Below are 56,885 nucleotides of genomic sequence, written 5' to 3'. Positions count from 1 at the left end.
GCAGATCGTAACATCCAACGCCGATCTGCACATCCGTCATAGATTCATCGGTCAATATATGTACAAATCCTGTACACTTCGTATCCTTACGATAGCATAGACAGGGTGAATTAGGAAGCCCCCGCCCGGTTTTATTATCGAATTCTCATGCGCTTTGCTGCACATGGGAATGCCGGGCGTCCTGCTGTATGATCGAAACTACTGAGCGGAGGAGAAACGGCATGAAAGACCTCATCCACATCCAGAACCTGCGCCTGCGCTGCTACATCGGCTTTGCCGAGCACGAGCTGCGCGAGATGCAGGATGTCGTGATCAGCATGTGGCTGTCCACCGATCTGCGCCCGGCGGGGGCCAGCGACAATCCCGCCGACCTGCTCAACTACCGCACGGTCAACAAGGCCGTGATCCGGGCGGTGGATGGCGCACGCTTCAACACCGTCGAGGCGTTGGCGACGGCCATCGCGCGCGTTGCCATTACAGAGTGCGGTGTTGAGAAGATCAGGGTGGCCGTGTACAAGCCGGGCGCGCTGCGCTTCACTGATAGCGTGGGGGTGATCATCACCCGGCGGCGCCGCGACTTCCTGCCGAAAAAAGCCCACCGGAAGGCCGCCAAACCCGCGCCGGAAGCACCACCGGAGCGTGTGGATGAAGGCTGAGCTGCCCCGGATGCACCGCGTCTACCTGTCGCTTGGCTCTAACATCAACCCGGCGGCCAACCTGCGGGCGTGCCTGGATCTGCTACGGGCCAGGACGCGGCTGATCGCTGTCTCACCTGTCTATGAGACGGCCCCGGTCGGCTTCACCGAGCAGGCGAACTTCCTCAACACGGCGGTGCTGGTGGAAACCGACCTGACGCCGGAGGCCTTCCGCGCGGCGGTGATCGTGCCGATTGAGCAGGCGCTGGGGCGCGTGCGCGATCCGGCCAACAAGAACGCCCCGCGCACAATCGATCTGGACATCAGCCTGTGGGATGACGCCGTCTTTGACTTCGGAGAGAAACCCTGGCACGTGCCGGATCGGGATATCGTCCGCTTCAGCCATGTAGCCCGTCCGCTGGCCGACCTCGCCCCAGATTATGTGCATCCCGAAGATGGGCGCACGCTGGCCCAGATCGCAGCCAGCCTGCCCGCAGAGGGACTGATCTTGAAGTGGAGACCGGGGAACGACGGGTGGGGAATTCCGGGTGAGGCCTCCGGAAGGTGAGGGAAAAAGGCGGGCAACCTCCGCGCCAAGCGGCGAGCGCGGCAGGACTGCGCCGATCATGCCGGTGATTCTCCTCCTGACCCGGCAGGATGCTCCAGCACGCCGACGACCTGGAACCAGGGCGGCTCCGGGCCGGGGTTGTGGTGGAGCGTCATACCCAGGCGGCGCATCACCGCCTGGGAAGCGCTGTTGTCATATTCGGTGGTGGCGACCAGCCGCCGGACGTTCAGCCCGGCGAAGGCAAACTCGACCAGAGCGCGGGCTGCTTCGGTGGCGTAACCCCGCCGTTGATGCGCCGTCCGGATCGCCCAGAACAACCCGAACTCCGGCGTGATCAGGTGCGGCCCCGCTTCGCCGCGCAGCGCTCCCCACGGCACGCAGGCAGGGACCAGCCCGACTGAGCCGATCGCGACATCATCCCCGCGCAGGGCGACGGCATAATCGCCATAAGGCGGCTGGTACAGACGGGCCAGTTCGCGGTAGCCAGCGAGTGTCCAGTCCAGCCAGCGGCGGGTGTCTTCCAGCGTGTCATCGCTGCCGAAGGCTTCCGCCATCAGGGCATGGCGGGCTTCCAGATCTGCAGGCCGGTACTGGCGGATGACCAGCCGGGCAGTGTACAGAGGGGGGATGCTCACGTGACCTCCGGCGCTCTGAGGGTATCGTCCGGATCGTTGACCCTGCGCCCGGCCAGGGCGGATGAGGCGGCGCTATTCCCCGCCGATCAGCGTCCCGACCGGTTCGCCGCGCACCGCCGCTTCCAGCGCCCCCGGCGCCCAGAAGTTCAGGACGATGATCGGCATCCGGTTTTCCATGCATAGTGTGAAGGCGGTCAGATCCATGATCGATAGCTTGCGGGCCAGCGCTTCCTCGTAAGTCAGGCGCTCGAAGCGCGTGGCGGTCGGGTCCTTCTTGGGATCGGCGGTGTAGACGCCATCCACTTTGGTGGCCTTGATCACCAGATCGGCCTTGATCTCTGCCGCCCGCAGGGCCGCCGCTGTGTCGGTAGTGAAATAGGGGCTGCCCGTACCGCCAGTCAGGATGACCACGCGTCCTTTTTCCAGGTGGCGGATGGCCCGCAAGCGGATGTACGGCTCGGCCACGCGGTGCATCTCGATGGCGGTCTGCACGCGGGTGACCACGCCCAGCCGTTCCAGCGCGTCCTGAAGGGCCAGGCCGTTCATCACGGTAGCGATCATGCCCATGTGGTCGGCGGTGGATTGATCCATGCCGCGAGCCACGCCCGCCGCGCCGCGCCACAGGTTGCCCGCGCCAATGACGACGGCCACCTGTGCCCCGAGGTCGTACACCGCCTTGATCCGCTCGGCGATGAAAGCCGCCTGATCCGGATCGATGCCCAGTTCGCCATTGCGCGGGGCGAGCGCTTCGCCGCTCAGCTTGATCAGGACACGGTGGTACTTAGATGTCTTGTTCTCAGCCGACATACCTTTCCTCGCTTCCGGTTATTGTGGTTGATGCGGTACTCAAGTGCGGCGTAATGGTGCGGCGCAAAAAACGGGGGATCAGGTTAGCCCCAATCCCCCGTTCGGTCCTCATCGTAGCAGCCTCTAGGCCTCTTCGCCTTCCGCCTGATCTTCGCCCAGGGCGAAGCGGGCAAAGCGGGTGACCTGGATGTTCTCGCCCAGGTCGGCGATGGCTTCCTGAATCAGGTCGGCAACCGTCTTGCTATCGTCCAGGAGGAATTCCTGTTCCAGCAGGACGAGGTCCTGGTAGAACTTGGTCATGCGGCCCTCGATGATCTTGTCAACCACATTGGCCGGCTTGCCTTCCTCCAGGGCGCGCGCCCGCTGGCCGGCTTTTTCCTCTTCGATCAGGGCGGCGGGCACGTCCTCGCGCCGGATGTACCGGGGTGCCAGGTTAGCGATGTGCAGGGCCAGGTTGTGAGCCAGTTCCTGGAACCGCGGCGTCTTGGCCACGAAGTCCGTTTCGCAGTTCAGTTGCACCATCACGCCAACGCGACGGTTGTGGTGCAGGTAGGTTTCGATCAGGCCCTCATTAGTGGCACGGCCAGCCTTCTTGGCGGCCTTGGCCAGACCCTTTTCCCGCAGGAACTGGGCAGCACGCTCCATATCGCCGCCAAATTCCGTCAGGGCTTTCTTGCAATCCAGCGGTCCCGCGCCAGTCAGTTCGCGTAGTTCCTTGACCATGCTGGCAGTGATTTCCATAGGGTATGATCCTCTGCTTCCCCGCTGCAGCGCCATTCAGGCCACCGCAGGTGATTGAACACAATGCATAGCGCCTGGAAGCCATCCGTAACAGTGGTGGCGTTCAGGGCCGGGAAGTTGCCCCCTGTTGGCCCCCGCCGACTTACGGACAGCTGATCCTAGCGTTCATCCTCGTCTTCGAAAAGGTTCTCAATGCCGCGGAGATTAGCCAGGGTAGAAGCACCCAGGTAATCTTCCTCATCTTCATAATCTTCGTCACGCACCCGGTAATCCTGGGTTGGCACGGCGGCTTCGTCTTCCTCGTACACCTTGCGCATATCCAGGCCTTCCAGGACAGCGTCGGCGATTGTCTTGGTGATCAGGCGGATGGCGCGGATGGCATCATCGTTACCGGCGATGATGTAGTCCACCACATCTGGATCGCAGTTGGTATCGACCACAGCGATGACCGGGATGTTGAGCGTGTTGGCTTCTTTGATTGCGGTCGCTTCCCGGTTGACATCGATCACGAAGAGCAGGTCGGGCAGGGTCTTCATCTCGCGGATACCGCCCAGGCGTTCCTGCAGGTTGGCCACCTCGCGGCTGAGCAGGAGCGCTTCCTTCTTGGTCAGGCGGTCCCACGCGCCGGAGTCACGCTCGGCTTCCAGGCGCTTGAGGGCGTCGATGCGCTCATGGATGGTACGCCAGTTGGTGAGCGTGCCACCCAGCCAGCGCTGGTTGACATAGGGCATCTGGCAGCGGGTCGCTTCCTGGGCAATTGTTTCCTGCGCCTGGCGCTTGGTCCCGACGAAAAGGACGGTGCCGCCACGGGCGACGGTATCGCGCACCACCTCGTAGGCTTTGTCAATCTGCGGGACGGTCTGCTGCAGGTCGATGATGTGGATGCCGTTACGCTCGGTGAAGATGTACGGCTTCATCTTGGGGTTCCAGCGCCGGGCGCGATGCCCGAAGTGGACGCCCGTTTCCAGCAGGTTTCTCATCGAAACAACAGGCATGGGTGAGTCCTCCAGCTACACTTGTGTTTAGGCGTTCACGCCCGTCACCCCGCGCGGAAAACCCGCGTCTTACGCGGGCAACACAGACGCAGTCGGGGCGTGTGAGATTAGGGCTGCATCAGCGCAGCCCGGAGGGGTATTCTAGCCGATCGCTGGGGTGGATTCAAGGGCAAATCCAGCCTTGCCGGGAGGCCGGCGACCCGGCATAGCGGCGCCGGGGTGACGTTTTTCGCTGGCTGCAGAGCAGTGGTTTTACTCTTCCGCCGCGTCGGGCGGTTTGCTGGCAATGAAATCCTCCAGCTTGAGCGTCTTGTACAGCCGCAGGCGGACATCCTGTGGCAAGTCGGGCGCAGGCGCGGTGTGGTACAGCTCAACTGTCCTGGTCAGTGTATTGACCACGATCCGGCAATCCTCGCATTCGGCCATGTGCGCCTCAATCGCCTGGCACAGGGCGTCGTCCAGCTCGCCGTCCACGTAGTCCGACAGGCTGGAAAGCAGGCGGCGGCACTCGCTCCGGTCGTGGTCATGATGGGCACGCTCGGTCATTCCCTGATTTCTGCTTTCTCTCACGCCGCAGCAGTGCGGCGCTGATTTACTCTGTTAGGTGCAACAGGGCGCATTTGGTTGCAGACTGCTCATTGTTCACTTTCGCGCCGATAGATCACCCCTGTGAAGTCAACCGCTGCTGGCTGGAGCGCCGCCGCGGCGTCCGGATCATCGTTCAGGTGCGCCAGCAGGAAGGCAGTAGTCAGGTGGTTGATCAGGTCATGGGCGCGGGTCATGTCCCACACGGCATCGGAGCAGCGGCTGTACTGCCCCAGCCGGATGGCAGCCTCGCTGCAGGCATCCACGAACAGGTAGTGGGAGGCGTTCTCAAATACGGCCAGGGTCCGCTCGCCGCTGGCAATGTCGTGGTAGATGGCGTAAGCATCCCGCTGCGGGTAGGTTGTGGTATCCGCTGAGCCAACCAGCACGAACGCCGGGACCTCCAGCGCGGCCAGACCTGCCGGGCCGAAGATCGGCGCATTATAGGGTGCCATCAGCACCACCGCGTCGATGCGCGGGTCGGTAGTGGACGGCCACAGGCCGTCAGGCGGCGCATCGAAACCGCGCAGCGCGGCGATCTGTGCTTCTGCTTCCTGGACGAAGCAGACTTCCCGCCGCAACTGGAGACGGTCGCGCTCCGGCGCGGGAAGATCGGCGGCCAGCGGCGTGATTTGTGGATCGCGGCACCAGGCATCCAGGGCGGCGAAGTCCAGCCGTGCACCCCCGGCGGCCAGGGCCGTATAGCCGCCGAAAGAGTGCCCGGCGACGGCAATGCGCTCCATATCCACCAGCCCGGCCAGTGGCCCATCGGCGGCGCTGACCTCGTCCAGGTAGGCGATCTGGCGCAGGATGTCCAGGGGGCGGGTGGCAAAGTTGCGGATCATCCCGGTGAGGGTATCCGCCGGGGTGCGCAGAGCATCCAGCAGGGTGTTGCCGGGGTGATCGGCGGCCAGCACGACGAAGCCGTATGAGGCCAGGTGCTCGGTCAGGTACAGGCTCTGGTAGCGCAGCCCACCACTGCCGTGGGAGAAGATCACCAGCGGGTAGGGGCCATGTTCGGTATCCGGCGGGGCATCCCGCAGGGCGCGGCCTGGCAGAAAGAACAGCCCAACCTGATAGCGGGTTGCTTCCTCCGCTTCCTCCGGGTTGAGGGCAGGATACCAGATCGTCGCCTCCAGCGGCCCGATTTCCACACCCGCTGTCTCACCTGCCGGGATCGTGATCTCCTGCGTGCCGACCGGATATGGCCCGCGCCGGGCATAGGGCGGGGCGTCCGGTCGCTGGGCCTGAACAGCCAGTGGCGCAAGGAAGATCGCCAGGATCGCCAGGGATAACCACCGTGTACGCATGGAAGTGCATCCTTTCCGCACCAGACAGGAGACTTGCCAGCCGGCGTCAGGTGGTGGGGGTGATGGGTTCGCCGGTTTCATTGGAGATCGCGCTGCGGGCAAAGTAGGTGGCGAGCCGCTCGCGCAGGGCCAGCCTGGCCCGCATCAGCCGTGTCTTGACCGCCGGGACGCTCAGGCCAAGCGTATCGGCGGTCTCGCGGGTGCTCAGACCCTCGATGTCGCGCAGCACAAATACGACGCGCAGGCTTTCCGGCAGGGCGTCGATGGCGGCGCGCATCTCCGCGCGGGCCTCATCGCTGAGCAGATCGCGTTCCGGCAGGCAGCAGAAGTCAAAGAACTGGCGCGGAATCTGATCGCCTTCGTCGGTCTCCAGGGGAGAATCCAGGGAGAAGGTAGCCGGTTCCTTTTTGCGCAGCTGCATCAGGGCGGTGTTGTTGGCGATACGGTACAGCCATGTGCCCAGCTGGGAGCGGCCCTCAAAGCGGTCGATGGCGCGGAAGGCGCTGAGGAAAGTTTCCTGCAGCACGTCTTCCGCAGCGGCTTCGTCGCCCATCAAGCGCAGGGCCAGGTTATAGATCCGCCCGGCGTAACGCTCGACCATCTCCGCGTAAGCCGCCTGCTCGCCTGCCTGCAGCCGCCGGATCAGGTCCTGCTCGTCATTGGTGATCGCGGTCGCACTCATACTTTAGACCATACCACGTTCAGGCCGGGCGGGAAAGGTTACGGCAAGGATTCTAGGCAGTTTCTTATGCAACGCTGCGCCGGGCGGAGCATCTAAACCAATCAGATTGGGTCATCACGCGGGGCAACGGCGGCCCCGGCCCGCCCGCCGCAACGCCTCAAGTGCGCAACTGGATTCCTGCCGGGGGGACGCTCAACCATGACCACACGATCCGCACGCCGCCATCCCAGACGTACGCTGCTGACCACCCTGGCTTCCCCGCCTGCCCTGCTGGCGATCGGCCTGCTGCTCATTGTAGTCGGGGTGATCGCTGCCGCCAGCCCATCGACGGGAAGCGCGACGGAACCGGTTACGCGGGACGGCTTGCAGGCGGCAGCGCCCGATTTCGCCCTGCCAGCACCGGACGGCAGCGCCACGCTGCGGCTGAGCGATTACCGCGGTCGCTACGTGCTGGTCAACTTCTGGGCGACCTGGTGCCCGCCCTGCCGGGCGGAACTGCCCGATCTGGCGGCCTATTATGCCGACCATGCCGGGGAGGGATTCGTGCTGATCGGCGTCAACGAACAGGAGTCACCGGCGACAGTCAGCCAGTATTTGGCGGCGCAGCGGCTGAACTTCCCGGTGGCGCTGGACACAGAAGGCGCCGTCATGGCAGACTATGGCGTAACCGGCCTGCCTTCCTCCTTTCTGATCAATCCAGCCGGGCAGATCGTTCAGATGTGGACGGGCATGATCTCCCGCGCTACGCTGGAGCGCGCCGTCACGCCGCACCTGGGCGGGCAGAGCTGAACGCACTCCGAGGCGGTATGATGGCAGGCGCACAGGCGCCATTATGATCTGCATTTTGCGGGTAAGAGCTATTCCGGAGGGCTGGCCGCGCGGCGCCCTCCGGCAAGGAGATGGAGAGAATCATGGCGAACAAAGTGGCGAAGGTCGTCTGGAAAGGCGATATGACATTTGAGGGCCTGGGCAGTACCTGGCCCGGTGGGATCATCCCCCTCGACGCTGAAGAGGCAGTCGGCGGGCATGACCGCGGTTTCCGCCCGCTGGAGCTGTTGCTGGTCGCCCTGGCCGGTTGCACGGCGATGGACGTGATCAGCATCCTGCGTAAGAAACAGCAGGCCGTTACCGCTTTTGAGGTAGAGGTGGAAGGTATTCAGGTGGAAGAACACCCGCGCTACTTCGGCACGATCAATGTGGTCTACCGCGTGACCGGCTACAATGTAGATGAAAAGGCGGTTGCCCGCGCTATTGAGCTTTCTGAGACGAAATACTGCGGCGCTTCGGCTATGCTGCGGGAGAAAGCGCGGATCACCAGCCGCTATGAAATCCTGGAGGCTGAGCAAGTCTAGAAGGTGGTTGTTCTTGTAGCGCCCACGCTCTGGCGGATCGCCCCGCCGGAGCGTGTTTCTTTCGCCCACGTGGGGGCCTGGGGCAAAGACAATCGGGCTGATTCAGAAGCCCCTGACATGGTACAATACTCCTTCAGCCCGGCACGGGAGGAGTCATTGCCGCCATGTCACCCAAGCGCCACTACCGCCCCGACCTCGATCTGGACGCTTACCGCGAGCCGCTGCTTGCCATCCTGCGCGAGTTAATCGCCGCTCCGCAGATCACGCCGCAGACGATCAGCCGCGTCCTGCACCGCTATCCCCGCGATGGCCGCGACCTGTTCCGCCGGGAAGACATCGTCCGCGCCTATCGCGCCTTCGCCGGGACAGATGGCCTGCCGCCCTTCGATCCCGCCGTGCTGGAGCGCATCCGGCTCAAGCCGGTGCGCACCCATTCCGGCGTGACGCCGGTGACCGTCCTGACCAAGCCGTTCCCCTGCCCCGGAGAGTGCATCTTCTGCCCGAACGACGTGCGGATGCCCAAGAGCTACGTCACCGGGGAACCGGGTGCGCTGCGGGCTGCGCAGAACAGCTTTGACCCCTACCTGCAGACGATCAGCCGTCTGCGGGCCTATACCAGCATCGGCCATCCCACCGCCAAGATCGAGCTGATCATCCTGGGCGGGACGTGGTCGTTCTACCCGGAGAACTACCAGATCTGGTTCGTCAAGCGTATTTTCGACGCGCTCAACGACTTCAGCCGCGGCCCGGAATACGCTGATCGCGAGTTTGACGCGGTGGAAGCCGCCCTGCGTGCCGCGTCGCAGCTTCACCCGGCCAACCAGGCCGTCGGCGTTAGCGTGGACGGGCGGGAACTCTCCCGCACCTACAACCAGATCGTGCAGGATATTTACCGCGCGGAACTGGCCCGTTCCCGTTCGGCGGCAGCGGCCATCGTCAGCGGCGCAAGGGAGCGCACGGTCCTGGATGAATACGCTACCTGGGATGAGTTGGCCGCTGTCCAGCGCCGTAATGAGACCGCCGCCTGCCGCTGTGTGGGGCTGGTGGTGGAAACGCGGCCCGATTACCTCACCGTCGAGGAAGCCCTGCGCATTCGGCGACTGGGCGGCACCAAGGTACAGATCGGCATCCAGAGCCTGAATGACGAGGTGTTGCGCCTCAACCGGCGCGGGCACGATGTAGCGGCTACCCGGCGAGCGATCACACTGCTGCGCCAGGCCGGGTTCAAGATTCACGGTCACTGGATGCCTAACCTCTATGGCTCCGATCCGGAGGCGGACAAAGCCGATTACACCCGCCTGTTTGACGACCCGGCCATCCGCCCGGACGAACTGAAGATCTACCCGTGTTCGCTGCTGGAGAGCGCGGAATTGATGCGCTATTACGAGGCGGGGGAATGGCAGCCTTACACCCACGAGGAACTGCTGGATGTGCTGACGGCCTGCTTCCGCCGCACGCCGGAGTACTGCCGCCTGACCCGTGTCGTCCGCGATATCCCCTCGACCGAGATCGTTGTCGGCAACCGGCTGACCAACTTCCGCCAGCTGGTGGAACAGGCGCTGGCCGCCAGCGGCGAACGCAGCCCGGACATTCGCGGGCGGGAGATCCGGGGGCGGCAGGTTGCGCCGGAGGAATTGCATCTGGATGAGCTGTGGTATGCCGCCGGGGGCAGCCAGGAGGTCTTCCTGCAGTACATCACCGCCGGGCGGGACATCGCCGCCTTTCTACGCCTGAGCCTGCCGGAGCAGCCGCCGCTCACCGCCGAATTGCGCGACGCGGCCATGATCCGCGAGGTGCACGTTTACGGCCAGTCAGTGGCAATCGGGCAGAATGCGCCGGGCAAAGCTCAGCACATTGGCCTGGGCACGGCGCTGATCGAGCGAGCTGCGGCGATCGCGCGGGCGCGGGGCTACCGCCGCCTGGCCGTGATCTCGGCAGTGGGCACGCGGGAATACTACCGCGCGCGCGGCTTTGTGGATGGCGATCTCTATCAGGTGCGGGCGCTAGTGGAGCCGGGCGAATTCGTGCCGTGATCGGGCGGCGCAGCCTCTACTTCAGCTGCCACACCTGCGCGCCGTCGAAATCTGCTGCCAGCGTCAGGTAAGGCGCCTCCGCAACCGTCGAACGCGTCTGTAGTTCCCAGGCGAACGGCTGCCGCCAGCGCCACATCCGCTCAAACGCTGCCGGGTTCCCCACCACCTGCGGCACCAGCACATAGGTCACGCCGGCCTCGCGCAGCTGCGCCGCCCAGGCCGGATCCGCCGGGTCTTGCCAGAAACCGTATAGCGCCGCCTGCTCGGCCTCCGCCTGCTCGCTCTGGCGGAAGAACGGCTGCATCCGGAAGTAGATTGTGTCCCGCTCGCTGATGATCGGCGCCCAGTCGCCTTCCTGCGGGCCGGGGAAGTTCAGGATGCGTGTCTCCGGCGGGGTGTTCTCCCGTAGCCAGGTCATTGCCTGCACATCGGCGTGGGAGGCGAACGCGCCAAAGAAGCCGATCCTGCCCTTGCTGAAGTCGCGCAGCGGCTCGGCAAAGGCGATCCCCAGCGCGATGCCCGCCGCTGTCAGGGCCAGCGCCGGCCAGGCCAGCCGGCCCAGGGCGCGCCGCACACGCCCCCAGCCGATCCGCCGCAGCAGCCACAGGACAGCCGACGCGCTCAGGTAAGCATAGGGGATGATCGGCCCGTGCCAGGCGATGCTGAACGGGTAATCGTACCTGAGCAGCGGGTCCAGCAGGCCAAATGTAACGCGCTCCAGCAGCCCGACCGTGCTGAAGTCGATGACTAACAGCAGCCAGCCGAGCATCAACAGGTCCAGCGGGGCACGCCGCCGGGCCGCGATGACCGCCCCGCCCAGCGCCAGCGGGAGGATCAGCCCGCCGTGCATGAAGACCAGCACGCGCCAGTGGCCGGGGTCGATTTCAAACGGGGAGGCGATGCCGCTGCCCAGCAACGGCGCGATCCGTGCCAGCCAGGGCAGAATACCGATCAGGGCCAGCAGAGGGATTCCCGCCGCCATGACCAGCCAGCGGTGTAACGCTGGTCGGGGCCGGGCCAGCCAGATCGTGCCCAGCCAGGGGACATAACCCAGCATCAGGATGATCGTCGTGTCGGGGTGGGTCAGCGGCACGGCGGCCAGTGTCGCCGCCGCCGCCAGCGCGTCCGCCCACCGCCCGCCGCGTAAATAGCGTGTTACGAATAGCAGAAAGGCCAGGGCGAAGACCAGGGCCATGATCGTGGTGTAGTGCGAATCCATGTAGGCGGTCAGCAGACCTGTCCCCAGCAGGCCCATCAGCGCCATCATCCCGCCTGTGTGCCGTGCCGGGCGCTCCTGCGCGGCAGCGTCCGGGTCCAGCACATCCTCGATCTCGTTGCCAAAGTCCCACAGCAGCCAGATCAGTAGCAGGGCCAGCACCGCCGCCGCCGCGAACTGGATCGTGTGCAGGCCGATGCCCAGCCGCTGGCTGAGGTATGCCGCTAACGCTGGGAAGCCGGGCGAGTACAGGTATTCGATCTCCGGGTGGAAGGGGGCCAGCGTGGTCAGCGAACCGCTTTCGCGCAGCATCAGCGCCAGGTAGCCAAACCCCTGCGCATCGGTATCCAGTGGGACGGGCAACACCAGCAGCGGCGCGGCGAAGAGCGCCAGCGCCAGGGCGAAGAAAGCCAGTTCCCGCGCGCCCGGCCAGCCCAGATCAGCATCCCGCAGCCCGGCGGCCTCCCCGCGGGAAGTCCCCCGCGCCAGCGTACCGGCCAGAAAAATCCCGATCAGCAGGGCGAACCACAGGTAGTCGATCGTCAGGGTATCCCAGCCAAAGAGTGCTGCCAGGAACAGTGCCCCCGCGATCACCACAGCCAGGGCCAGCGCCGCCGCCAGGCCGACGCGGGGAGCCGTTCGCTGGCGGATCGGCGCGGCGGATGGCGGGAGCGCCGGGGCCAGCATCGCCCCCGCGCCCAGCGCCACCGCCCCGAAGATGAAGATGGTGATCAATCCGTGGAATGCCATGGGCGGGGATTGTAGCCGCGGCTCCGGCTGGCGGCAAGTTGGGCTGGGATCAAGACGGACGAGTCCTGGCGACAGCGAGCAGAGGGATTGGCAGCCGCGCCGCCAGCGACAGCAGGAGACAGCCAGGAGGGATGGGCCGGGTGCGATCCGCTTCGTTGCCAGGGTTGACCTGACCAGCTAACCGCTGAAAGCTGCCGGCTGTGCTATACTGGCCGGGATAGTGTCGGTTTTCCGATGTGCCCTGCCGCACATCCAAGCAGGAGCGTGGTATGTCCCTGATGTCGCTTTTCCGCCCCCTCACCCCACGGGAGATGATCCGCTGGACGGTACGCCTGTACTTCCAGTATTTCCCGCAGTGGCTGGTGCTGGGTCTGCTGGCGGTAGCGCCGCTGGTGCTGATCAATCTGGCGCTGGCAGCCATCCTGCCCCAGCCGTCATTTGATCCGGCGGCGCTGGAACAGATCATGGGATCGCTGGAAAGCGGGCAGATGCCCGGCAATCCGGCGCTGCTGCAATCGGCCATGGACAACCTGCTGCAGAACAGCTTGCTGATGTTGCAGCAGGTGGTGGTGCAGCTGTTCATCCAGATCGTGGTGCTGGGGGTGATCGGCGGCGGCATCGGCGCGTTGATGGCTTCGGCGGCCTACCAGGGCGGGGCAGTATCACTGGCCGCTGCGCTGGGGAGGATTGGCCCACGGTTGCGCGCTCTGGGCGCGGGCCATCTGCTGGCCGGGCTGGTGCTGATCGCGCTGCTGGTGGGCAGTATCCTGGGCGCGATGTTCTGTGTAGGCGTGCTGGGGCTGGGATTGACCATCTACACGTATCTGGCCTGGGTGCCGCTGCTGGCGCCAGCCCTGGCGCTGGAGGAGGGGTCACTGAGCAGGCGGCTGCGCCGCGCCTGGAGCTTTGGCAAACAGCGCATCTGGCTGATCTTCGCCATGACTCTGGCCCTGTACGCCCTGCGCTTCCTGTTGAGCGTGCCGCTGGACTTCCTGGCGATCCTGCTGGCCCCGGAGTCGCTGGTTCTGGCCCAGATCATGACGATGGTTGTTGAGATGCTGGTGTTGCCGCTGGGGGTGATCTATTTCACCATCCTGTACCACGACCTGCGCGGGCGGCAGGAGCAGATCGCACTGGAACTGGCCGGGGAGGAGCGCCCCGGCGCAGAGCCGATCCTCTCCGCCGCCGACCTGCCCGGCGTCTTTGGCGTGTCGATGACGGCGCTGGCGCTGCTGTTCGCCCTGTACATGTTCCTGATGCTGCGTGCCGTGCCGATGGTTGCCCCGTGAGGATGCGATGGGCCAGCAGAGGAACATAGGGCGGCATTGGGCTTCATGGTGATTCTGCTGCTGTTCGCGGCAGGGTTGCGTTTTGCCGGGTTAAGCTGTATAAGCTAAGCTTTAGCCAGCCGGAACCTACCTACTTCGTATGCCCCCCACGGCAGATGGTTCACCCACAGATTCACATCCACCTGGATGAATACTTGGGTCTATGTACGTCTTTGACCTGACAAAACTTGTGTTTTTGTGTCCAACTTTGTAGGGGCAGTGCGCAACCCGTTGTGTGAGGTAAGGGATATTCATGTTGGGTGAATATCGGGACGCTATTCTCACCAGACTATCCCCCGGCAGATATTTGATTATAGGTCTGGCCTTACAAGCGCTGGTGCTCCCATTGCTGTGGGAACAGCAGAGCGACAGCCCTGCAGTTCTAGGGCGTTATAGTGTACGTTACGGACTTGTTCTACTAGCCAGTTTGATAATTACATTGGGCTGGATAGCACTGGTAATCGCACAGAAGCGTGTGATTACCTTTTTGAACGGGTTGTCTCTTGGTGTTGTAGTCACGAGCATTGCTATTAGTGGAATCGTATTATTCATCTTGTGGCATACGTCAATTGCGGAACAATTTCTGGTGTATCTTTCGTACAATTGGTGGGCATTCACGGCAGTTTTAACTTTCACCCGGCCTGATCGGGTGATCCGTTTTGACCGCTGGATGTGGCTACTTTTGATAGTTGGATTGCTGTTATTATTACCGTTGGCGATCACTGGTGCAACAAAACTCAAGTTTTCACCGGATGAAGGTCATTGGGCTGATATGGCAACCACATATTGGCTTCAGGGAGGGGTCTATGCTCGTACCTGGTATATGACACCATACAAGATTGCGCCCGGTCTAGGATGGAGCGTTCCAGCCTACGGCTGGCTCCTCGAGCGCTTAGGCTACAGGCTGTATATTGGGCGGCTATGGAATTTCAGTATGTACGTGATTGCCTTCGCTGGCGTATGGCTTGTCAGCAATCACCTTTACGGACGTCATGCAGCCGCAATCAGTACGACAGTCGCGATTCTTGGACGGATTATTCCTGCTTATGACTACAGACCTGATCATCAACTGACCGCAGCCGGAATCATCCTTGTTTTCATCGCGCTCAAAGCGCGAGATACAGAAAAACGGCATGTTGGGCTGGTCTTGCATCTATTATGCGGATTACTGGCGACACTCTCCATGCAGTTGCATGCAGCGGGCATTGTCTTTGCAGTAGGGCTGAGTCTGTTCTACCTGCTGGAAGTCATCGCAATCTGGCGTCGCGCACGCCAGACTCATACCTGGACTCGGGAATCGCCGTTGCCTATCTTTGTTTTTGCCGCTGGTGCGCTAGGGGGCACGACCATCTATCTTGTTTTTAACATCTGGTCGATTGGCGGACTAGAGGTGTACCTAAGCAATCTGGTCAGTAGTCGCTGGAACTGGGACAGGCCAATCATCAGGCAGTTTCTGGAATGGCCCTTTCTGGAGCGTCCGATGGTGTGGGGGGGATTACTCTACCTGTTGTGGCGCAGGCGAGCCTCTGATTGCCGTTACCTGACTATACTGGCATGTATTTTTGCTGGGGCATTTCTGCTAGATACCCAAGGTTATCCGAGTATCTACGCTGTATTGCTCATGGTTCCGGCAGGCACATTGATCCTCGATGGGTTTAGCAGCCCAGGTATCTCGCGTGGCAAAAATCTGCGTGCTGCACTGGCTGGTACAGTGTTGGTAGTGGCACTGCTCGCGCAGAGTTCCGGGACGTTTATCGAATGGGATAATGTTATCCGCTGGATAGCTAGCGGTGAACGAGAACCATACTTCTATGAAGAACTTGCCGAACCGCTCGAACCTTATCTCGGCCAAGACGATATCATTCTTGGGCCGGTGAGTATGGTATGGGCATTTCCACATCATCAGTTGGTAACCTCTGGAGCGGAGCATGCTGCACAACAGCGTTTTCAGGTCAGTACTCCTGAAGCAGTCTGGGAAGTCATTCAGCCCAGTGTGGTCGTTTATGTGCTAAACGAGATGGAGATAACCCCTGCTATCCAACAGTACATGGACTCCCATGCATTTGAGCTTTGCCACATACTGAATGTAATGGGGCGAACTATTGAGATTTACCGTCAGGACTGCCAGGATGTTGCCAACAACTAGGCTGTATTCTAAACTTTCTCTCCGAACAGGGAGTATAGATCAGTAGAAGGAGAGGAGAGACCATGAACGCAGAAGACAAACTGGCACGTCACCGGTTGAGTGTGCTGGAGCTGGCCGAGCAGTTGGGCAACGTACGTGAAGCCTGTCGCCAGCGTGGCATGTCCCATCCAGACGGTCGAACGTTTCAGTCAAGCTGTCCGCCTAGAAGGTTAACTGTACACCTTACAACTCAGATTCCATCAGTTGTTTTCTGATTTGAGAGGCTTGTGCCAATCGGTTGTTCATAAAAGTCTTGTCTGTTTTTTCATCCATCCACGGTATATCAATAATGGTAGTGAGTCTGGTTTGGTTCTCATTAATCGCTTCAAATGTTGTCCTACCATACATGATAGCAGGACCATCATGGATTTCCATTGCGAGCATGCGGTTGGGTTCGAATTCAACGACCTTCATAGTTCCTTCAACAGGAGTTCCACTGCGTTTGTTACGCCTGTGGATGATCGTTCCAATGCCAATGGGAATGTCAGAATCCAGCCAGAGTTCGATATCTGAATCCCAGCGGGGGTGATTTCGAACATGCTCTACAGCGTAAAAGCGAAATACTTTGTCGATTGGTCGGTCAATTACTTCTGAAGATTCAAATTGTAGAGCCATCACTATCTCCTTTTTAGTCTATCGAATAAAGCCGCCCGAATGATTTGGGCTGATGCTCACAGTAATCCCTGATCCCGCTATCTTCTTTATCTGTGGCGAGATTGGGCATTCCGAAAATCTCAATCGCAGTTGGCTCGATATATTCATACGCTTTCTTTGACCGTTCATCTGCGCCCTGGATTTGTTGGTCTAGCGCATCTGCATTGGAAAAAAGACTCGAATGACGGTAAACTTTGTACCTTTTTCGTTTTCGCAACCAAGTTGAGCCAGCGTGCCGGGTTTGCCATCAAATATCGGTTGGATACTGTCTTGGATAGTGTTTCCTGAATACATCGGCTTTGCCTTCTTTGATCTTGTTACGGCTGATGAAAACAATCGGCGCAGACATAGGCATAGGCCTTCCTTTTTGGTAATAAAACTAGAAATAAAACTAGATATGACAATACTAGTCCAAATTATTGAGAAAGTCAAGAACGACGTGATGTGAATATTATGTGTACAGTAAATCTTCTTCGCGGACAAAGTGAGATATCAAAGGCGAAGGAGAGTATACCATGGCCGCCACCAGTGAGCGTAAGCTGGCCGAGAACCGGCTGAAGATGTTGACCTTTGCTGAGGCCCTGGGCAATGTGACTGGCGCCCGCCGCCCAATGCCCGCTGGGCCTGCAGCTGCGGGCATCAGTGGCATACCTTCACCACGCACGGTGTTTGCCCTGCCTGTGGCAAAGTCTGGAAGGTCACGCAATGCCATGCCTGTCAGGTCTGGTCCGACCACGAAGCGTGGTACCACGATGACGATGGCCTGACTGTTGAGGAGTATCTCCGCCATTTTGCCCCGGTTGAGGAGCCGCAACCGTCCTGAACCTGCCGGTGAGCGTGGCACGGCTGGCGGCCAGGGATCAGGGTCGGCCTTCCTGGAGCCGGATTTGCATCAGCGGGCGTTGTTCGGCATGACCGCGCCGGTCATCAACCATCACATAGCCCTGCTCGCGTTCGGTGAATGTGTAAAACTGTTGCAGACCGGCGGGTAGCTCCGCCTGGATGGCGGCGCTGATCACGGCGCAATGGGCGCGCGGAGCCAGCAACACGTAGGTCGCTTCGCTGGCATAGCCGACAAAGGCTTCATCCCCGGCGAAGCGTGCCGCAATGGCGTTGAGCGTGGCCGCCGTATAGCGCAGCACCTCGTTGCCAGCGATGAAGTCGTAGCGATCGCGGAAGGCGTCAAAGTGGAGCAGGCGCACGGTCAGCACGCACCAGTCTGGCCGGTCATCCAGTTCCTTGAGCTTTTCCGCCAGCAACAAGCCAGTGGGTAACTCGGTGACCGTGTCGGTCACATCCTCGCGGCGGGCGCGCTGGATGGCGTTGCGCACCCGCAGACCGACCAGTTCGACATCGAAGGGCCGGGCGATCACATCATCGGCGCCCTCCGCCAGGAGCTGGTTGCGGCGCAGGGTGTCGCGGTAGTCGGCGATGAACATGATCGGCAGGTGTGCCAGGCGCGGGTTCTGGCGCAGACGGCGGAAGATCTCCAGGCCGTCAGTATCGCCCAGGGTGGCCGCCAGTAACAGGATATCAGGGTGGCGGGCGGCTTCCTGCAGGGCGCTTTCCGCGTCATGGGCGACGATCACCTCCGCCCCGCGTTCCCGGAAGTATGCCGTCAGCGGCTGGATCACGTCGGCGGCGGTATCCACGATCAGGATGCGAGCCTGTTCAGACATCGTCTTCTTCTCCCCCCACACGACTTCTCCCGGCAAGCCGGGAAGCCGCCGGCGCGATCTGGCGGCGGGTCTATACCCTGGCTAGGGGCTTTCGTCCAGCACCGCCGCTACGCGGAATTGCCCGTCGGCGGCATCGGGCGCGTTGGCCAGCGCTTCAGCGGTGGGCAGTGATGGCGCGATCTCATCCGGGCGCAGGACATTGCTGAGAGGCAACACAGACGCCGTCGGCGGGATGGCCGCCGTATCCAGCTCCCGCAACTGTTCCACATAGGCCAGGATGCTGGAAAGCTGTTCGGCGTAAAGCGTGATCTCCTCCTCGGTCAGGGCCAGCCGGGCCAGTTCGGCGATGTGTTCCACCTGCTCGCGGCTGATTGTCATGCGCGCAGATCCTTTCGCTGGGTCAGTTGTACTGTCGATAGTATAGCCGGAATCCCCCCTGGGAGGCCAGACCGGCAGTGCGTGGCAGCAGCCCGGAAGCCGTCAGGAGCGCCGCAGTGAGGAAAACACCGCGGACGGTTGTATAGTGAACGGCAGTCAGAGGCCGGGCAGGACACGCGGAACCGGGCAGCATAAGCGCGGTTGACAAGGCAAACTGGATCGGTGACAATCGGTTTGCCTGAGGAACATGTGCCTGTTAATTGCCGGCGGCTGCCCGCCATCCGCCGGTAATGCGTCATGCCGGTTGAAGGAGAGAGTACCATGATCAAGGAAGTGCAACATGATGCCGAGCAACGCATGAAATCGGCGCTTGCCGTCCTGGAAGAGGACCTGGCCGGGCTGCGGACCGGGCGCGCCAGCGCCGCCCTGGTCGAGAAGATCATGGTCAACTACTACGATATTCCCACACCCCTCTACCAACTGGCCGGTATCTCCATCCCCGAACCTCAGCAGATCGCCATCCGGCCTTATGACCCCAAGACGCTCAAGCTGATCGAAAAGGCGATCCTGGCCTCTGACCTGGGCCTGACCCCCAATAACGATGGCACCAACATCCGCCTCAACCTCCCGCCCCTGACGGAGGAGCGCCGTAAGGAACTGGTCCGCCTGGTCGGCAAGCGCATGGAGGAAGCCAAAGTCGCCATCCGCAACGTCCGGCGTTCCGCCATTGACGACCTGCGCGAGATGGAACGGGAGAAGATGATCTCGGAAAACGATCGCGACCTGGCCATCGATAAGATTCAGGAACTCACCGATAAGTACATTGCCGAGGTCGAAGAGATCGGCAAGCGCAAGCAGCACGAAGTGATGGAGGTCTAGACCTGCGTGGTTACTGAGGTCAGTACCACCCCGGAGCAGCCATTGCCCCACAATATTCCCCGCCACGTGGCCATCATCATGGATGGCAACGGGCGCTGGGCGGCGGCGCGCGGCCTGCCGCGCCGGGCCGGTCATGAGGCTGGCACTGAGAACCTGCGGCGGGTGATCCGCGCCTCGGTTGAGTTTGGCGTCAAGATCCTGACGATCTACGCCTTTTCCACCGAAAACTGGAACCGGCCCCGCTGGGAAGTGCGCGCCCTGCTGCACATCCTGGAGAGCGTGATCGACCGGGAGCTTGACGAACTCAACGCGGAAGGCGTGCAGTTGCGCCATCTGGGCGAGCCTGATCGGCTGCCGGTTAAGCTGCAGCAGAAAGTCCGGCATGCCATCGAACTGACCCGCAACAATGACCGCCTGATCCTCAACATCGCTTTCAACTACGGCGGGCGCGACGAGATTGTGCGGGCGGTACGGCGCATCATCGCCGACGGCCTCCCCCCTGAGGCGATCACAGAGGACGTGATCTCCCGTTACCTGTATACCGCAGGCCTGCCCGACCCTGACCTGATCATCCGTACCAGCGGCGAACTGCGCATCAGCAACTTCCTGCTGTGGCAGGGAGCTTACGCAGAGTACTATGCCACGCCCACGCTATGGCCGGACTTTGACCGGGAGGAATTCCGCAAGGCGCTGATCGACTACTGTCAGCGCGAGCGTCGTTTTGGCGCGTTGGCCCCGCCAGAGTCGGCCCCCTGATGACCGGATAGAACCTGACCTATGCTTCTGACCCGTACCCTTGTGGCGGTGGTGGCCCTGCCCGTCCTGGTGTTGGTTGTGCTGGCGGGCGGGGCCGTCTACCAGATCGCGGCGGTGCTGCTCCTGGCGCGGGGAGTCTGGGAATTGATCCATCTGGCCCGGCTTGAGGGTTACGCGCCCTCGTTTGCGCTGGCAGCGGCGGCGCTGCTGGTGATCCTGGGCGCGGTGCGCTGGCCGGACCTGCTGGGGCCTGGACTGGCGCTGGTGATCCTGCTGGCGCTGGCGCTGATGCTGCTCCGCTTCCAGCGGGGAGATGCCACGCCGCTGAACAGCTTTTCGATCACGCTGGCTGCTGGCCTGTTACTGGGCTGGCCGGGGGCGCGGCTGCTGCTCCTGCGGCTGCTGCCGGATGGGCAGTGGTGGACGCTACTGGTGCTTTTCTGCACGTTTGTCGCCGATACCGGCGCGTATTTTGTGGGCACAGCCTTCGGGAAGCACAAGATGGCCCCCCGGATTAGCCCCAAGAAAAGCTGGGAAGGGTATGCTGGCGGCGTGGCGGCGGCGGCCATCTTCGGCCTGGCCGTCGGCGCGCTGGCGGGGCCGTCGCTGCCCGGCCTGACAGCGGGACACGGCCTGGCACTGGGATTGCTGATCGCCCTTGTCACGCCGCTGGGGGATTTTGGCATGTCCGCCTTCAAGCGCCAGGCGCATGTCAAAGATTCCAGCCACCTCATCCCCGGCCATGGCGGGATGCTTGACCGGCTGGATACCGTGCTGGTCGCGGCGGTGCTCGGCTACTATTACCTCGTCTGGTTCGTATTCCAGACGGGTGCTCTTTAGCAACCGCCAGCCTCACCCCGCCAGGGCAGGGCTATGGCAGGGCGAGACTGGCAGCAGTCGTAGTGGGGTTGCCTCCGGCGCGGCGCTTTAATGCGCTCGCTAACGCCCCCGCACGGTGACCATCTCCGGCGTCAGGACAACGGCGTCATTGCGGATGGTGACTGCGCGCGTTTCGCCGGGGAACAGGTCGAAGTAGTTGTCGCTGTAACGGGTGGCCTCGTGTGGCACGGTCAGGTGCACGAAGCTGGCGTAGGTCGAGGCGCTGACGCTGACCACCAGTTCATGATCGCTGACCGGGTCGAACTCCACCATCAACTCCGCCGTAGCGCGCTGCAGGTCCTTGACCGGCGTGAAGAAATGACGGTTGGGCGGGAAGAGCACATCCTTGCGGACGGAGACATAGCGATCCGGGCCGCCGGGCAGCTGCTCCGTGCGCCAGCAGGCTACACAGGCGCTGCTGTTGGCCGCCACGCTGAAGCCCACCGTCTCCTCGTACAGGGTCTCCCCGCTGAATGTCGCCAGCCGGACAATGGCCGTCTCTTGAACATCCGCCAGCGTATCGTTGGTGATCCACAGCTCCAGCCCATCAGCGCTTTCCCGGAAGGAGGCCAGCACCGGCGCATAAGCCCGCCGAACGGCATAGTAGCCCGCCTTGCCGAAGCCATAGTAGTCCAGCACTGACCAGCTCAGCACCGGCCAGCAGTCGTTGAGCTGCCAGACCAGCGTCCCGGCGCAGTGCGGCTTGCGACGGCGGAAGTGCTCAATAGCGAACTTAAGGCCCTCCGCCTGAGCGATCATGCTGAAGTCGATGTACTCCTCCAGCGTCGCTGGCAGGCTGGTTACAGAGACCATCAGGTTATCGCCCTTATTCTTGGGGTTATCCTTGTTGTGATGATCCATGGACGGGCTGTGGTGGTAAAGCTGATCTTCGGGGATGACGCGGCGCAGCGTCTCCAGGACGGGCGCGGCGTGTAACCCGAACTCGCTGATGAAACGGCCCCGGTCTTCAGCGTAGCGGCGGTAGGAGACGCTCTCCGGGGAAGTGTCCTGGCGGGGCAATTCCCCAAAGCGGCGGTCATAGTTGCCATGCCAGGCATTCCAGTTGTGGCGGTCGCCATCTTCCTGGCTGTTGAAGTCATTGCCGCCGTAGGGGCTGCCCGGCCAGTAGGGGGTGACGCCATCCAGCGCGGCCACGATACGCGGCAGCAGATCGTGGTAGAACAGTGCACCGGGCACGGGGACGCCGGGGGTGGCGAAGTTGCGCATATCGTGCAACCACTGGTTCTCATTGTTGCCACACCACAGCGCCAGGCAGGGATGGCTGCGCAGCCGCCGCACCTGGTATTCGGCCTCGGCCTCCACCTCGGCGGTGAAGTCTGGCAGGTCTTCCGGGTACGGGGCGCAGGAGAACATGAAGTCCTGCCAGATCAGGATGCCCAGCGCATCGCACAGGTCGTAGAAAACGTCGTGCTCGTAGATGCCTCCCCCCCACACACGCAGCATGTTCATATGCGCCTCGCGGGCGGCGGTCAGCAGCATCTCGTACCGTTCGGCGGGGATCGCCCCGACAAACGAATCGGCGGGGATCCAGTTGGCGCCCTTGGCGAAGATCGGCACACCGTTGAGCACAAAGCGGAAGAAGCGCGTGCCCGGCTCCGCCGTATCGACGGATTGATCAAGGGCCACGGTACGGACGCCAACGCGGCCCCGCCACGTGTCCACAACAGCGTCCCCGGCCAGCAGATCGACTTCCAGCGTGTAGAGCGCCGGATCGCCCAGGTCGTGCGTCCACCACAGGGTGGGGGCCTTGATGGTCAGGTGGGCGGTGGCTTCATCAGCGGCGATATTCAGCGGGTAGCGGGCCGTTGCGCCGCCGTCAGGTGTGGTCAGGCGGATGGCGGCTCCCAGCGACCCCTCCGCAGCGAAGCGGTCAACTTCCACCCGCACGGCGACGATGGCTTTGTCCCGCGCCGGAGTCAGGTGCAGGGTGTGGAAGTGCACGCCGCGCAGCGTCGCCGCCCGTTCCCGGCGCAGTTCGACCGGGCGCCACAGGCCGATGGTCGGCAGGCGCGGCCCCCAGTCCCAACCAAAGCCGAACTGGGCCTTGCGCATGAAAATGCGCTCCTGGTTGGGTCCCCACGGCTCCACGCTGGAAACGTCCGGTACACAGGCCAGGGGCGGGTCAAAGCGCACGGCCAGCGTGTTCGGCGCGCCGTAGCGCAGCACCCCGCTGACGTCAAAGGCGGCGGGGCGGAACATGTTGCGGTGGCTGCCCAGCGGTTCGCCGTTGAGGTAGACGGTGGCAAAGGTGTCCATCCCGTGAAAGATCAGGCGGTCGCGCTCACCGGGGGCGGGCGGGGCCTCCGGGCCGTTGAAGCGGAGGCGATACCACCATTCCTTCTCCTCCATCCAGCGGACGGAATCCTCGTTGCGGTCGTAGAAGGGGTCCTGAATCCAGCCAGCGGCGAGAAGAGCGCGGTGCACGTCACCGGGGACGGGCACGTCCACCCAGCCGGTTTCGTCGAAATCAATTCTATGAACGCCAGCGGCCAACCCCACGCCGGGATCAAAATCATGCAGCTTCCAGAGGTCGAACATCGGATTTGCTCTCTCCAGATGAAGAAGTACTTTACTGGTTTATTGTAGATGGTTCGGAGGATTCGGGCGACCGGCGTCTGCCCCGGCGCAGCCGTGCTGTCCACTCCCTGTCCCCGATCTGTTCCCTGCCTCCCCGCTATCTTCGCTGGCCCCGCACGGCAAAAATCCGATACAATACCTGTAAATTACTGCAGCCCGGCTCTGGCGGGCGCAGTGAGTGATTGCCAGCCTGCGATCGTGAGTTGATGGGTTGTCCCGGAAAGGGCTGTGCTATGCCGCAAATTCCCCCGCTGGCCGGGCTGTGCACCTATGAGGAAGCGGCCCGGATCGGCCTGGATGTCGATAGCACTGTGGCGCGTCTGGTGCGTTATGCCTGGATCGCCAAACGCCTGATGGAAGCAGCGCTCTACTGGCTGAACCCCACGCCGGAGTGGGAAGTCAAGGAGGCGCTCAGCCTGCACGCCTACCTGGACGCTGAGCACGCCGCCCTGATCCGGGCGCGGGTCAGCGAGATGCGTAACCCACCGCCGCGCCTGGATGTTCCCCCGGATACCGCGCTGGACGCCTGCCTGGATGAAGTCCTGGCGGCGGAGGACACGCTGGAGAAGATCGCCGGTGTCTATGGCGCATTGCGTCCGGCCTTGCTGGCCGCCCTGCGCCAGCACTATGCCGCCGCTAACCCCCTGGTTGATCATCCGACGCGGCGGGTGTTGCGCCTGTTGATCCTGGAGCAGGAAGACATCGTCGCCTGGGGGGGAGCGGCGCTGGCTGCGCTGACCGATACGCCGGAGGCGCAGGCCCGCGCCGCGGCCTGGATCGCCCATGTCCAGGCGTACCTGGCCGCGGCCGGGGGCGTCTCCGGCGCGGAACCACTGCCGGAGGTCACCCTCCCGCCTTCCCGCGCCAGGCGACCCTTCCAGCCGGACTTTTTCCCGCGCCGCGATGAGCGTTTCACCGGGCAGTGGAATTTCGTCTTTCCGCCGCATGAGGTGGCTCGCACGGAAGGCATCCCCGCCGATGAGAAAACGCTGGCCCTGATGTGCAAGCGTACGCTGGAAATGGACGTGCCGGAGGCAATGGCCCGGATCATCGCCGAAGCAGAACGGCAGCCCTGGCAATATTACGTCGATATGTGCCGCCAGCTCTGGGACGAAGCCCGCCACGCCATGATGGGTGAGGTCTACTTCGAGCGGCTGGGCATCGACTGGCGGCGGGAGATTCCGCTGCACCCCGGCTTTGCCATCCGCCTCAACACAGCCCTTTCCCCGCTGGAGGCGCACGCCGTGCTCTACACGATCGAGCAGAGCTTGATGCGGGCCACCGATGGCAAGAAGTACGAATGGCAAATCACCGGGGAAGCCGCCGATCCGCTGGCCCGGCTTTTTCAGGATTACGACTGGGCTGATGAAGTCCTGCACGTCCACACCGGGCGCAAGTGGGGCGTAGCCGCTGCCGGCATGAGCCGAGAGCAGTTCATCGCTCTGGGGCAGAAATGTGCCATCGAATCGGAACAGGTGCTGGCGCAGTACGCTGACCGGGGGGAACAGGTCAACTGGTGGCCGGCCTTTGTGCGCCGGGTGCTGGGCAAGGATAGCGCCATGCCCGCCGATACGGCCAGCACAACCGACCCGGTCTACCGTAAGGGCTACTGAGACGCCCGGACGTTAGTACAACAGGCCCGCTGGCTCATCCGGCCAGCGGATTCCCGGCGGGCGACAGGCGCGTTGTGTTGTTGCCGCTTCACGCCGGCCAGCGTACGCGGACGCGCCGGCCAGGCAGGATGGTCAGCAGCCCATCGGTGTCACCCAGCAGGTCCCAGTCCTCAGCCAGGATCAGGTTCAGCCAGAAGTCGCCCCGCCGCCGCAGCCCACCCCAGCCATGTTTGTCCGCCAGGCGGTACAGCCGCTCCTGCCGGATCTGCGCCACGCGCCGGATCAGCTCCGGCTCGGCCACGCCATTGTCCGGCATCCGTGATTTGGGCGGGACTCCCAGCGCCGCTTCCGCCAGCCCGATCATGTCGTGGCGCGGGCCGTGATTGATCGCCATGTCAAAGAGCATGGCCTGCCCCAGCGCCGTCTGGATGTTGCGCGGCAGGATGCTCAGGCGCTGCACAACATCCCAGTAACGTTCAGCGGCGACAGCGTCCTGGGCGGCCTGCATGGCCGGTTCCTCTGCTGCGCCGGTCAGCAGGGCACGCAGGGACTCGTCGCCGCGCAGGGTTTCATCCCGCGCCTGAACACGGCTCAGGTAGCCTTCGCGCAGGGCGGCGGCAGCAGGGCTACTGGCAGCTGCCAGGTAACGCTCCAGCACGGCGGCCAGGCTGCCAGAGGCCAGGGTGAACTGGAAGCGCCCGTAACTGACAATCCCGGCATCAATGTTCTGGTAGCTGGCGTAGCCGCTGCCCTCAAATGCTGCCGTGATCTCGTAGGCGGCGCGGCGGATGTCTTCGGCGGTGCGTGCCATGGTGCATCCCTTCTACCCGGTTGACTATCTCAGTGTACAGGGGGTGATGGGTTAGAAGCAAGATGCAATGCAGTTAAGATTAGCACAAGGAGACCGGGTTACTCCGGATCGTAGGCGTCGATCTGATCGATCTGGTTGATCACGCGGGCGGGGTTGCCCACAACCACCGCGCCGGGCGGCACATCGCGCGTGACCACCGCCCCCGCGCCGACCAGCGCCTGCGCCCCGATGCGCACGCCGGGCAGCAGTGTGGCATTGGCCCCAATGATCGCCCCGGCTTCTATATGAGCACCCTGCAGACGCTCCTTGACGCCCCGGCTGAGCGGATAGCGGGCATTGGTGATCACGACGCCCGGCCCCAGCCAGCAGCCTTCCTCCAGCACAGTATATTCCGGCACGAACACGCGTGTGTGAATCCGCACTCCGGCGCCGATGGTCACATGGTGCTCGATCACGCTGTGCGTGCCGATGCTAACCCGGTCGCCGATCGTGTTTTCCTCCCGGATCATGACATGATGGCCGGTCTGAAAACCCGCGCCGATGGTGCAACCGGCGTAGATCACGGTGTGCGAGCGGATCACGCAACCGGGGCCGATGACCAGCGGCAACTCGCCGGGTTGGCGACCGCGCGGCGCGCGCCCCAGGATCACAAAGTCATCGATCTGTGCATCCTCTGGCAGGGTCACATTGGGGTAAATGCGGACAAAATCAGCCATCAGGCAGCCCTCAACTGGCAGCGAGCAGCGGCGCTACCTTCAGTGTAACCGCCCTGCCGCTCCCGGTCGAGCAGCCGGCAGGCGGCAGCGCCAGATCACAGCCCGTGCAGACGCCGGACGCGGGCGATCACCCCGTCCGGCGGCGGCAAACGTGCCGCCCGCCGGCGCAGATCTTCCGGCAGGGGCAATGGATCGTTCCCGGCGGGATCGCCCAGCAGGGCTAGGGCCAGATCAAGCACACCCTGTGCCAGCGCCGGCAGGTGATAGCCGCCTTCCAGCACGAAAACGATCCGCCCGCTGCAAAAAGCGTCAGCCATGCGGATCAATTCGCGGGCCAGGTGGTCGTAGCCGCTGAGGGTGAGCAGTTGCCCGCCCAGCGGATCGGCCCAGTGGGCATCGAAGCCGACAGAAACCAGGATCAATTCCGGCGCGAAGCGGCGGGCCAGCGGCCACACCACCTGTTCGAAGATCGCGGCGTAGGCGGCGTCTCCCTGGCCGGGCGGCAACGGCACATTGACCGTCGCCCCGGCCCCGGCGGCGAACCCGATCTCATCCAGGCTGCCAGTGCCGGGGTAAAACGGCCAGCGATGCAGGGACACAAACAACACTTCCGGCTCGCTATAGAAGATGTCCTGGGTGCCGTTGCCGTGATGAACATCATAATCAACGATCAGAACACGCTGCAGACCCCACGTCTGGCGGGCGTGACGGGCTGCCAGCGCCACATTCGCCAGCAGGCAAAAGCCCATGGGCTGGCCGGGTAGAGCGTGGTGACCGGGCGGGCGCATGGCCACCAACGCGTTATCCGCCCTGCCACCGAGCACAGCATCTACCGCCTGGATCGCCGCCCCGGCGGAAAGCCGCGCCGCCAGGTTGGTCCCCGGGACGATATAGGTGTCCGCGTCGTAGAACAGTGGCCGTCGTTCCCGCTCAACCTGCGCCAGCAGGTCCAGCACCTCCGGTGTATGGACGGTCAGGAGTTGCTCATCAGTGGCGGGGAGGGGCTGGCGGATGTCCAGACGGGCCAGTGCGCCGGATTCTTCCAGCAGGCGGGCGATGGCCTGGCGGCGGCCGGCATATTCAACATGGTCGGGCCAGGTGTGGGTGTCGGTGCGCGGGTCGATGAAGCATGCGGTAGTCATGGCCGGGCCTCATGGTCGCAGATGGTGGTTGATGATTGCTGATCATTGTGGCAGAAGCGCCAGCGCCCTGCAAACGCCACCCGCGACCGCCCTGAGGATGGCAGCGGGAAGATCAGCTGCGGCTTACCCGCCAGACCACCAGGCGGAACAGCCCGATCAGCAGGACGACCTGCGCGGCCAGCGCCAGCCCGGTGAGCAGCGCCACCGGCGCCAGCGCGGTAGCCGGGGTGATCAGAATCAGCCACAGGGCCGGTTGCGCGGCGGCGCTGAGCGCTAGCAGACCAGACGCCGGGACTTCCGGCGACGCGATCAGCCCCAGCCCCAGCGCGCCCAGAACGATCCACCCCAGCGACAATACGACGCGCAGGCCGATGGCCCCGGCGTAGGCCGTCCCGCGGCTCGCTGTCAGGCTGGAGGCCAGCACGCCGATCACGATGTTGGTCACAAAGTCCAGCACCGTGGTCAGCAGCAGCATGGCAAAGGCCAGGCCGTAAGCCAGCGGCAGCGCCTCACTCCCGCCTGCCAGAACCGGCATCGCTGGCCAGACCGGCACGCCGTTGACGCTCACCGTTGTGGAGAGGAAGACCGTAGCGGCGAACAGGCCCGTCATCAGGAAGGAGGCCGCCTGACCGCTCAACAACAGGGCCAGCAGCGGGGACAGGCGGTACAGCACCGCGCTGATCTTGGCCAGCACGATCTCGGTGTCACTGTAGGGGGTTGTGCGCAGCAATTCCCAGGTGCCCGCCACCCGTTCACGGTTGATCAGCAATGCGCCCCATAGCAACGGGATCAGGCTCAGGGCGACCTGTAGCAGCGACCACGGCCACCCGCCACACGAACAGGAGCATGGCATCAATCCCAGCCCCAGTGCGGCCAGCAGCGCCATCTTGACATTCAGGTTGCCATCCTGGCCCAGGAACAAAGGCAACGCCTGTAATTCCCGGCGGACGAGCGGGTTTTCCAACCGCGCCCAGGCGGGCAGCGCAAGGCGATCTAGCAGGGAGCGGATCATGGGCGGCATCCGACAGCAAGCAGCAAACAGGGCCGTGCAGCCCCGTTGTACCACAGATCGGCTTTTTCAGGCGCGGCCTGCCTGCCGGATGACTGCGCCAGCCATCAGCAGGACGAGCAGCGCCTGCAGGCCGAGCATGACCAGCGCCGCCAGCGCCGCCGCCCCTTGCCAGTCCAGCAGACCGGCAAGCGGCCAGCCGAATACCCCGCCGACCATCCCCGCGCCGAGCAGAGAGAGCGGATCGATGGGCACGCCGGCCCAGGCACTGAACATCCCTATCCCGGCCAGCAGGATCAGCCCGGCGACCAGGGCACGCAGCGCCAACCCGACGGCCAGGGCCTTCTCCTGACGTGCCGTCAGCAACGAGGCCAGCAACCCCGCCAGGATGCTGAGCGCGTAATCCAGGGGAACGGCGACCAGGGCGACAACGACCACGATCACCCCGGCGGCAAGCGTAGCGGGCAGACCCTCCGGCGTGATGGCGGCCATGCGCGTATATGTCCCGGCCAGCGTGCGATGCCCGCCAGCCCCCAGAAAGCTGCACAGGAACAGCCCGGCGGTCAGAAAGGAGGCGACCTGCCCGGCCAGCAGGAGCATAAGCAGCGGGCGCAGGTGGCGGGCCACCGCGCATGCCTTGGCCAGGGCCAGCTCACCCGGCGAAAAAGGCGTCAGGCGCAGGGTATCCCAGGTCCCGGCGGCTCGCTCCCGGCTGATCGCCGGCGCGGCGAAGAGTAGCGGCAGCCAGCTCAACGGCAGCAGCACCAGATGCAACGGCAGGCTGCCGGTCAGCAGGGCGCAGGGGAACAGCAGCATCAGCAGCAGGGTCAGTACACTGCGCAGATCGCGCCCTGGCCACCGCATCAGGCGGGGCAGGCGATCCAGTTCGCGCTCGACGATCGGGTGATCGGGCGCGGTCCAGCCCGGCAGGCGTAGGCGCGTCTGCCGCTGATCAGGCTGCGATCGGCCCGGCGGAAAACGTTCAACCGGAGAAGTGCCGGAAAAATCAGTCATGGCGCGGCGTTCAGGTGATCAGCGCCGGGCAGTCGAGGGACGGGCGGGCTTGCGGGCGCTCCGGCGCTGGCTGGTTGTGCGGCCATTGCTGCGAGCGCTGTTGCCCCGCCCGGAGGCGGTTTTGCGCCGGGCGCTACTCCTGGCGGAGGTGGCTTTGCTCCCGCCGGTAGAGGTTTTGCGCCGGGAACGACGGCGGCGACTTTCCGCCTCGGCGCGCTCACGTTCCAGCTTCTGGCGCAGGTAGAGGGCAAAGCCGACCCCGCCGGCCAGCAGTGCAATATTGACGGTAGTGGTCATCAGGTCGGTCATGGCCCTTCTCCTGCTCCACAAGGTCTTGATCAAGAATAGCACAAAAGTTCTAATTCTGCCAGGCCGGATCTTCTGCACCTGACTCGTGCTGCCTGACTCTTTTTCCGTCAGTCACCCGGCTCAGGGACAGGGCCTGTCCGCACTCGTTCCGACCAATTTGGTTGGCGACCGCGCCCGGTTACACTATAATAGCCCGCTGTTATGGTACTGGAAAAGGTAGCCGAAAAACGAGGCGAATGGTGACAGGTGCTGTTAGTGCGGATAGTGAAGAGATGACCACCGGTATGTTCCCCCGACCGCAAACAGTCGGAGACATGGAAGCCGCCACGCCGCTCCTCCCCCGACCGCGTGTGCGCAGCCAGTCCTTCTGGCGCGATCTGCGCGACACGCTAGCGATGGTTGTGATCATCTACACACTGGTGAACCTGCTGGCCCCGCGCTACATTGTGGAAGGCTCCAGCATGCAGCCCAACTTTGAAACCGGCGAGTGGATCATCGTCATCCGCCTGCCGTACCTGCTGGGCGCGCCCCAGCGCGGCGATGTCGTCGTCCTGGATTTTGCGGAGCCGCAGGAAGACCTGATCAAGCGCGTGATCGGGTTGCCTGGCGAGACGGTCGAGATCCGCGATGGGCTGGTCTACATCAACGGCCAGCCGCTTGAAGAGCCATACATCAGCGCCGCGCCGCGCTATACCGGTGAGCCGATCGTGCTTGGCCCGGACGAATACTACGTCCTGGGCGACAACCGCAACAACAGCCGTGACTCGCACTCTTTCGGCGCGGTCACCCGCGACCACATCATGGGTCGCGCCTGGCTGATTTACTGGCCGCCGCAGCGGTGGGGCATCGTCCCCCAGCAGAGCTATGACCTGCCGGCTTCGCAACCAGCTGGCTGAGCCGCCTTGCTGGCCACCAGCATGATGTAATACGGGGCGCTGGTGGTATCCACCCGGATCTGCGCGCCTGCCTGACGGCCGATCAGCGCTTCCAGCGCCGCCGCGTTGAAGAAGCGGCTGCGCATCAGCAACAGCTTTTCCCCCAGCGCTACCAGCCTGACCGGCCAGCGGGCGATATTGGGCTCCAGGATCACCAGCCGCCCGCCCGGCGCCAGGACACGCCACAACTCGCTGGCAGCTTCCGCGTGGCGATAGAAGTGGTGAAAGGCGTCCACGACCAGGATGCGGGCGAACGCCCCCGCCGGGAAGGGCAGGGCTTCAGCGTGGCCTAGCGTCGGATGCAGGCCGCCTTTCTCCCGCGCCTGTCGCAACATCGCCCCGGAGGCATCGGTAACCACCACGCCGCCGACGCGGTCCAGCAGGCTGGCGGAAATGCGACCTGTGCCCCCGCCAGCGTCCAGCAGCCAGCCGTCGGCAGGCAGGTCCAGTGCATCCAGCATGGTGACGGCAGGTTCCCCGCCAGCGAAGAGACGGTCATAGAACGGGGCGGCAAAGCGAAAATGGTCGAACCAGGGTCGGGCCATACACGCCTCCGGTCAGCTGGAGCAGTCGGCTGATAGCAAAAACCCCGGCCATTCGACCGGGGTTCTGAGCGGGCTACGGGATTCGAACCCGTGACCTTCTCCTTGGCAAGGAGACGTTCTACCACTGAACCAAGCCCGCCTGTTCAACTGGCCATAGTATAGCGCCGCCTGCAAAACTGGTCAAGAGCAATTTTGGGCGCTGCCCGCTGAAGGTACACCAAGTGCCCGCTATCGATCTGCCGGACTGAGGGGAAAAGAGGCCAGGGAGTAAGCGCTGAGGTTGCTTGCCTCTGCTCTCTTATCTCCCGGCCGCCTGGCCTCCTACAGGCCTGCCGGTCTCCCATCCTCCTAGGTGTCGCGGTTGATCGGCACGGCGAAGACACGCGGGCCAGTGGGCCGGTCGGCATAGGGGCTGCCGCCCGCCGGCTCCAGCGAGGCACCCACGCTGAGTAGCACGTCAAGCGATTCATCCTCACGCAGGGGCACGCTGACATAGGTCATCCCTTCCGGCGCGGGCTGAAACAGGCCGCCGCTGCGCACCTCACCATCCCGCCGCCGCACCCACAGCTGGAAGATCTGATCGGTGCTGAGCGACGGCAGAGCGCTGACGGCGATCACAGCGCGCCGCCCATCGCGATCGGCGATCAGTTCGCCATAGACGGCGGCGCTCACCTCTCCAGCCACCAGCGGGAAGCGCAGCGAGTCGCCCTCGGCTTCCAGCGTGGCATATACCTGCGCGGGTGGGAGCGCCCCGCCGGTGCGCAGGGCTACGATCAGGCCAAGCGTCACGATCAGCAGGGCTGCCGCGGCGGAGATCAGGCGCAGCAGCGTGGTTGTCCGGCGGGAGGTTGCAGAACGCGGTGCGGCTTCGCCCCGGCGGGCGGCCAGGCGGCGGCGCAGATCATCCTGCAGGCCCGCCGGGGCAGGGCGCGCCGGGACAGCGAAGACCAGTCCCGCAGCCACAGTCTCGTATTCCGCCAGCAGGCGACGCGCCTCCGGATCAGCAGCCAGGCGGGCTTCTACCGCGGCGCGTTCAGCGGGGTCCAGAGCGCCCAGCGCGTAGGCTGGCAGCAGGGCTTCAAGTGGTTCTTCGGTCGGTGTGCTCATCATCACCATAGTTTACGCATCAAAGTCGTCAACTGGATTGCCGGAGGGCGGTTCCGCTCCAAACCAGGCCGCACGCAGCTTGCGCATGCCCAGCCGGATGCGCGTCTTGATCGTCCCCAGCGGTACGCCCAGGCGCTCGGCAATTTCGCCGTGCGAGAGGCCGTAGAAGTAAGCCAGGGCGATGGCTTCCCGTTGTTCTTCCGGTAGCCCGGCCAGCGCATCGAACAGCGTATGGCGCAGTTCGCCCTGTTCATCGGATTGCCCGAATTGCTCCCACAGATAAGGATGCTCATCCAGCGAAAAAGTCTCAAGCTGGGCCGGTTCACGGCGCTGGCGCTGGCGCAGGATGTCGATGGCCCGGCGGCGGGTGATAGTCAGCAGCCAGGGCAGGAAGGCCCCGCGGGCCGGGTCGTAGGTATGGCCATGCTCCCACAGCCGCAGGAAGGTATCCTGGGTGACTTCCTCGGCCAGCATTTGCTCATGCAGGACGCGGTAAGCCACGGCATATACCGCTGCGACGTAACGCTCATGCAGGGCCAGCAGCGCCGCTTCGCTGCCCGTCTGGAGGCGCCTGAGCAGATCAATGTCAGAAAGATTGTCCATAACATCCGCTTTGCCGCCGCTTCAAAGACGCGCTAACCGGAACTGTACCGCAGGGAGGGGGCTTCTGGCAATCCGGTAAAGGAGGCCGGAAGGCCAGGACATCAGGAGGCGGGGAGAGTGTAGAATAGGGGTGACACCAGCCAGTACCGTCGCCAGCGGTGCAATGCCAGCGGCGGAACAGATGACCGCCACCAGCGCAGGAGCATCCCGATGAGCCACCAACGTGAACCACTGAGCGAAGCCGAGATCGCCGGGCGTCTGGCAGCGCTGCCCGGTTGGGAACGGGAAGGGGGGATCATCCGCAAGACGTTTGAGATGAGCAGCTACATTGCCGGGGCCGCCTTTGCCGCGGCCATCGCCACCCTGTGCGAAGGCTTCGACCACCATCCGGAACAACTGTGTATCGGCTGGAAACGGGTGGAGGTCAGCTTCACCACCCATAGCGCCGGGAACCGCCTGACCGCCCTGGACTTCGCCGTCGCGACGGCGATTGAGGCGCTGCCCTACCGCAAACCCTGAGCACCGCCTTCTGGCTCCAGACCGTAATCCGGCGGCTCCAGCAGTTCCGCTTCCCGCGTGGCCTGCTCGATGTTTGCCAGCGCTTCCCCGGCGAAGCGGCAGAACAGCGCCAGCAGGGCCTGATCCAGTGCGTCAAACGGATCGTCTTCCGGGCGGTTGAGCACTTCTACCACGCCCAGGATATGCCCGTTGCCGATCAGCGGGGCAGCGGCGATGGACTTGGTCTGGAAATGGGTGAGCTGATCAATGCGGGCGGAAAAGCGCGGGTCCACCCGGACATCGGGTACGATACATGGCTTGCCCTCGGCGGCGACCCAGCCGGCGATGCCTTCGCCCGGCTGCAGGCGCGTGCCAGTCAGGTCCCGCGCCACCCCGTAGACAATGACAAATTCCAGCTCGCCGGTCTCCGGGTCCAGCAGCAACAGGGAACCATCCGGGGCGCTAAGCAGGTCCAGCGTCAACCGTCCGATCTCATCCAGCAGGCGGAGCAGGTCAGCGTGGGAGTGATAGGCGGCCTCAGCCTGGCTCAGCGCCTGCAGCGCCTGAACGAACTGGCGCAGGTTGTAAAGCTCGTTCTGCAGGCGTTCATTCTCCTCCCGCAGACGGGCGATCTCCGCCTGCAGAACCTGGGTGGGGTTGCTGGTCATCGGCGGGCCTCTCTGTGTGTACCGTTTTGTTCAGTGTAGCATACAAAACGGCGTCACAGGGCAGAAAACCAGGGGGGAAACAGACCCGCGCCTGCCCCCCTGGTCGTGTGGTTGTGCCTGTCCGCATGCTCTTTACCCGAAGGCCCGGTGCCGCCAGACGCCGCCGACCATCGTCCCCAGCACCTCGCTGGCCGGGATTTCCTCCGCTGGCACGGCGAACCAGTCGCGGTCGAGCACGATCAGATCGGCCAGGCAGCCGGGCGCCAGCCGGCCCAGCCGGTCTTCCAGGCCCGCGGCGTAAGCTGGCCCCTGTGTGAAGCCCAGCAATGTTTCCGGCAGGGTCAGGCCGCCCTCCGGGCGCCAGCCGCCCGGCCCCGGCGATCCATCCAGACGGCGGCGCGCCACTGCCGCGTAGATGCCCAGCCGTGGGTTAAACGGCTCAACCGGCGCGTCCGAGCCAAAGGCCATGACCACGCCCTGAGATTGCTGCAGGCGCAGGTTATAGGCCCACTCGCCCCGCGCGCCCCAGTAACGGTCAACCATCTGGTAATCGCTGGTGGCGTGGATCGGCTGCATGGAGGCAATCAGACCCAGTTCAGCCAGCCGCGTCCGGTCGTCCGGGTGGATGATCTGGACGTGCTCAATGCGGTGGCGGCGGGCGGCGCGGGGGATGCCCTGTTCAGCTTCCTGGCGGCGGGCCATCTCGTAGACGTCCAGCACGTCGTGCACGGCGCGGTCGCCGATGGCGTGGATCGTCGAGGGCAGGCCGTGCGCGCTGGCTTTGAGCACGCGTTCGGCCATCGTCTCCTTATCGGTGACAATGATGCCCCGGTTGGCTGGCTCGCCCTCATACGGCGCGATCATGGCTGCCGTGCGCGGGCCGAGCGCACCATCAGCGAAGATCTTTTGCCCGCCGATGCGAATCCAGTCGTCGCCGAAGCCCCAGCGGATGCCTGCCTCGTAGAGGTGCTCGATCCATGTATCGTTGACGTTCTTGACCACGCGCAGGCCCAGTTCCCCGCGCTCCCGCAGACGCTGCAGGGCGGCCAGGCAAGCCGGGCCATCGAAGTCGTGGATGCCGGTCAGACCGGTGCGCCATAGCAACGCCTGCGCCTGGGCCATCCAGTCGGCCAGCGTGTCCAGCGGTGGGCGCGGGATCAGCCGGGCGACGCAATCCATCGCCGGGTCCTCCAGCAGGATACCGGTCGGATTACCCGCCGCATCGCGGAGGAAGCTACCACCAGCCGGGTCGGGCGTCCCGGCGGTGATCCCGGCCAGGCGTAGCGCCACGCTGTTGACCCAGGCGGCATGGCCGCTTTTGGCCTTGAGGTAGACGGGATTGCGCGGCGCGACGGCATCCAGGTCCGCAGCGGTGGGGAAGGTGCGATCCGGCCACACGTCTTGCACCCAGCCGCGCCCGCTGATCCATTCGCCGGGCGGGGTACGGTCAGCCCTGTCCTTCACCCGGCGCAGGGCTTCTTCTTTCGTCGGCACTTCGAACAGATTGACCTCCTGCAGTGAGCAGGAGAGCCACTCAAAGTGCAGGTGGGCATCGGTCAGGCCGGGCAGGACATCCCGCCCACCCAGGTCATCGACGGTTGTCCCCGGCCCGGCCAGGCTCCGCAGGGAGTCGTCCCCGACGGCGACGATGCGCTCGCCGATGAGGGCGAGCGCACTGACCAGTGGACGGGCGGGATCGAGGGTGCGGATGCGCCCGTTAAGCAGGATGCGGTCGATCATGAGGGCCTCACATACCCAGGAATTCGTCCAGCGCGGCAAACAGTTCTTCCATGTGTTCGGCCTGGAGGTCGCCCATATGGGCGATGCGGAACGTCTCGTTCTTGATCTTGCCGTAGCCGCTGCCCACCATCATCTTGCGGGCGGAGAGGAAGGCTTTCATTGCAGCGAAGTCAATCCCGCGGGTGTTCTTGATGGTGGTGACGGTCGGGCTGTGATAGCCTTCCGCGCTGAACAGCTCAAAGCCGCGGCTGACAGCCCACTCGCGGGTACGGGCGGCCAGGGCGCGGTGGCGATCGTAGCGGGCGGTGTAGCCTTCCGCTTCGATGTCCCTGAACTGGCGCTCAGCAGCGAACATCAGGCTGATCGGCGGTGTGGCCGGGGTGTTGTTCTTGAGGTGATGCTGTTCCAGCGTCAGGACGTCAAAGTAGTAGCCGCGGAAGGGAATTTCGCTGGCCCGCACCAGCAGGCGGTCGCTGACCGCGCCGAAGGCGATCCCCGGCGGCAGGGCAAACGCTTTCTGCGAGGAAGCCAGGGCCAGGTCGATGCCCCATTTCTCGGCTTCGATCTCCGTCCCCAGCCAGCAGGACACCGCATCAACCAGCAGCAGCGTGTCCGGGTAATGGCGGACGACCTCGGCAATCTCCGGCAGCGGGCCGAGCACGCCGGTGCTCGTCTCGTTATAGGTGACGGCCACGGCGTCGTAGTGCCTGGCGCGGAGCCGTTCAGCGACCATCTCCGCGGTGACGGCCTGCCCCCAGGGGACTTCAATCACGTCGACCTGCTTACCGTTGGCCTTGCTGACCTCGGCCCAGCGCTCGCTAAAGGCGCCGTTGACCAGGTGCAGAATCGGCTGATCATCGCGGACGGCGCAACGGCTGGCGCTCTCCCAGATGCCGGAGCCGGACGAGGTATAGATGTAGACACGGTGGGCAGGCCCCCCGCCAAAGGAACGCATCAGCGGCCCCTGTAGCCGGGCATAGAGATCAGCGAAGGCCTTGCCCCGGTGGCCGATCATCCAGGCAGTCTGCGCTTCCAGAATCTCGCGCCGCACTTCCACAGGGCCAGGATTGTAAAGGCGCTCGTGATCGCGTTGGGTAGTCATACTTGCCTGTCTCCTTGAGCTGGTCAGCAAACAGGGCCGGGTGGCCAGAACAGGCCAGGGCCGTTATTGAGGGTTCACTCGGCGCGCTGGAGCGAGTCGCAACGGGCATCGCCCAGTACCGCGCCAACTTCCAGATTCCAGCGGGAATCCAGCGCCGCCCCGCGCCAGATCTCATACGCCACCGGACACTCGTAGGTGGTGTCACTCTCCGCCACGCGGAAGATCAAGATATACTGTTCGCTCCGTCCGGCCTCGCGTTCGCAGCCCAGGCTGACCTGGTTGGCGCAGGCCAGGGTCAGCTGCGGCCAGTATGGCTCCTCCAGCCGCTGCCCACCAGCGGTGGCCGCCCGCCGGTAAGTCCACCGGTTGATCGTAAAGTAGCACTTATCGTCGTAAACTGGCTCGCTGCGGTAGCGGGTCTGGCAGCGCTGCTCCATGCGGAAGGTGCCATCGCCGTTGTCCACGCGCACCGTCGAACACTCTTCGCCGTCCGGCACCTGGCGGTAATCGCGTACCTCCTGGCGGCGGCTGATGCTGTATGCGCCGGCGGGCAGCGAATTGCACCAGGCCGAGTCACTAACCGCGGCGTACTCCTCGATGCGAATCTCGCGCGCCCAGCGATGGCCGATCAGCGTCACCGACGTATCTCTGGTGATCAGCAATGAGGCCGCGATCCCACCGCAGATAACCACCGCCAGTACAATCAAGGCGATCGGCAACCAGGCGGGCGTCCGCCGGGCGGCATCCGGCTTACGGACTCCGACGCGGGTCATTTCCGCCTCGAACTTCTCCTTGACCACATCGCGGGAGCCGCTGGAGGCAAACTTCTCGCCCTCGGCGCGGGTTTGCGCCTCCAGTGTTTTGGCGCGGGCGGCGGCGGTCAGCGGCGCGCCGCAATTGCCACAGAATTCGGCTTTGCCGCTGTTGAGCGCGTCGCAGGAGGGGCAGATCAGGTCCGCGCCAACATACTCGTGGTCTTCCACAGCGACCATCGCGTCTTCCGCCGGGTAGTAGCGCGAGTCCGGGTTCTGGGCCGCGCCGCAATTGGGGCAAAAGCGGTGGGTCAGGCCGAGCAGGCCGGTTGTTCCGCAGTACTGGCAATCCCATAACATCTGGTAGGTGCCAGCGTCGTAGACACGGCTGCCATCGGCTTCGGTGCGGAGCGGGGCGCGCCGTTCGACCGCCCGGCGGCGTTGCTGCAGGCGGGTCAGCAGATCGCCGCCCGGAGTCGGGCCGGGTTGCCGGTCATCTTCCGCGGCCTGCTGACCGGTAGCCTGTTCCATAGCGGCGAGCGTCTCCAGCAGGCGGGCGGCATCGGGATGATCGATGGTCTGCAGGATGGCCCGCGCTTCAGCATAACGCCCGCTGGCGATCAGCTCCTGAACGCGCTGTAACTGCTCCTGGGACATCGCTACTGGCGCCTTCCTAGCAGGGTGCTTCTATTCAACCGGCACGCCCCAAGTGTACACCGATCAGGCAAAGCTGGCAGCTTGTAGCACTGACCTGCAGCAACAGCCTGCCGCTTTTTCACAGTTTTTCCACCACCAGCAGGTGACTCAGCCCCAGCACACGCAGAGGCGTCTTTTCCAGCGCGTAGAGGATGCCGCGCAGCAGACGGCCAGCCGCCCCGGCGCGGGCGATGATGTTGTCGTAGCCGCCAAAGATGCGCGTATAGTGCACGATCCGAACCGGCTGGCCCGCCAGCAGGCACAGCAGGGAACGCCGGGTGTAGGTCCGCACGTGGGGCGCCAGGCGATTGCGCCACCGATCGGGCAGATAGTTGATCAGCGGCGTGTTGCCGAAGTGGTACTGGCCGCGCCAGTAGTGACCGTGTTGCTCGACCGGGTACCAGCGGTTGGGGCAGAAGATCACGATCCGCCCGCCGGGGCGGCAGACGCGCACCATCTCGGCCACCGTCGCCCGGTCATCGGCCACATGCTCGATCACCTCGTTGGCGATCACGACGTCGAAGGTGTTCGCTGCGTAAGGCATCGCCTCTCCGGCGGCGATCAGGGCGTGTGGCGTGGTGGCGCGTGCCTGAGCCACACGGGCGAATTCCACGTCAAAAGCCTCGACTTCAGCGTTGAAGCGGCGACGGTACTGGGCCGTGTACATACCCAGCCCGCAGCCTACTTCCAGCACCCGGCGACCGGTCAGGGGGGCGTGGCGGTTGATCAGGGCCAGCCGCCGTTCCTGACCGGCTCGCCAGACGTAACTCGGCTCGCCACGGGCGGCGGCCAGCGGCGCGGAGCCGGATGGCATGATGGGAGAGTAGCTCACCCGCGACTCCTGCCAGGGCGCTCTATACCTGCAGCGCGATCAGTTGCTGGATCACGTCACGCAGGGCTGCTTCTGGAGCAGCCCCGGCGGATTGGCCGAGGATCTTGCCATTCTTGACGAACATCAGCGTCGGGATGCTGCGGATGTTGAATTGTCCGGCCAGCTCAGGGTTGGCGTCGACATCCACTTTGGCGATGCGCACCTTGCCGGCGTATTCTTTGGCCAGTTTGTCCAGGATGGGCGCAACCATCTTACAGGGCTGGCACCAGTCCGCCCAGAAGTCAACGATCACCGGGATCGGGCTTTTGAGCACCTTCTCCACAAAGGTCTCCGCCGTGACATGAACGGGTTTGTCATTCGCGGCGGGCGGCGCGGGCGGTTCCTCCACCCCGGCGGGGACGGGCACCAGCGCCAGCATCTGCTCGACGATGCCGATCACATCAGTGTTCCAGGGCCGGTTGCGGCGGATGCGCTCCTCGCCCCCGTACCAGCCGACCAGGATCGGGTGCTGGCCCAGGCCAAAGCGTTCCACCAGCGCCGGGTCGTGGCGGGCGTCAACGATGTAGGCGCGCATCCGCCGCCCGTACTTATCCGCCGCGTCTTTGAGGGCGATCTCAGTGTCGCGGCGGGGCGGGCGATCATGCCAGACCAGCAGCAACACCGGCACCGGCGCTTTCAATTCCGCTTCCACAGCGGCCAGAGTCGTCAGGACAGGAAGTTCCACGGGGTTCATTGCATGCTCCGTTTTTATGGCGTTTCACCGGGTATACCGCTATTCAAACAGAGGCCTATCTTACCGCATTGGCGGGGAAATTGCCCGATCGCGACGCACTCAGGAGAAGGGGCGAGCTGCCTGTTTGTGGCGGGGAAATGGGAGGAAGATAGGGGGGCAGGCTCAGTCGATCCCGACTTCTTCAGCGCGCTCGCGCAGGCGCAGATAGATCTCGATCACGATGAAGCTGAGCGCCAGGAAGAAGGCGACTGCCCCGTTGAGCACGCGCGGGATTTGCAGCCAGGCGCAGACCACCGCAAACAACCCGCACCATATCCCCTGCCGCAGGATCACCCCGCCCGGCGGGATGGCGTACGGCTTCGGCGTCAGGCGGATGTTCAGCGTGCGGGCAATGGGGATAGCCGTACCGGTCACGGCGGTGAAAAGGAGGATGAAGAACAGCCAGCGTGGAAAGGCCAGCGGCAGCGTGTTCATCACCAGCAGGTACAGGCCAATCCACCCCACCAGGATCATGATCACGGCGGCGGCCAGCACACCCTGATGGTCGGTGGGAATTTCCCGGCGTGGGGATGATGATGAATCCATGGGGAGCAGCTATCCTCAATCCAACCGGTCACCACTGCGATTATAGCCGGGGCCAGCCGTGCCCTGCAATCGAGACCTGCGGGCAACCCCAACACGATTGATGGGCAGGAGGAGCAGCCCTCTGACCTGCTTTCTCTTGCCCCTAGCCTCCTGGCCTTCCTTTCTCTGGCCCGGCTGCCGGCTTCGGGGTATCATCCAGCCTATGACCACCGACGCTCGTCAGATCCTGAATGACACCCTGGCCGCCGGGCTGGATGCTGCCGCACCCGCTATCGTCCTGGCTGTCTATCACCGCGGCCAGCTCGTCTATGAGCGTGCCTGCGGCTACCTGGATCCGGAAACTGCTCGCCAGCCGACCCGATCTGATACCCTCTTTGACCTGGCCTCGGTGACCAAGCTGTTCACCACCACGGCCTTCCTGATGCTGCTGGCGGAGGGTCGCGTCGCGCTTGAGGGGCGGGTTGCTGACGTGATCCCAGAGTTGACCCGCTATGGCCCACGCCCGATTGAAGGCGGCCAGAACCCCCACACCTTGGAACGCTTGCCGGCTGAACACCCCACCGATCGGCGCGTCGATCCCGGCGCAATCACGTTCTTCCACCTGCTGACCCACACCTCCGGCCTGGCTCCCTGGCGCGACCTGTTCCTGAACGTCGGGCCAACACCGCCCCCGCCCGGCCAGCCTGACCCGCTTCCCCATCGGGCGCGGCTGGAGAAAGCGCTTGATCTGATCGCCGGGTATCCCTTTGTGGACGAGCCGGGCCGGACGGTCAACTACAGCGACCTGGGCCTGATCCTGCTGGGGGAGGCCGTCCGGCGGCTGGACGGCGCGGAGACGCTGGCGGAGACCATCGCCGCGCGGGTGACCGGCCCGCTGGGCCTGACCCAGACTACCTTTAACCCCCTTGATACTGCCCGCTGCGCACCGACGGAGTTCGATGCCCGCTGGCGCGGGCGACGTTGCCAGGGCGAGGTACATGATGAGAACGCCGCCAGCCTGGGCGGGATCGCCGGACATGCCGGGCTGTTCAGTACAGCGGCGGAGCTGGCCCGCTTTGGCCAGCAGTGGCTGGACGCCGTCCGTGGGCGCGCCCCGGACTGGCTGCCGCCCGCCATCGCCCGGCAGGCGACGCGCCGCCAGGCCGGGGACCGCGGCCTGGGCTGGACGATCCGCCCGCAGCCGTGCGGCGAATGTTCTGCCGGGGAGCGTTTCAGCCCGGCCAGCTTCGGCCACACCGGCTTCACCGGTACATCGTTATGGATCGATCCGGAGCGTGAGCTGGTGGCCGCGCTGCTGACCAACCGTGTCTACCATGGCCGCGACCCGGCGGCGATCACCGCCTTCCGCCCGCGCGTCCATGACGCCCTATGCGCCTGGCTGGACTCATGAAGCGGCTGGCTTCCGGTCGCTGACAACCCGGCGCTCGCCGTTGCTGGCGCTCGCGCCGCCCTGCTATACTCGCGGTGAATCTGCTGGAGAAGCCATGCGCGCCCTGCTCAATACACGCGGTGGGCGGTTGTTGCCGCCGCTGATCTTCGGTTTGCTGCTGATTGTGCTCTGGGAAGCGATTTACCGGAGCGGGCTGTACCCGCCGTTTCTTGTCCCGGCCCCGGCGGAGGTTGGCGGGCGGTTGCTGAGTGCCCTCGCTGATGGCACGCTGCTCCGCCACGCGCTGGTGACGCTGCAGGCTGTGCTGCTGGGCCTGTTCCTTGGGGCGGGCACGGCCCTGGTGCTGGGCTATCTGATCGCCCGCAGCCTGTTGCTGGAACGCGCACTGACGCCTTACATCGTCGCCCTGCAGGCCGTGCCGACGGTGGCCATCGCCCCGTTGCTGGTGATCTGGTTTGGCTCCGGGCTGACCAGCAAAATCCTGATCTGCGCCCTGATTGTCTTCTTCCCCATGCTAGTCAACACGATCGTCGGCCTGCGGAGCGTCCCGGCTGACCTGCGCGACCTGATGCGCGTGCTGGAGGCCTCCCGCTGGCAGACATTACGCCACCTGGAAGCGCCCGCCGCGCTGCCCGTCCTGATGGGCGGGCTGAAGGTTAGCGCTACGCTCTCGGTGATCGGCGCGGTGGTGGGAGAATTCGTCAGCGCGCGGGCCGGGCTGGGCTTTCTGGTCAACACGTCGCGCAACGTATTCGATACGCCGCTGATGATCGCGGCTACCCTCACGCTGGCGGCCCTGGCTCTCAGCCTGTACGGGCTGGTCGCCCTGCTGGAACGGCGACTGATCGCCTGGCAGCGGCGGTCCCGCTAGGAGCAGGGAAACCGCAGCGAAGCAGCCTATGCCGGTCGCGAATCGTCCGGCGCGGCGGCGATCTCCACCGTGCCCAGTCCTCCCTTGAGCGTGATCGACAGGGTGGCGGACACGGGCGCGATCCCTGCTACGGCCCAGGCCGTCTCACTCCCCGCCGGCACAAAATGTCCTTCGTCGACGATCACCTCGCCCAGGCGGATCTCGCTGCGGATGATCGCCGCCGCGCCCGCCGGGATACGCAGCCGGGTGCGCCCACCGCTGATCTGCAGCGTCACGTCTCCGGCAGCCGGGAGCGTGGCCTGTAATGTCGTGCCGCCCGCCTCCAGTGTCAGCTTTTCAACGGGCAGATGGGTCAGGTCAAGGCTGGCGGCACTGGCGCCCAGCCGCAGCCGGATACTCGTCCAGGTTGCCGCCGGGCTGAGGGCCAGCTGCCAGGCCGCCCGCTGGCGAATCAGGCTCACCGGCTGGCCGAGCGTGACACTGACGCCCTCTGCGGCGCGCCTGACGTGCGTCCGCGCCGGGCCGCTGGCCGCCCCGCTGATCAGGGTGCCGGGTGGGGCATCACCGGACAGGGTCAATTCGCCCGCGCCGAAGGTGAGGTCAAGCCGGGCGCGCACTGCGCCGTCCAGCGGCACATCAAGCGTGGTCTGCTCCCGCGCCGCCGCGCCGGGCCAGACCGCCCGCCAGAGGAGCAGGGCCGCCCCCAGCAACACCAGGAAGGGCAGCACCTGCAGGGCCGCCCCCGGCGCAACCCCGCTGATCTCCAGGGTCAGCGCCGCCGCCAGCGCCACGATTACGATCCCGCCGATCACCCGTCGTAACATGTCTACCCCGCTTTCCCATTATCTGCCCAGGCCCCGCCTATTGTACCGCCCTGCCGGCAGGATTATGGGAGAAATCACACCCTGTTTCTGATGCTCAGCACTTGTGCATTCTGGCTCATTTTTATTATGCTAGACGCTTAGCGGGTGCATTCCGCACCATCATCATTGCCTCACACCCTGCACTCGCCAACAGTTTGCCGGCCTTGCACAGCACAAAGGGAGTAGCGGATGAGCGACGTGAAGAAGATGGTGCCGAGCGATATCGAGATCGCCCAGGCCGCTGACCTGCGGCCCATTCTGGAGATAGCCGCCAAGATTGGCCTGACCGAAGAGGACCTGGACCTCTTCGGCAAATACAAGGCCAAAGTCCACCTCGACGTCCTGAAGAAGTTCGCCGACCGTCCCCAGGGCAAGTACATCGACGTTACTGCCATCACCCCCACCCCCCTTGGCGAGGGCAAGACCACCACTACTGTCGGCCTGGTGCAGGCGCTGGGCAGCGAACTGGGCAAGAACGTGGTCGCCTGTATCCGCCAGCCCAGCATGGGGCCGACCTTCAACATCAAAGGTGGGGCAGCGGGTGGCGGGTACAGCCAGATCATCCCCATGGAGGACTTCAATCTCCACCTGACTGGCGACATCCACGCTATCAGCGTGGCCCACAACCTGGTCGCCGCCGCAATCGACAGCCGCATGTATCATGAGAGCCGCCAGTCAGATGAGGGACTGGCCAAGCGTGGCCTGCGCCGCCTGGACATCGACCCGGCCACGATCACCTGGAACCGGGTGGTTGATGTCTGCGACCGCAGCCTGCGCGAGATCCAGATCGGTTTCAACGATGACAAGCTGGCCGATGGCTCCCCCAGCCCGATCTTCCCGCGCAAAACCGGCTTTGACATCACCGTGGCTAGCGAGCTGATGGCCATCCTGGCTCTGACCACCGGCCTCAAAGACCTGCGCGAGCGGGTTGGACGGGTCGTCTTTGCGCTGGACAGACAGGGTAAGCCGATCACCCTGGAAGACCTGGGTGTGGCCGGGGCGGTGACCGTCCTGCTCAAGGACGCCATCATGCCCAACCTGATGCAGACGCTGGAAGGCCAGCCCGCTTTTGTCCACGCCGGGCCGTTCGCCAATATCGCTCATGGCAACAGCAGCATCATTGCCGACCAGATCGCGCTCAAGCTGGCCGATTACGTGGTTACCGAAAGCGGCTTTGGTGCGGACATCGGCATGGAGAAGTTCTTCGACATCAAGTGCCGCTACTCTGGCCTGATCCCCAATGTGGTTGTGCTGGTTGCTACCGTCCGCGCCCTCAAGATGCATGGCGGCGGCCCCAAGGTCACGCCCGGCGCGCCGCTGGCCGCGGAATACACCGAAGAAAACCTGGAACTGCTGGAAAAGGGTCTGGAAAACCTGGGCGTGCACATCCGCAATGCCCGACGCTTTGGCGTCCCGGTGGTGGTGGCGGTCAACAGCTTCGCCACCGACACCGACGCCGAGCTGGAGATGATCCGCCGCTACGCCGAGGGACAGGGCGCCTATGCCGCTGTCAAGACTACTCACTGGGCCGATGGCGGGGCAGGGGCGCGGGCGCTAGCGGAGGCCGTCGTGGAAGCCTGCGAGCAGCCCAGCAACTTCCAGTTCCTCTACCCGTTGGAGTGGTCGATCAAGCAGAAAATCGAGCATATCGCCAAAGAAATTTACGGCGCAGCCGGGGTGACTTACGAACCACTGGCCGAGCAGCAAATCGCCGCCTACGAGAAGGCGGGCTTTGGCCGGTTGCCAATCTGCATGGCCAAGACCCACCTGAGCCTGAGCCATAATCCCGATCTCAAGGGCGCGCCGAAAGGCTTCACCCTGCCCGTGCGCGAGGTACGGGCCAGCGTTGGCGCGGGTTTCATTTACCCGCTGATCGGTACGATGAGCACCATGCCCGGCATGGCCACCCACCCAGCCTACATGGATATTGACATCGATCTGGAAACCGGCAGGATCGTCGGCATGTTCTAGAAAGCCATCCGTAAAACCGCTTTGGCGTGCTCAGGCAAGGGCTTAAGGCCCCCTTGCCATGCTCCCACAATACGTCCTGACAGTTCTGGCAGCGCCTCTAACCGGCGCTGCCATCCTTTTGTGGGGATCGGCGGTTAACGAATGAAGGGCGTAACAACGGATTAGCGCTACCCGCTACCCGCTACCACGTTACAATCACAACGGTTGATCCCTGTCTCGCCGAAAGACACTTTGTTATGGCCACTTCTGTTGCAGTGACCCGCGCCCCTTACATCCGCGACCGCTACACCTGGCTGGCCTATGGCATGCTGGCTTACTTTGCCTACCTTCAGGCCGCGCTGGGGCCGGTGATGCCTTTTCTGCGGGCCGAATTGGGCCTGAACTTCACCCTGGCCGGGCTGCACATCAGCGCGATGGCAACCGGCATGATCTTCGCCGGGCTAACCGGCGCGGCGCTGGCCGCCCGGCTGGGTCGTCCGGCGGTGTTCTGGGGCGGCGGGGGCGGGATGGCTGCCGGGGCGCTGCTGTTGATCGTCGGCGCGTCGCCGACAGTGACGATTGGCGGGGCACTGGTGATGGGTGTTTTCGGTACGTACCTGCTTAACATGATCCCGGCCACGCTCGCCGACCTGCATGGCGCCAACCGCGCCACCGCCGTAACCGAAGCCAATGTCGCTGCCAGCGTTGCTTCCACCCTGCCGCCGATCATCATCGGCCTGCTGGCCGGGACGGTCATCACCTGGCGCGGGGCCTTCTGGCTGGGGGTGGTCGCCTGGGCGACGGCGCTGCTGCTGGCCCGCCGGATCGCCCTGCCTGCACCAGTCCTCACGACCGGCCAGGCCGGGCGCGGGCCGCTGCCGCGCCGTTTCTGGCTGGTGTGGGTCATGATCGTGCTGCTGGTGGCGGCGGAATGGAGTGTGGTGGCCTGGAGCGCCGACTTCATGGCCGGGCCGGTCGGGCTGGACCGGGCGCTAGCCTCCGGGCTGATGACGGCCTTCTTCGGGGCGATGGTCGTCGGCCGCTTTGTCGGCAGCCGCCTGACCCGTCGCATGGACACAGCGACTCTGCTGCCGATGGCGCTGGCCCTGGGGATCAGCGGATTCCTGCTGTTCTGGCTGGCGCGGACCCCGGCGCTGAACGTGGTCGGTCTGTTCGCGGCAGGGCTGGGTGTAGCCAATCTTTTTCCCCTGTCGCTGGCCTGGGCGACCACCATTGCCGGTGACCAGACTGATCGGGCCAGCGCCCTGATCTCCCTGGCGGCAGGGTTGGCCATCCTGATCGCGCCGCAAACGCTGGGCGCTGCCGCTGACGCCATCGGCCTGGCGCGGGCGATGGGGCTGGTGGCGATCCTGCAGCTGGCGGCGGGGGGTGTGATGATCGCCGCCCGGCGGGAGCGGTAGCAGCTGGCGGCGGCGCGCCCCAAACGCTCACCATCCTTTCATCCGGCGGGCCCGGCCTCCACGCTACAATCCGTGCCAGTGATTCTGGCTTACTGGAAAGTGTGAGTGTTGCGATGACTCTGTCAGCTCCTCCCCGCATGGCCGCCCTGCCGATTATCGGCAATGCCATCGACTTCGCCCGCGATTCCACCGCGCTGCTACGGCGCGGCTATGAGCAGTACGGCAATGTGTTCGCCATCCAGCTGGGCAGCAAGCCCGCCGCCGTGCTGATCGGCCCGGAGCTTCATGCGCAGTTCTTTGAGCTGACGGATAAAAACCTTTCCATGCGGGAGGCCTACCAGTTTCTGGTGCCGATGTTCGGCGAAGTGCTGTTCGCCGCCCCGACGCAGGAAGACTATCTGGAGCAGCGGCGGGTGATGTCGCCCATTCTCAGTGGGCGCAAGATGGCCGGTTACATCCGCCAGATGGACCGCGAGATCACCGCCTGGATCGCCGCGCAGGGCGCCAGCGGGACGTTCGACCTCAACGAGTTTGCCCAGCATATCACCATGTACACTGCGGCACGCTGCTTCATGGGTGACGAATTCCGCGAGCGCATGGGGGATGAGTTCGCCCGGCTGTACCGCGAGATCGCCCGCGGCATCGATTTTCTGCTGCCGCCGCACCTGCCGCTGCCCAAGTTCATCGCCCGCGACCGGGCCAAAGCCCGTCTGCGCGTTCTGGTGGACGACCTGATTGCCCACCGTCGGGGACGCAGCGCGGATTACGACGATTTCATCCAGGAGCTGGTCGACGCCCGCCTGGACAACGGCCAACCTATGCCGCCGGAGATGGTCACCAACGCCATCATCGGCTTCGTGTTTGCCGGGTATGAGACGACCTCGGCTCATCTGACCTGGGCGTTGATCCGCCTGCTGCAACACCCGACCTTTACGGCAAAAGTGATCGCTCAGGTGGACGAGGTGCTGGACGACGTGGAGACGTTTTCCACGGCGGAATTGCGCGCCCTGGAAACCCTGCAATGGACGCTGATGGAGATCGAGCGGCTGGACCCGGCAGCGGGGATGTTGCTGCGCTATGTGCGCGAAGGCTTCGATGCCGGTGGTTACCACATTCCCGCGGGCTGGCTGGCTATGGTTAGCCCGGCGGTGGCTCACCGCCTGCCGGAGCTATTCACCAACCCGGACAGCTTCGATCCGGAGCGTTTCAGCCCGGAGCGCGCCGAGCACAAACAGCATCCCTTTGCTCTGATCGGTTTCGGCGGCGGGCTGCACAAGTGCTGGGGGATGAGCTTCGCCACTAACGAGATGGTTGTCATCCTGGCGCGGTTGTTCCAGGCGTTCGAGCTATCCCTGGGGGAACAGGAGATCGTTATCGATCGCGGCCAGCAGATCCGGCGGCCCCGGTCGCCCTTCCCGATCCACTACTGCCGCCGTTGAAACGGACTACCGATCGGAAGGGAACAGCGATGGCGCGCGGAGGTAGCGACACGAGGGCTTGGCGCTTTTGGGGCGCGGGCGGGATAATCAGTCCTGTACGCGAAGGGCTGAATGTCATACCGATGGAGAGAAGATGAGCAAAATCGATTGGATCGAGCAGGAGATCGCCGCCCTTAAGGAGCAGGGGCTGTTCACCCACATCCGCACGGTCGAAAGCCCGATGGGCGCCTGGATTCAGGTGGACGGCAAGCGCGTGCTGAACTTCTGCGCCAACAACTACCTGGGTCTGGCCAACCACCCCCGGCTGGTACAGGCCGCCAAGGCCGCCATCGACCGCTACGGAGTCGGCCCTGGCGCGGTGCGCACCATCGCCGGGACGATGTCCCTGCATGTCGAGCTGGAAAAGCGCCTGGCTGCTTTCAAGAAGGTGGAAGATGTCGTCACGTTCCAGAGTGGCTTTAACGCCAATCTGGCGACCATCCCGGCGCTGGTAGGCCGCGAAGACGTGATCTTCTCCGACCGCCTCAACCACGCCAGCATCATTGACGGCTGCCGGCTGAGCCGGGCCAGGATCGTCGCTTACGAGCACAATGATCCGGACGATCTGCGCCGGCAGATCGCCGAAGTGAAGGCGTCCGGTGAGTACCGGCGGATGCTGATCGTCAGCGACGGGGTGTTCAGCATGGACGGTGACATCGCCCCCCTCCCGGCGCTCTACGAGATCGCTCAGGAGCACGACATCCTGCTGATGGTCGATGACGCGCACGGCGAAGGGGTGCTGGGCGAAGGAGGCCGCGGCATTGTCGATCATTTTGGCCTGCACGGCAAAGTTGACATCGAGATCGGCACGATGTCCAAGGCGTTTGGCGTGGTCGGCGGCATTGTGGCCGGGAAGAAAACGATCATCGACTGGGTTCGCCAGCGTGGGCGACCTTTCCTGTTCTCCAGCGCTATGACCGTCCCGGACGCAGCGGCGTGCCTGGCGGCAGTTGACGTGCTGGAGGAATCGACCGAACTGGTCGATCGCCTGTGGCGCAACGCCAACTACTTCAAGCGGGAGATGAAGGCGCTCGGCTTTGACATCGGCCACAGCGAAACGCCGATCGTGCCGGTCATGCTGGGGGAAGCTCCGCTGGCCCAGCGCTTCAGCCGGGAGTTGTTTGAGGCGGGGGTGTTCGCCATGGCCATCGGTTACCCGACTGTCCCGCAGGGCAAGGCGCGCATCCGGGTGATGAATACAGCTGCTCACAGCCAGGATGACCTGGACTTCGGTCTGGAGGCGTTCGCCAAGGTAGGTCGCGCCCTGGGGGTGATTTCCTAGCCTCATCAAGTATCGCTTTGCACCGGGAACAGAAGCCGTGGTGTCGGGTCATCGCCCGGCGCCGCGGCTTTTATCGTCTCCGGCCATAGGCATCGGGCAGACAGTTCGGGTTTATAATGCATAAAGACTGGATGGTGCTGGGGCCAACGGCGCAGCAGGCTCAGGAGGGGATGGTCATGCGAGGGAAGAACAGGCGGGGCAGTCCGCTGGCGGCGTTGCTGGTGCTGATCCTGCTGGCAGGCACGATGCTGGTGGGCGCAGGCCCTGCCCTGGCCCAGGGCGGGGGGCTTCTGGATGGCAGCTTCAGCGCGGCGCTGGCGCTGCGTCGCGTGCCGGTCAGCGATATCGAAGGGGAAAGCGGCGCGGCCCTGCTCCTGACGCCGGATGGCACGTTAGCAACGCTGGCGGAAAATCCCCAGCGGTTGCACCTGCTGGGCTGGCGGGCCGCTGGCGGCCTGCTGTTCTTGCAGGAGACGCCCGGCGGCACTGTCGAAATCGTACTCCACGACCCCGCTACGGGCAGCCAGACCGTCCTGGCGGCGGGCCTGCCTGCCGAACGGCGCTACGCCCTCACCCCGGATGGGACGCGGATGCTCAGCTGGCCAGCCGGTCCGGAAGTGGCGCTGACGGATGTGCAGGTCTATGACGCGCAAACCATAGCTCCACGGGCAACTCACCGTCTGGATGGTGCTGGTCTGACCGGGGCGGCGCTGGCCGGGCTGACCGGCGATCTGGCGATCTTCTTCGCCCGCCAACCAGCCGATGCCCTGATCGGCGTCAATCTGGTCAGCGGGATGGTGCAGGGGCCAGTGGATGTCCTGGCCCCCGGCGATGGCACGGAGACCGTCACCGGGGCTGTTCTGCGCCCCGGCGGGCCGCTGATCGTGATTGGCCGGGCAACGGCCAAGGGCCTGCCCGCGCTGCATACGCTGGCCCTGGCTGCTGATGGCTGGCCGGCCAGCGTCCCCCGGGAGCCGCGCCCGCTGGCGGCGGCGACCGCACATGATAGCCCCGGTCACGTGCAGCATGTCGCCTGGGCACCGGATGGCTCGACGCTGGCCGTGGTGAACGCCGTCCCCGGCGACTTCAGCGCCAGCAATATTGTGCTGACCTCCACTGACCTGACCAGCTATTCCGCGCCGGTGCGGGCGGCCTTCAATAGCTGCGCCATATTCGCCCCGGATGGCCGCTGGCTGCTCTTTGTGGGGGCGGACGGCGGCTCGCTGCTGGCCGTGCCGACGGCCAACCCCGGCGCTGAACCGCGCAATCTCCTCAGTGACAGCCCGATGCTTGACCTGTGCGAGGCGGCCTGGCAACCAACTCCCGCCGGCGGGGAAGTCAGACCGACGCCGGCAGCCCAGCCCGAAACACTGACGGCAGGCAGCACGGTCATCGGTACGCTCAACGCCGGTCAGCCCGCGCTGGACTACCCCCTGTCCCTGGTGGTGGGGGAGACCGTGACCATCACCATGGAACGCATGAGCGGCGACCTGGACCCGCTGCTGGTGCTCCTGGACCCTGACGGCGTGGAACTGGCCCGCAACGATGACGCCGTGCCACAGGCAGGCGAGAGCGACCTCAACGCGCAGATCGCCGGTTTTTCCGCCCCCCGTAGCGGGACGTACACCGTCCGCGCCACGCGCTTCTTCGAGCAGGAAGGGCTAACCGGCGGAGACTTCCGCCTGAGCGTCATCCCCGGAACACCAGTCCCGGCAGCGACGCCTATCCCTCTGGCAGAAGTTATGCCGATCGCCGTTGGCGAAACCCTGACCGGGGCGCTGGACAATACCCGCTACGCCGCCCGCTACGCGCTGACACTGCAGGCCGGGCAAACGATCGTCATTAGCATGGAGCGCCTGAGCGGCGATCTTGACCCCTATCTGCTGCTCTATGGCCCGGATGGGGCGGAAGTGGCTGCCAATGATGACGCCGTCGTGCCTTTTGGCGGCATCCCGGTTAACGCCCGGATCGACCGCTTCACCGCGCCAGTCAGTGGCCAGTATACCCTTCAGGCCACGCGCTTCGGCGTGGAAAACGGCGCTTCCAGCGGCGAGTACCGGCTGAGCGTGACTGAATCCCAGGCAGCGCTGGCCACAGGAGCCGGTGCGCTCCGCGTGGGCGATACAGTGGAAGACACGATCACGGACGCCCGACCGGTGATCGAGTACACCATCCAGCTGGAAGCCGGGCAAACGATCACGGTGACGATGGAAGCGCTGGACGGCGTGCTCGACCCGTACCTGGTGCTGCTGGATGCCAGCGGGCGCGAACTGGCTAACAACGATGACGCAGCGACGCAGGTCGGCACCAGCACCTACAATGCCCAGATTGCCGGATTTTCCGCCCCGACGGACGGCCTCTACACCATCCGCGCCACGCGCTTCATGGAAGCGGATGGTACCACCAGCGGCCCGTACCGGCTGAGCATCAGCGCGGGCGGCCCGGCGGGCGGCCCGCCGCCTGCGACGCAGGTGGCTGATGGCGGCACGCTGGCAGTAGGCACCAAAGCCAGCGGGGAGATTGGCGGGGATACCTACGCGGTGGAGTATACGATTGTGCTGACCGCCGGGCAGACTATTGCGGTGACCATGGAGGCGGAGAGCGGCGATCTGGACCCGATGATCGTGATCTATGACCCCAGCGGTGGCCTGGCCGCGTACAACGATGATGCAGTCTCGCCGGTGGGCGGCAACCGTTTCAACGCCCAGATCACCGGCTATACAGCTCCCACCGGCGGCGCATACATCATCCGCGCGACCCGCTTTAACATGGACACCGGCACAACCAGCGGGACATTCGTCATCAGCGTGGCGCCGGGGCAGCCGGTCAGCGCCGCAAACGGCGGCCCGATCGCGCTCGGCCAGACCGTCACCGGCGAACTGACCGCTACTACCTTCGCCATTGACTACACAGTCACCCTGGCAGCCGGCGAGCCGATCACGGTCACCCTGATCGCGCTGGACAACCGGCTGGACCCGACGCTGGTCATCCGTGATTCGTTCGGCAACGAGGTGGCCTACAACGATGACGCCGAGCCGCAGGTCGGCGATTCTGAGTATAACGCCCAGATCGTCGGCTATACACCACGCCTGGCCGGGCAATATACCATCCGGGCGACGCGCTTCCTGCAGGAAGGTGGCACCTCGATCGGGCGCTTTGAGTTGCGGGTGGAACCGGGCGGCGCGGAGGGGGGCAGCGTCACCAAGTAGTGGGAAACCGGGAGGCGACAAGAGCAGAAGACAAGTGAAAGTGGCCGAGCAGCCAGGCAGCCGCCCATACAAGCCGTCGGCGGTGCCGGTGGGCAGGGCGGTCTGATCGCGGACATTCCTTTTTATAGACGTCCCCTGTTGTTCCCCCAAAAAGAACCGGGGCGGGAAGCTACACCCCCGCCCCGGACTCAGACCGCGGTGATACGCCTTACAGCGCGGTAATTACGAGATTGTCATAGGCAACAACTGTCTCCGGCGCTTCCAGCGCGTCAGCGCTCAGGGCGATGTAACCCGCCGGGAGCCGGTTGGTGGCCACTGCGTCCAGCAACAGGGTACCGTTGACATAGAAGCGCACCGATGTGCCCTGCACCTCGATGCGGACGTGGTTGGTCGCCCCGACGCCCTGGTTGATCACCTGGCTGAAGGTCGGCTGGACCCAGTTCTGGGTGCTGTTACCGTAGAATTCAGTGCCGACATAGTAACCATCCGCGCTGTACCCCACACGGTAGCAGTCCCCGTTTTCGTTCAGCCGCAAGAGGAAAAAGTGCCAGTTATTGAGCGTGCCACTCACCAGGCGCGAATCGACCTCCAGCACGAAGTCATCAAGGATCGGTGTCGGCCCACTGTACAGAGCAGAGTCATCATACACGTCGCGGATAACCAGTTCACCGTTCCTGAGGTAGACATCGCCGTAGGCGTCGCTGTTCAGCCACCACTCGCCGGTATCTACGCTGAAATCATCGGCAAAGAGCACGCCGGCTGTCGTGACCGGTGTCGGCGGGGCGACCGCACCACCGGGGGCCACCACCAGCACGTTGTCAAAGGCAACCTCGCTGTAGTCCGCCCCGCTCATAGAGGCCACAGCCAGCCCGATATCACCACTGGGAATGGCATTGGCGGGGCTAACCACGCGGTCGATCATGAGGGTGTCGTTAATGAAGAAGCGCACCTGATTGCCGATGGCTTCAATCCGCACGGTATTCGTTGCGCCGACGCCCTGCCGGATGACTGGCGACTGCGTTGGTGTAACCCATTCTTCCACCTGTTCCCCGTTGCGAACCACCTCACCCATGTACCACCCGTCGGCGCTATAGCCAACGCGGTAACGGTTGCTGGCGTCCACATAACGGAAACTGAAGTAGTGCCAGTTATCCAGCGCGCCATCGACCAGCCGCGAATCCACCGTCCAGATGAAGTCGCCCAGGTTCTGGCCCGCCTCGGTATGGGCCGTATACTGGGCGGAGGTGTAGTTACGGATCCGCAATTCACCGCCGGTGATCGTCACCGTGCCGTTCTCGTCCTGGCCGACCCACCAGGTGCCGGTATCCCGCGAGAAATCATCGGCAAAGAGCACGCCGGCTGTCGTGACCGGTGTTGACGGGGCGACCACACCACCGGGGGCCACCACCAGTACGTTGTCAAAGGCAACCTCGCTGTAGTCCGCCCCGCTCAAAGAGGCCACAGTCAGGCCGATATCGCCACTGGAAATGGCATTGGCCGGGCTGACCACATAGTCAATCAGTTGCACGTCGTTGACATAGAAGTGCACCTGGTTGCCGATGGCTTCAATCCGCACGGTATTCGTCGCGCCGATGCCCTGCCGGATGGCCGATGACTGAGCGGGCGCGGCCATTTCCTCGACCCTCTGACCATTGCGCATTACCACGCCCGTGTACCACCCGTCGGCGCTGTAGCTAACAGCATAATAGTTGTTGAAATCCAGCGCCCGGAAAGCAAAGGTGTGCCAGTTATCCAGCGCGCCGCCGACCAGCCGCGAATCCACCGTCCAGATGAAGTCGCCCAGGTTCTGGCCCGCTGTCGTGTAAGTTGCCCCCTCAGCGGTCGTATAGTTGAGTACACGCAGTTCGCCGCCGGTGATCGTCACCGTGCCGTTCTCGTCCTGGCCCAACCCCCAGGTGCCGGTATCCCGCGAGAAGTCATCGGCAAAGAGCACATTGCCGGTCATGGTCGTTGTGGTAACCGGCGTAGGTGGGATGACGGCGCCGCAGACCACGCTCAGCGTGTAGTCGCCAGACGTCGCGCCGGCGGCCTCCGCAAAGCGTGTGGCGTGAATGGTATAGCGTCCTCCAGATAGCGTCTGGATAAGCTGGGCGTTGTAGTTCAGGTTCGGCGCGTCGTCATTCTCCGCCAGCAGGGTGCCATCGAAACTCAACAGCTTCAGGTAGGGGTCCAGGTCACCGCTGGCCTGGAGCATGGTGATGGTGACGGTTTCGTCGGTCTTCAGCATCAGTGTCCAGCTGTGGTCAGGATAGGCATTATTGATCGTGCCCGTCACCTCAACACCGCAGGTCACGTTGCCACCCCCCTGGGCCTGTACAGCAGCCAGGGGAGCGCCCAACAGAATGACTGTCGTCAGAGCGAATAATATCCAGGCAGGTCGTCTTGTCACAGCTCAAATCCTTTCACAGTTGGTTGATGCGGGCGGGAAAATAATCCTGGCTGCGGATACAGCTCTTGGTCCCAGAAAGATAGATGACCTTAATTCATTGTATACCTGGCTGTAACTGGATTCTAGCCCCCTCAAGGTACTGGAGGAACTTCCAGAGCAGGGCAAGCGTCTGGATTCAGCAGGCCAGAAGTCAAGCATGTAAGCCCAAAATGCTCTATGATAAAGGTAGGTAAGGATAGGAATGTTTTTGAACTCCAATGAGGGGGCGCGACGATGCAAATCACTGGCACTACCAAACCTGTCAAATTGCTGGGGCTGATCCTGGCAGCGGCACTGCTGCTGACCATGCTGCCGCCCCGGATAACCCAGGCGCAGGGCAACACGGCGGTTGGCACAATTGTCAACGCGTTTTACCTGAATGTGCGCAGCGGCCCCGGTGTCAACTACCCGGTCGTGCGGCGGCTGGCTTACGGCGATGTGGTCACGCTGGTCGGGCGTAACCAGACCACCACCTGGGTGCAACTACAGGCGGATAGCCCGCAGTGGATCAACGCTTACTATGTGGCGACGACGGGCTGCCTGCTATGCCTGCCGGTGAGCACCGCCGTCGGCGATACTTCCGGCGGTACGGGGACCAACCTGGCCGCCATCGTCACTGGGGCGTACTACCTGAACACCCGGACCGGCCCCGGCGTCAACTACCCGGTGCACCAGCGGCTCTCCCGCGGGCAGGCGCTGACCCTGATCGGGCGTAATGCCGCCGGGACCTGGGTACAGATCGCTTCCGGCAGCGTAGAATGGGTGAACGCGGCTTACCTGACGATCTACGGCAACCGCTACAGCCTGCCCGTCAGCACGGCGACCGGCCAGCCAGTGCCCACCCCCATCCCGCCCAGTGACCCGTACCTGGCGACGGTGATCAACACTGACAGTCTGAACGTGCGCAATGGCCCCGG

General features: G+C 64.2%; 51 protein-coding genes and 1 tRNA gene (1 of these 52 running past the window's edge). 21 read left to right on the top strand and 31 right to left on the bottom strand.

Going from position 1 to position 56,885, the window contains the following annotated elements; genetic code table 11:
* Positions 1-221: 221 nt before the first annotated feature.
* Positions 222-656 carry a dihydroneopterin aldolase gene (locus HPY64_06050; GenBank protein NPV66690.1) on the top strand — a complete coding sequence of 145 codons (435 nt, stop codon included), beginning with the start codon at positions 222-224 and terminating at the stop codon, positions 654-656.
* On the top strand, positions 646-1,203 hold the full coding sequence (gene folK, locus HPY64_06045) for a 2-amino-4-hydroxy-6-hydroxymethyldihydropteridine diphosphokinase (protein ID NPV66689.1): 558 nt from the start codon (positions 646-648) through the stop codon (positions 1,201-1,203). Before HPY64_06050 ends, folK begins: the two co-directional genes overlap by 11 nt.
* A gap of 56 nt (positions 1,204-1,259) precedes the next feature.
* On the opposite strand, the gene HPY64_06040 is transcribed toward folK, so the two are convergent.
* The 7 genes from HPY64_06040 to HPY64_06010 form a co-directional block, all read right to left on the bottom strand.
* Complete coding sequence (locus tag HPY64_06040) at positions 1,260-1,838, bottom strand: GNAT family N-acetyltransferase (protein NPV66688.1); 579 nt, start codon at positions 1,836-1,838, stop codon at positions 1,260-1,262.
* A 72-nt stretch (positions 1,839-1,910) separates the two neighbouring features.
* A complete protein-coding gene (locus tag HPY64_06035) occupies positions 1,911-2,645 on the bottom strand; it encodes a UMP kinase (protein NPV66687.1) in 735 nt (244 codons plus the stop codon).
* Between the two features lie 123 nt (positions 2,646-2,768).
* Positions 2,769-3,386 (bottom strand): translation elongation factor Ts, encoded by a 618-nt coding sequence (tsf, locus tag HPY64_06030; GenBank protein ID NPV66686.1) that lies wholly within the window; start codon positions 3,384-3,386, stop codon positions 2,769-2,771.
* A gap of 158 nt (positions 3,387-3,544) precedes the next feature.
* Entirely contained in the window at positions 3,545-4,381 is an 837-nt protein-coding gene (rpsB, locus tag HPY64_06025; protein ID NPV66685.1) for a 30S ribosomal protein S2, read from the bottom strand.
* Between the two features lie 252 nt (positions 4,382-4,633).
* Complete coding sequence (locus HPY64_06020) at positions 4,634-4,927, bottom strand: zf-HC2 domain-containing protein (GenBank protein ID NPV66684.1); 294 nt, start codon at positions 4,925-4,927, stop codon at positions 4,634-4,636.
* Positions 4,928-5,016: 89 nt separating this feature from the next.
* The gene (locus HPY64_06015) at positions 5,017-6,276 is read right to left on the bottom strand and encodes an alpha/beta fold hydrolase (protein ID NPV66683.1); all 1,260 of its coding nucleotides are present in this window, start codon (positions 6,274-6,276) and stop codon (positions 5,017-5,019) included.
* A 46-nt stretch (positions 6,277-6,322) separates the two neighbouring features.
* Entirely contained in the window at positions 6,323-6,958 is a 636-nt protein-coding gene (locus HPY64_06010; GenBank protein NPV66682.1) for a sigma-70 family RNA polymerase sigma factor, read from the bottom strand.
* Positions 6,959-7,156: 198 nt separating this feature from the next.
* Here HPY64_06010 and HPY64_06005 point away from each other — a divergent pair, with 198 nt between their 5' ends.
* The 3 genes from HPY64_06005 (at position 7,157) to HPY64_05995 (ending at position 10,343) form a co-directional block, all read left to right on the top strand.
* Positions 7,157-7,747, top strand: a complete 591-nt coding sequence (locus HPY64_06005) for a TlpA family protein disulfide reductase (GenBank protein NPV66681.1) — start codon at positions 7,157-7,159, stop codon at positions 7,745-7,747.
* A gap of 122 nt (positions 7,748-7,869) precedes the next feature.
* Positions 7,870-8,310: an OsmC family protein gene (locus tag HPY64_06000; GenBank protein ID NPV66680.1), complete on the top strand. Its 441-nt coding sequence runs from the start codon at positions 7,870-7,872 to the stop codon at positions 8,308-8,310.
* A 164-nt stretch (positions 8,311-8,474) separates the two neighbouring features.
* Entirely contained in the window at positions 8,475-10,343 is a 1,869-nt protein-coding gene (locus tag HPY64_05995; GenBank protein ID NPV66679.1) for a tRNA uridine(34) 5-carboxymethylaminomethyl modification radical SAM/GNAT enzyme Elp3, read from the top strand.
* Positions 10,344-10,359: 16 nt separating this feature from the next.
* Here HPY64_05995 and HPY64_05990 read toward each other — a convergent pair whose 3' ends face one another.
* Complete coding sequence (locus tag HPY64_05990) at positions 10,360-12,309, bottom strand: hypothetical protein (protein ID NPV66678.1); 1,950 nt, start codon at positions 12,307-12,309, stop codon at positions 10,360-10,362.
* A 269-nt stretch (positions 12,310-12,578) separates the two neighbouring features.
* On the opposite strand from HPY64_05990, the gene HPY64_05985 reads away from it, so the two are divergent.
* Both HPY64_05985 and HPY64_05980 read left to right on the top strand, forming a co-directional pair.
* The gene (locus HPY64_05985) at positions 12,579-13,598 is read left to right on the top strand and encodes a hypothetical protein (GenBank protein ID NPV66677.1); all 1,020 of its coding nucleotides are present in this window, start codon (positions 12,579-12,581) and stop codon (positions 13,596-13,598) included.
* A gap of 292 nt (positions 13,599-13,890) precedes the next feature.
* A complete protein-coding gene (locus HPY64_05980; protein NPV66676.1) occupies positions 13,891-15,783 on the top strand; it encodes a hypothetical protein in 1,893 nt (630 codons plus the stop codon).
* Between the two features lie 222 nt (positions 15,784-16,005).
* Here the strand turns inward: HPY64_05980 and HPY64_05975 are convergent, their stop codons facing one another.
* The 3 genes from HPY64_05975 to gatC form a co-directional block, all read right to left on the bottom strand.
* Positions 16,006-16,437 carry a hypothetical protein gene (locus HPY64_05975; protein ID NPV66675.1) on the bottom strand — a complete coding sequence of 144 codons (432 nt, stop codon included), beginning with the start codon at positions 16,435-16,437 and terminating at the stop codon, positions 16,006-16,008.
* An 899-nt stretch (positions 16,438-17,336) separates the two neighbouring features.
* Positions 17,337-18,155: a response regulator gene (locus HPY64_05970; protein ID NPV66674.1), complete on the bottom strand. Its 819-nt coding sequence runs from the start codon at positions 18,153-18,155 to the stop codon at positions 17,337-17,339.
* Between the two features lie 81 nt (positions 18,156-18,236).
* Positions 18,237-18,533 (bottom strand): Asp-tRNA(Asn)/Glu-tRNA(Gln) amidotransferase subunit GatC, encoded by a 297-nt coding sequence (gene gatC, locus HPY64_05965; protein NPV66673.1) that lies wholly within the window; start codon positions 18,531-18,533, stop codon positions 18,237-18,239.
* A 321-nt stretch (positions 18,534-18,854) separates the two neighbouring features.
* On the opposite strand from gatC, the gene frr reads away from it, so the two are divergent.
* From frr to HPY64_05950, 3 genes are read left to right on the top strand one after another with little or no spacing between them, the layout of a single operon-like run.
* Positions 18,855-19,412 (top strand): ribosome recycling factor, encoded by a 558-nt coding sequence (frr, locus tag HPY64_05960; GenBank protein ID NPV66672.1) that lies wholly within the window; start codon positions 18,855-18,857, stop codon positions 19,410-19,412.
* Between the two features lie 42 nt (positions 19,413-19,454).
* Positions 19,455-20,168, top strand: coding sequence for an isoprenyl transferase (locus tag HPY64_05955; GenBank protein ID NPV66671.1), 714 nt, complete (start codon positions 19,455-19,457; stop codon positions 20,166-20,168).
* Positions 20,169-20,189: 21 nt separating this feature from the next.
* Positions 20,190-21,008 carry a phosphatidate cytidylyltransferase gene (locus HPY64_05950; GenBank protein ID NPV66670.1) on the top strand — a complete coding sequence of 273 codons (819 nt, stop codon included), beginning with the start codon at positions 20,190-20,192 and terminating at the stop codon, positions 21,006-21,008.
* A gap of 99 nt (positions 21,009-21,107) precedes the next feature.
* On the opposite strand, the gene HPY64_05945 is transcribed toward HPY64_05950, so the two are convergent.
* Entirely contained in the window at positions 21,108-23,606 is a 2,499-nt protein-coding gene (locus HPY64_05945) for a glycoside hydrolase family 2 protein (protein NPV66669.1), read from the bottom strand.
* A gap of 272 nt (positions 23,607-23,878) precedes the next feature.
* On the opposite strand from HPY64_05945, the gene HPY64_05940 reads away from it, so the two are divergent.
* Positions 23,879-25,258: a hypothetical protein gene (locus HPY64_05940; GenBank protein ID NPV66668.1), complete on the top strand. Its 1,380-nt coding sequence runs from the start codon at positions 23,879-23,881 to the stop codon at positions 25,256-25,258.
* Positions 25,259-25,346: 88 nt separating this feature from the next.
* Here the strand turns inward: HPY64_05940 and HPY64_05935 are convergent, their stop codons facing one another.
* From HPY64_05935 to HPY64_05910, 6 genes are all read right to left on the bottom strand, one after another.
* Positions 25,347-26,069: a hypothetical protein gene (locus HPY64_05935; protein NPV66667.1), complete on the bottom strand. Its 723-nt coding sequence runs from the start codon at positions 26,067-26,069 to the stop codon at positions 25,347-25,349.
* A 98-nt stretch (positions 26,070-26,167) separates the two neighbouring features.
* Positions 26,168-26,785, bottom strand: coding sequence for an N-acetyltransferase (locus HPY64_05930; protein ID NPV66666.1), 618 nt, complete (start codon positions 26,783-26,785; stop codon positions 26,168-26,170).
* A 95-nt stretch (positions 26,786-26,880) separates the two neighbouring features.
* On the bottom strand, positions 26,881-27,927 hold the full coding sequence (locus tag HPY64_05925; protein NPV66665.1) for a histone deacetylase: 1,047 nt from the start codon (positions 27,925-27,927) through the stop codon (positions 26,881-26,883).
* 112 nt (positions 27,928-28,039) lie between these two features.
* Positions 28,040-28,939 carry a hypothetical protein gene (locus tag HPY64_05920; GenBank protein ID NPV66664.1) on the bottom strand — a complete coding sequence of 300 codons (900 nt, stop codon included), beginning with the start codon at positions 28,937-28,939 and terminating at the stop codon, positions 28,040-28,042.
* 66 nt (positions 28,940-29,005) lie between these two features.
* Complete coding sequence (locus HPY64_05915) at positions 29,006-29,950, bottom strand: hypothetical protein (protein NPV66663.1); 945 nt, start codon at positions 29,948-29,950, stop codon at positions 29,006-29,008.
* A gap of 18 nt (positions 29,951-29,968) precedes the next feature.
* The gene (locus tag HPY64_05910; GenBank protein ID NPV66662.1) at positions 29,969-30,259 is read right to left on the bottom strand and encodes a hypothetical protein; all 291 of its coding nucleotides are present in this window, start codon (positions 30,257-30,259) and stop codon (positions 29,969-29,971) included.
* A 272-nt stretch (positions 30,260-30,531) separates the two neighbouring features.
* On the opposite strand from HPY64_05910, the gene lepB reads away from it, so the two are divergent.
* Positions 30,532-31,155, top strand: a complete 624-nt coding sequence (gene lepB / locus HPY64_05905) for a signal peptidase I (GenBank protein NPV66661.1) — start codon at positions 30,532-30,534, stop codon at positions 31,153-31,155.
* Here lepB and HPY64_05900 read toward each other — a convergent pair.
* The 4 genes from HPY64_05900 to HPY64_05885 all read right to left on the bottom strand — a co-directional run bounded on the left by HPY64_05900 (position 31,122) and on the right by HPY64_05885 (position 33,449).
* Complete coding sequence (locus HPY64_05900) at positions 31,122-31,739, bottom strand: class I SAM-dependent methyltransferase (GenBank protein NPV66660.1); 618 nt, start codon at positions 31,737-31,739, stop codon at positions 31,122-31,124. The two genes, lepB and HPY64_05900, sit on opposite strands and share 34 nt — an antisense overlap.
* Positions 31,740-31,806: 67 nt before the next feature.
* A tRNA-Gly gene (locus HPY64_05895) sits at positions 31,807-31,878 on the bottom strand.
* A 209-nt stretch (positions 31,879-32,087) separates the two neighbouring features.
* Positions 32,088-32,846, bottom strand: a complete 759-nt coding sequence (locus HPY64_05890) for a hypothetical protein (GenBank protein NPV66659.1) — start codon at positions 32,844-32,846, stop codon at positions 32,088-32,090.
* 12 nt (positions 32,847-32,858) lie between these two features.
* A complete protein-coding gene (locus HPY64_05885; GenBank protein ID NPV66658.1) occupies positions 32,859-33,449 on the bottom strand; it encodes a sigma-70 family RNA polymerase sigma factor in 591 nt (196 codons plus the stop codon).
* Positions 33,450-33,659: 210 nt separating this feature from the next.
* Here HPY64_05885 and HPY64_05880 point away from each other — a divergent pair, with 210 nt between their 5' ends.
* On the top strand, positions 33,660-33,968 hold the full coding sequence (locus HPY64_05880; protein ID NPV66657.1) for a 4a-hydroxytetrahydrobiopterin dehydratase: 309 nt from the start codon (positions 33,660-33,662) through the stop codon (positions 33,966-33,968).
* On the opposite strand, the gene HPY64_05875 is transcribed toward HPY64_05880, so the two are convergent.
* The 7 genes from HPY64_05875 to HPY64_05845 all read right to left on the bottom strand — a co-directional run bounded on the left by HPY64_05875 (position 33,953) and on the right by HPY64_05845 (position 41,055).
* Complete coding sequence (locus tag HPY64_05875; GenBank protein NPV66656.1) at positions 33,953-34,615, bottom strand: GAF domain-containing protein; 663 nt, start codon at positions 34,613-34,615, stop codon at positions 33,953-33,955. The two genes, HPY64_05880 and HPY64_05875, sit on opposite strands and share 16 nt — an antisense overlap.
* A gap of 132 nt (positions 34,616-34,747) precedes the next feature.
* Entirely contained in the window at positions 34,748-36,355 is a 1,608-nt protein-coding gene (locus HPY64_05870) for an amidohydrolase (protein ID NPV66655.1), read from the bottom strand.
* A 7-nt stretch (positions 36,356-36,362) separates the two neighbouring features.
* Complete coding sequence (locus tag HPY64_05865; protein NPV66654.1) at positions 36,363-37,457, bottom strand: alanine--glyoxylate aminotransferase family protein; 1,095 nt, start codon at positions 37,455-37,457, stop codon at positions 36,363-36,365.
* A gap of 74 nt (positions 37,458-37,531) precedes the next feature.
* Entirely contained in the window at positions 37,532-38,866 is a 1,335-nt protein-coding gene (locus HPY64_05860) for a zinc ribbon domain-containing protein (GenBank protein NPV66653.1), read from the bottom strand.
* Positions 38,867-38,984: 118 nt separating this feature from the next.
* On the bottom strand, positions 38,985-39,719 hold the full coding sequence (locus HPY64_05855; GenBank protein NPV66652.1) for a methyltransferase domain-containing protein: 735 nt from the start codon (positions 39,717-39,719) through the stop codon (positions 38,985-38,987).
* A gap of 40 nt (positions 39,720-39,759) precedes the next feature.
* Positions 39,760-40,155 (bottom strand): thioredoxin, encoded by a 396-nt coding sequence (gene trxA, locus HPY64_05850; GenBank protein NPV66651.1) that lies wholly within the window; start codon positions 40,153-40,155, stop codon positions 39,760-39,762.
* 477 nt (positions 40,156-40,632) lie between these two features.
* Positions 40,633-41,055 (bottom strand): hypothetical protein, encoded by a 423-nt coding sequence (locus tag HPY64_05845; protein ID NPV66650.1) that lies wholly within the window; start codon positions 41,053-41,055, stop codon positions 40,633-40,635.
* Positions 41,056-41,257: 202 nt separating this feature from the next.
* Here HPY64_05845 and HPY64_05840 point away from each other — a divergent pair, with 202 nt between their 5' ends.
* Complete coding sequence (locus tag HPY64_05840; protein ID NPV66649.1) at positions 41,258-42,445, top strand: beta-lactamase family protein; 1,188 nt, start codon at positions 41,258-41,260, stop codon at positions 42,443-42,445.
* 94 nt (positions 42,446-42,539) lie between these two features.
* Positions 42,540-43,316: an ABC transporter permease gene (locus tag HPY64_05835; GenBank protein NPV66648.1), complete on the top strand. Its 777-nt coding sequence runs from the start codon at positions 42,540-42,542 to the stop codon at positions 43,314-43,316.
* A 26-nt stretch (positions 43,317-43,342) separates the two neighbouring features.
* On the opposite strand, the gene HPY64_05830 is transcribed toward HPY64_05835, so the two are convergent.
* A complete protein-coding gene (locus HPY64_05830; protein ID NPV66647.1) occupies positions 43,343-44,140 on the bottom strand; it encodes a hypothetical protein in 798 nt (265 codons plus the stop codon).
* Between the two features lie 228 nt (positions 44,141-44,368).
* Between HPY64_05830 and HPY64_05825 the strand changes: the two genes are divergently transcribed.
* The 5 genes from HPY64_05825 (at position 44,369) to HPY64_05805 (ending at position 53,519) form a co-directional block, all read left to right on the top strand.
* Positions 44,369-46,150 carry a formate--tetrahydrofolate ligase gene (locus tag HPY64_05825; protein ID NPV66646.1) on the top strand — a complete coding sequence of 594 codons (1,782 nt, stop codon included), beginning with the start codon at positions 44,369-44,371 and terminating at the stop codon, positions 46,148-46,150.
* Between the two features lie 236 nt (positions 46,151-46,386).
* On the top strand, positions 46,387-47,550 hold the full coding sequence (locus tag HPY64_05820) for an MFS transporter (GenBank protein NPV66645.1): 1,164 nt from the start codon (positions 46,387-46,389) through the stop codon (positions 47,548-47,550).
* A 113-nt stretch (positions 47,551-47,663) separates the two neighbouring features.
* Positions 47,664-48,989, top strand: a complete 1,326-nt coding sequence (locus HPY64_05815; GenBank protein ID NPV66644.1) for a cytochrome P450 — start codon at positions 47,664-47,666, stop codon at positions 48,987-48,989.
* Between the two features lie 133 nt (positions 48,990-49,122).
* Complete coding sequence (locus tag HPY64_05810; protein ID NPV66643.1) at positions 49,123-50,310, top strand: glycine C-acetyltransferase; 1,188 nt, start codon at positions 49,123-49,125, stop codon at positions 50,308-50,310.
* Between the two features lie 176 nt (positions 50,311-50,486).
* Complete coding sequence (locus tag HPY64_05805; GenBank protein ID NPV66642.1) at positions 50,487-53,519, top strand: hypothetical protein; 3,033 nt, start codon at positions 50,487-50,489, stop codon at positions 53,517-53,519.
* A gap of 208 nt (positions 53,520-53,727) precedes the next feature.
* On the opposite strand, the gene HPY64_05800 is transcribed toward HPY64_05805, so the two are convergent.
* Entirely contained in the window at positions 53,728-55,929 is a 2,202-nt protein-coding gene (locus HPY64_05800; GenBank protein ID NPV66641.1) for a hypothetical protein, read from the bottom strand.
* A 273-nt stretch (positions 55,930-56,202) separates the two neighbouring features.
* On the opposite strand from HPY64_05800, the gene HPY64_05795 reads away from it, so the two are divergent.
* On the top strand, positions 56,203-56,885 hold the 5' portion of the coding sequence (locus HPY64_05795; protein ID NPV66640.1) for an SH3 domain-containing protein. 355 nt of this gene lie beyond the right edge of the window; only the first 683 of its 1,038 coding nucleotides appear in the window; the start codon lies at positions 56,203-56,205; the stop codon falls past the right edge of the window.

It is taken from the genome of Anaerolineae bacterium (genome assembly GCA_013178165.1).
Lineage (GTDB): Bacteria > Chloroflexota > Anaerolineae > Aggregatilineales > Ch27 > Ch27.
Note: the sequence above shows the minus strand (reverse complement) of the source record. Positions and strands in the feature narration are given on the sequence as shown.

What these genes read in the sequence shown, in the direction of transcription:
- HPY64_05920 (NPV66664.1), bottom strand. Translation starts at nt 28,939, where the DNA reads ATGATCCGCTCCCTGCTAGATCGCCTTGCGCTGCCCGCCTGGGCGCGG.
- HPY64_05935 (NPV66667.1), bottom strand. Translation starts at nt 26,069, where the DNA reads ATGGCACGCACCGCCGAAGACATCCGCCGCGCCGCCTACGAGATCACG.
- HPY64_05915 (NPV66663.1), bottom strand. Translation starts at nt 29,950, where the DNA reads ATGACTGATTTTTCCGGCACTTCTCCGGTTGAACGTTTTCCGCCGGGC.
- trxA (NPV66651.1), bottom strand. Translation starts at nt 40,155, where the DNA reads ATGCTGGCGCTGGTGCCCGTCCCCGCCGGGGTGGAGGAACCGCCCGCG.
- HPY64_06020 (NPV66684.1), bottom strand. Translation starts at nt 4,927, where the DNA reads ATGACCGAGCGTGCCCATCATGACCACGACCGGAGCGAGTGCCGCCGC.
- HPY64_05870 (NPV66655.1), bottom strand. Translation starts at nt 36,355, where the DNA reads ATGATCGACCGCATCCTGCTTAACGGGCGCATCCGCACCCTCGATCCC.
- HPY64_05815 (NPV66644.1), top strand. Translation starts at nt 47,664, where the DNA reads ATGACTCTGTCAGCTCCTCCCCGCATGGCCGCCCTGCCGATTATCGGC.
- HPY64_05925 (NPV66665.1), bottom strand. Translation starts at nt 27,927, where the DNA reads ATGACTACCGCATGCTTCATCGACCCGCGCACCGACACCCACACCTGG.
- HPY64_05810 (NPV66643.1), top strand. Translation starts at nt 49,123, where the DNA reads ATGAGCAAAATCGATTGGATCGAGCAGGAGATCGCCGCCCTTAAGGAG.
- tsf (NPV66686.1), bottom strand. Translation starts at nt 3,386, where the DNA reads ATGGAAATCACTGCCAGCATGGTCAAGGAACTACGCGAACTGACTGGC.
- HPY64_05845 (NPV66650.1), bottom strand. Translation starts at nt 41,055, where the DNA reads ATGGATTCATCATCATCCCCACGCCGGGAAATTCCCACCGACCATCAG.
- HPY64_05860 (NPV66653.1), bottom strand. Translation starts at nt 38,866, where the DNA reads ATGTCCCAGGAGCAGTTACAGCGCGTTCAGGAGCTGATCGCCAGCGGG.
- gatC (NPV66673.1), bottom strand. Translation starts at nt 18,533, where the DNA reads ATGACAATCAGCCGCGAGCAGGTGGAACACATCGCCGAACTGGCCCGG.
- HPY64_06010 (NPV66682.1), bottom strand. Translation starts at nt 6,958, where the DNA reads ATGAGTGCGACCGCGATCACCAATGACGAGCAGGACCTGATCCGGCGG.
- HPY64_05840 (NPV66649.1), top strand. Translation starts at nt 41,258, where the DNA reads ATGACCACCGACGCTCGTCAGATCCTGAATGACACCCTGGCCGCCGGG.
- lepB (NPV66661.1), top strand. Translation starts at nt 30,532, where the DNA reads ATGACCACCGGTATGTTCCCCCGACCGCAAACAGTCGGAGACATGGAA.
- HPY64_05825 (NPV66646.1), top strand. Translation starts at nt 44,369, where the DNA reads ATGAGCGACGTGAAGAAGATGGTGCCGAGCGATATCGAGATCGCCCAG.
- HPY64_05990 (NPV66678.1), bottom strand. Translation starts at nt 12,309, where the DNA reads ATGGCATTCCACGGATTGATCACCATCTTCATCTTCGGGGCGGTGGCG.
- HPY64_06000 (NPV66680.1), top strand. Translation starts at nt 7,870, where the DNA reads ATGGCGAACAAAGTGGCGAAGGTCGTCTGGAAAGGCGATATGACATTT.
- HPY64_05970 (NPV66674.1), bottom strand. Translation starts at nt 18,155, where the DNA reads ATGTCTGAACAGGCTCGCATCCTGATCGTGGATACCGCCGCCGACGTG.
- HPY64_06015 (NPV66683.1), bottom strand. Translation starts at nt 6,276, where the DNA reads ATGCGTACACGGTGGTTATCCCTGGCGATCCTGGCGATCTTCCTTGCG.
- HPY64_05900 (NPV66660.1), bottom strand. Translation starts at nt 31,739, where the DNA reads ATGGCCCGACCCTGGTTCGACCATTTTCGCTTTGCCGCCCCGTTCTAT.
- HPY64_05820 (NPV66645.1), top strand. Translation starts at nt 46,387, where the DNA reads ATGGCCACTTCTGTTGCAGTGACCCGCGCCCCTTACATCCGCGACCGC.
- HPY64_05995 (NPV66679.1), top strand. Translation starts at nt 8,475, where the DNA reads ATGTCACCCAAGCGCCACTACCGCCCCGACCTCGATCTGGACGCTTAC.
- HPY64_06005 (NPV66681.1), top strand. Translation starts at nt 7,157, where the DNA reads ATGACCACACGATCCGCACGCCGCCATCCCAGACGTACGCTGCTGACC.
- HPY64_05940 (NPV66668.1), top strand. Translation starts at nt 23,879, where the DNA reads ATGCCGCAAATTCCCCCGCTGGCCGGGCTGTGCACCTATGAGGAAGCG.
- HPY64_06035 (NPV66687.1), bottom strand. Translation starts at nt 2,645, where the DNA reads ATGTCGGCTGAGAACAAGACATCTAAGTACCACCGTGTCCTGATCAAG.
- HPY64_05975 (NPV66675.1), bottom strand. Translation starts at nt 16,437, where the DNA reads ATGGCTCTACAATTTGAATCTTCAGAAGTAATTGACCGACCAATCGAC.
- HPY64_05805 (NPV66642.1), top strand. Translation starts at nt 50,487, where the DNA reads ATGCGAGGGAAGAACAGGCGGGGCAGTCCGCTGGCGGCGTTGCTGGTG.
- HPY64_05910 (NPV66662.1), bottom strand. Translation starts at nt 30,259, where the DNA reads ATGACCGACCTGATGACCACTACCGTCAATATTGCACTGCTGGCCGGC.
- HPY64_05865 (NPV66654.1), bottom strand. Translation starts at nt 37,457, where the DNA reads ATGACTACCCAACGCGATCACGAGCGCCTTTACAATCCTGGCCCTGTG.
- frr (NPV66672.1), top strand. Translation starts at nt 18,855, where the DNA reads ATGATCAAGGAAGTGCAACATGATGCCGAGCAACGCATGAAATCGGCG.
- HPY64_05890 (NPV66659.1), bottom strand. Translation starts at nt 32,846, where the DNA reads ATGAGCACACCGACCGAAGAACCACTTGAAGCCCTGCTGCCAGCCTAC.
- folK (NPV66689.1), top strand. Translation starts at nt 646, where the DNA reads ATGAAGGCTGAGCTGCCCCGGATGCACCGCGTCTACCTGTCGCTTGGC.
- HPY64_06050 (NPV66690.1), top strand. Translation starts at nt 222, where the DNA reads ATGAAAGACCTCATCCACATCCAGAACCTGCGCCTGCGCTGCTACATC.
- HPY64_05835 (NPV66648.1), top strand. Translation starts at nt 42,540, where the DNA reads ATGCGCGCCCTGCTCAATACACGCGGTGGGCGGTTGTTGCCGCCGCTG.
- HPY64_05885 (NPV66658.1), bottom strand. Translation starts at nt 33,449, where the DNA reads ATGGACAATCTTTCTGACATTGATCTGCTCAGGCGCCTCCAGACGGGC.
- HPY64_05980 (NPV66676.1), top strand. Translation starts at nt 13,891, where the DNA reads ATGTTGGGTGAATATCGGGACGCTATTCTCACCAGACTATCCCCCGGC.
- HPY64_05985 (NPV66677.1), top strand. Translation starts at nt 12,579, where the DNA reads ATGTCCCTGATGTCGCTTTTCCGCCCCCTCACCCCACGGGAGATGATC.
- rpsB (NPV66685.1), bottom strand. Translation starts at nt 4,381, where the DNA reads ATGCCTGTTGTTTCGATGAGAAACCTGCTGGAAACGGGCGTCCACTTC.
- HPY64_05945 (NPV66669.1), bottom strand. Translation starts at nt 23,606, where the DNA reads ATGTTCGACCTCTGGAAGCTGCATGATTTTGATCCCGGCGTGGGGTTG.
- HPY64_05930 (NPV66666.1), bottom strand. Translation starts at nt 26,785, where the DNA reads ATGGCTGATTTTGTCCGCATTTACCCCAATGTGACCCTGCCAGAGGAT.
- HPY64_05875 (NPV66656.1), bottom strand. Translation starts at nt 34,615, where the DNA reads ATGACCAGCAACCCCACCCAGGTTCTGCAGGCGGAGATCGCCCGTCTG.
- HPY64_05830 (NPV66647.1), bottom strand. Translation starts at nt 44,140, where the DNA reads ATGTTACGACGGGTGATCGGCGGGATCGTAATCGTGGCGCTGGCGGCG.
- HPY64_05855 (NPV66652.1), bottom strand. Translation starts at nt 39,719, where the DNA reads ATGCCATCCGGCTCCGCGCCGCTGGCCGCCGCCCGTGGCGAGCCGAGT.
- HPY64_05880 (NPV66657.1), top strand. Translation starts at nt 33,660, where the DNA reads ATGAGCCACCAACGTGAACCACTGAGCGAAGCCGAGATCGCCGGGCGT.
- HPY64_05950 (NPV66670.1), top strand. Translation starts at nt 20,190, where the DNA reads ATGCTTCTGACCCGTACCCTTGTGGCGGTGGTGGCCCTGCCCGTCCTG.